The organism is Paraburkholderia sp. BL25I1N1 (genome assembly GCF_003002025.1).
GTDB lineage: Bacteria > Pseudomonadota > Gammaproteobacteria > Burkholderiales > Burkholderiaceae > Paraburkholderia.
Window position 1 is genome coordinate 1 of record NZ_PVZB01000019.1, and the last position, 55,260, is coordinate 55,260.

General features: G+C 60.2%; 60 protein-coding genes, 4 tRNA genes and 1 pseudogene (1 of these 65 only partly in view). 59 read left to right on the plus strand and 6 right to left on the minus strand.

Annotated elements, in window-relative coordinates:
• Positions 1-197: 197 nt before the first annotated feature.
• The 11 genes from B0G73_RS26215 (at position 198) to rplL (ending at position 5,400) form a co-directional block, all read left to right on the plus strand.
• Positions 198-283 (plus strand) — tRNA-Tyr (locus B0G73_RS26215).
• A gap of 41 nt (positions 284-324) precedes the next feature.
• A tRNA-Gly gene (locus B0G73_RS26220) sits at positions 325-398 on the plus strand.
• Positions 399-414: 16 nt separating this feature from the next.
• Positions 415-489 (plus strand) — tRNA-Thr (locus B0G73_RS26225).
• A 63-nt stretch (positions 490-552) separates the two neighbouring features.
• Positions 553-1,743: an elongation factor Tu gene (tuf, locus tag B0G73_RS26230; protein WP_012434572.1), complete on the plus strand. Its 1,191-nt coding sequence runs from the start codon at positions 553-555 to the stop codon at positions 1,741-1,743.
• Between the two features lie 65 nt (positions 1,744-1,808).
• A tRNA-Trp gene (locus B0G73_RS26235) sits at positions 1,809-1,884 on the plus strand.
• Positions 1,885-1,920: 36 nt separating this feature from the next.
• Entirely contained in the window at positions 1,921-2,301 is a 381-nt protein-coding gene (gene secE, locus B0G73_RS26240) for a preprotein translocase subunit SecE (RefSeq protein WP_106284136.1), read from the plus strand.
• 1 nt (position 2,302) lies between these two features.
• Positions 2,303-2,860, plus strand: coding sequence for a transcription termination/antitermination protein NusG (gene nusG, locus B0G73_RS26245; protein ID WP_007180147.1), 558 nt, complete (start codon positions 2,303-2,305; stop codon positions 2,858-2,860).
• Positions 2,861-3,025: 165 nt separating this feature from the next.
• Positions 3,026-3,457: a 50S ribosomal protein L11 gene (gene rplK, locus B0G73_RS26250; protein WP_012434578.1), complete on the plus strand. Its 432-nt coding sequence runs from the start codon at positions 3,026-3,028 to the stop codon at positions 3,455-3,457.
• Complete coding sequence (gene rplA / locus B0G73_RS26255; RefSeq protein WP_007180145.1) at positions 3,458-4,156, plus strand: 50S ribosomal protein L1; 699 nt, start codon at positions 3,458-3,460, stop codon at positions 4,154-4,156.
• A gap of 302 nt (positions 4,157-4,458) precedes the next feature.
• Positions 4,459-4,962: a 50S ribosomal protein L10 gene (rplJ, locus tag B0G73_RS26260; RefSeq protein WP_007180144.1), complete on the plus strand. Its 504-nt coding sequence runs from the start codon at positions 4,459-4,461 to the stop codon at positions 4,960-4,962.
• A gap of 63 nt (positions 4,963-5,025) precedes the next feature.
• Positions 5,026-5,400: a 50S ribosomal protein L7/L12 gene (rplL, locus tag B0G73_RS26265; protein WP_011490060.1), complete on the plus strand. Its 375-nt coding sequence runs from the start codon at positions 5,026-5,028 to the stop codon at positions 5,398-5,400.
• Between the two features lie 3 nt (positions 5,401-5,403).
• Here the strand turns inward: rplL and B0G73_RS40150 are convergent, their stop codons facing one another.
• Positions 5,404-5,646, minus strand: coding sequence for a hypothetical protein (locus B0G73_RS40150; protein ID WP_134138530.1), 243 nt, complete (start codon positions 5,644-5,646; stop codon positions 5,404-5,406).
• A 124-nt stretch (positions 5,647-5,770) separates the two neighbouring features.
• On the opposite strand from B0G73_RS40150, the gene rpoB reads away from it, so the two are divergent.
• The 38 genes from rpoB (at position 5,771) to dsbD (ending at position 38,092) form a co-directional block, all read left to right on the plus strand.
• Positions 5,771-9,877, plus strand: coding sequence for a DNA-directed RNA polymerase subunit beta (gene rpoB, locus B0G73_RS26270; protein ID WP_106284137.1), 4,107 nt, complete (start codon positions 5,771-5,773; stop codon positions 9,875-9,877).
• Between the two features lie 21 nt (positions 9,878-9,898).
• Entirely contained in the window at positions 9,899-14,137 is a 4,239-nt protein-coding gene (rpoC, locus tag B0G73_RS26275) for a DNA-directed RNA polymerase subunit beta' (protein WP_106284138.1), read from the plus strand.
• 215 nt (positions 14,138-14,352) lie between these two features.
• Entirely contained in the window at positions 14,353-16,200 is a 1,848-nt protein-coding gene (recQ, locus tag B0G73_RS26280) for a DNA helicase RecQ (RefSeq protein WP_106284139.1), read from the plus strand.
• A gap of 222 nt (positions 16,201-16,422) precedes the next feature.
• Positions 16,423-16,803: a 30S ribosomal protein S12 gene (gene rpsL, locus B0G73_RS26285; protein WP_012434574.1), complete on the plus strand. Its 381-nt coding sequence runs from the start codon at positions 16,423-16,425 to the stop codon at positions 16,801-16,803.
• Between the two features lie 179 nt (positions 16,804-16,982).
• The gene (gene rpsG / locus B0G73_RS26290; RefSeq protein WP_006053291.1) at positions 16,983-17,453 is read left to right on the plus strand and encodes a 30S ribosomal protein S7; all 471 of its coding nucleotides are present in this window, start codon (positions 16,983-16,985) and stop codon (positions 17,451-17,453) included.
• Between the two features lie 134 nt (positions 17,454-17,587).
• The gene (gene fusA / locus B0G73_RS26295; RefSeq protein WP_012434573.1) at positions 17,588-19,690 is read left to right on the plus strand and encodes an elongation factor G; all 2,103 of its coding nucleotides are present in this window, start codon (positions 17,588-17,590) and stop codon (positions 19,688-19,690) included.
• A 48-nt stretch (positions 19,691-19,738) separates the two neighbouring features.
• On the plus strand, positions 19,739-20,929 hold the full coding sequence (tuf, locus tag B0G73_RS26300) for an elongation factor Tu (protein ID WP_012434572.1): 1,191 nt from the start codon (positions 19,739-19,741) through the stop codon (positions 20,927-20,929).
• 130 nt (positions 20,930-21,059) lie between these two features.
• A complete protein-coding gene (rpsJ, locus tag B0G73_RS26305) occupies positions 21,060-21,371 on the plus strand; it encodes a 30S ribosomal protein S10 (protein ID WP_006998489.1) in 312 nt (103 codons plus the stop codon).
• Between the two features lie 201 nt (positions 21,372-21,572).
• Complete coding sequence (rplC, locus tag B0G73_RS26310) at positions 21,573-22,232, plus strand: 50S ribosomal protein L3 (RefSeq protein WP_073431863.1); 660 nt, start codon at positions 21,573-21,575, stop codon at positions 22,230-22,232.
• Positions 22,233-22,853, plus strand: a complete 621-nt coding sequence (gene rplD, locus B0G73_RS26315) for a 50S ribosomal protein L4 (RefSeq protein WP_106284140.1) — start codon at positions 22,233-22,235, stop codon at positions 22,851-22,853.
• A complete protein-coding gene (rplW, locus tag B0G73_RS26320) occupies positions 22,850-23,164 on the plus strand; it encodes a 50S ribosomal protein L23 (RefSeq protein WP_007180135.1) in 315 nt (104 codons plus the stop codon). Before rplD ends, rplW begins: the two co-directional genes overlap by 4 nt.
• 2 nt (positions 23,165-23,166) lie before the next feature.
• On the plus strand, positions 23,167-23,994 hold the full coding sequence (rplB, locus tag B0G73_RS26325) for a 50S ribosomal protein L2 (protein ID WP_106284141.1): 828 nt from the start codon (positions 23,167-23,169) through the stop codon (positions 23,992-23,994).
• A gap of 10 nt (positions 23,995-24,004) precedes the next feature.
• On the plus strand, positions 24,005-24,280 hold the full coding sequence (gene rpsS / locus B0G73_RS26330) for a 30S ribosomal protein S19 (protein ID WP_004199273.1): 276 nt from the start codon (positions 24,005-24,007) through the stop codon (positions 24,278-24,280).
• A 7-nt stretch (positions 24,281-24,287) separates the two neighbouring features.
• Positions 24,288-24,620 (plus strand): 50S ribosomal protein L22, encoded by a 333-nt coding sequence (rplV, locus tag B0G73_RS26335; protein ID WP_007180133.1) that lies wholly within the window; start codon positions 24,288-24,290, stop codon positions 24,618-24,620.
• An 11-nt stretch (positions 24,621-24,631) separates the two neighbouring features.
• Entirely contained in the window at positions 24,632-25,438 is an 807-nt protein-coding gene (gene rpsC / locus B0G73_RS26340; protein WP_007180132.1) for a 30S ribosomal protein S3, read from the plus strand.
• Positions 25,439-25,440: 2 nt separating this feature from the next.
• The gene (gene rplP, locus B0G73_RS26345) at positions 25,441-25,857 is read left to right on the plus strand and encodes a 50S ribosomal protein L16 (protein WP_007180131.1); all 417 of its coding nucleotides are present in this window, start codon (positions 25,441-25,443) and stop codon (positions 25,855-25,857) included.
• A gap of 10 nt (positions 25,858-25,867) precedes the next feature.
• Positions 25,868-26,062, plus strand: coding sequence for a 50S ribosomal protein L29 (gene rpmC, locus B0G73_RS26350; RefSeq protein ID WP_007180130.1), 195 nt, complete (start codon positions 25,868-25,870; stop codon positions 26,060-26,062).
• Positions 26,059-26,331: a 30S ribosomal protein S17 gene (rpsQ, locus tag B0G73_RS26355; RefSeq protein WP_007180129.1), complete on the plus strand. Its 273-nt coding sequence runs from the start codon at positions 26,059-26,061 to the stop codon at positions 26,329-26,331. Before rpmC ends, rpsQ begins: the two co-directional genes overlap by 4 nt.
• A gap of 290 nt (positions 26,332-26,621) precedes the next feature.
• Positions 26,622-26,990 (plus strand): 50S ribosomal protein L14, encoded by a 369-nt coding sequence (rplN, locus tag B0G73_RS26360; RefSeq protein WP_006052212.1) that lies wholly within the window; start codon positions 26,622-26,624, stop codon positions 26,988-26,990.
• Between the two features lie 9 nt (positions 26,991-26,999).
• Entirely contained in the window at positions 27,000-27,308 is a 309-nt protein-coding gene (rplX, locus tag B0G73_RS26365; RefSeq protein ID WP_106284142.1) for a 50S ribosomal protein L24, read from the plus strand.
• Between the two features lie 17 nt (positions 27,309-27,325).
• Positions 27,326-27,865 (plus strand): 50S ribosomal protein L5, encoded by a 540-nt coding sequence (rplE, locus tag B0G73_RS26370; protein WP_006052214.1) that lies wholly within the window; start codon positions 27,326-27,328, stop codon positions 27,863-27,865.
• Between the two features lie 7 nt (positions 27,866-27,872).
• Positions 27,873-28,178: a 30S ribosomal protein S14 gene (gene rpsN, locus B0G73_RS26375; RefSeq protein WP_006052215.1), complete on the plus strand. Its 306-nt coding sequence runs from the start codon at positions 27,873-27,875 to the stop codon at positions 28,176-28,178.
• Positions 28,179-28,192: 14 nt separating this feature from the next.
• Positions 28,193-28,588, plus strand: a complete 396-nt coding sequence (rpsH, locus tag B0G73_RS26380) for a 30S ribosomal protein S8 (RefSeq protein WP_006052216.1) — start codon at positions 28,193-28,195, stop codon at positions 28,586-28,588.
• 18 nt (positions 28,589-28,606) lie between these two features.
• Entirely contained in the window at positions 28,607-29,137 is a 531-nt protein-coding gene (rplF, locus tag B0G73_RS26385; RefSeq protein ID WP_106284143.1) for a 50S ribosomal protein L6, read from the plus strand.
• A gap of 12 nt (positions 29,138-29,149) precedes the next feature.
• Positions 29,150-29,515, plus strand: a complete 366-nt coding sequence (gene rplR, locus B0G73_RS26390) for a 50S ribosomal protein L18 (RefSeq protein WP_012434568.1) — start codon at positions 29,150-29,152, stop codon at positions 29,513-29,515.
• Between the two features lie 14 nt (positions 29,516-29,529).
• Complete coding sequence (gene rpsE, locus B0G73_RS26395; RefSeq protein ID WP_007180127.1) at positions 29,530-30,048, plus strand: 30S ribosomal protein S5; 519 nt, start codon at positions 29,530-29,532, stop codon at positions 30,046-30,048.
• A 10-nt stretch (positions 30,049-30,058) separates the two neighbouring features.
• Positions 30,059-30,241, plus strand: a complete 183-nt coding sequence (rpmD, locus tag B0G73_RS26400) for a 50S ribosomal protein L30 (protein ID WP_007180126.1) — start codon at positions 30,059-30,061, stop codon at positions 30,239-30,241.
• Between the two features lie 29 nt (positions 30,242-30,270).
• Positions 30,271-30,705, plus strand: a complete 435-nt coding sequence (rplO, locus tag B0G73_RS26405) for a 50S ribosomal protein L15 (RefSeq protein ID WP_106284144.1) — start codon at positions 30,271-30,273, stop codon at positions 30,703-30,705.
• Between the two features lie 46 nt (positions 30,706-30,751).
• Complete coding sequence (gene secY / locus B0G73_RS26410) at positions 30,752-32,098, plus strand: preprotein translocase subunit SecY (RefSeq protein WP_106284145.1); 1,347 nt, start codon at positions 30,752-30,754, stop codon at positions 32,096-32,098.
• An 8-nt stretch (positions 32,099-32,106) separates the two neighbouring features.
• Positions 32,107-32,325: a translation initiation factor IF-1 gene (gene infA, locus B0G73_RS26415; RefSeq protein WP_004521905.1), complete on the plus strand. Its 219-nt coding sequence runs from the start codon at positions 32,107-32,109 to the stop codon at positions 32,323-32,325.
• Between the two features lie 20 nt (positions 32,326-32,345).
• Complete coding sequence (gene rpmJ / locus B0G73_RS26420; protein ID WP_004199844.1) at positions 32,346-32,462, plus strand: 50S ribosomal protein L36; 117 nt, start codon at positions 32,346-32,348, stop codon at positions 32,460-32,462.
• A gap of 41 nt (positions 32,463-32,503) precedes the next feature.
• Entirely contained in the window at positions 32,504-32,869 is a 366-nt protein-coding gene (gene rpsM / locus B0G73_RS26425) for a 30S ribosomal protein S13 (RefSeq protein ID WP_012434566.1), read from the plus strand.
• A 28-nt stretch (positions 32,870-32,897) separates the two neighbouring features.
• Positions 32,898-33,302, plus strand: coding sequence for a 30S ribosomal protein S11 (gene rpsK / locus B0G73_RS26430; protein ID WP_006052224.1), 405 nt, complete (start codon positions 32,898-32,900; stop codon positions 33,300-33,302).
• 147 nt (positions 33,303-33,449) lie between these two features.
• Entirely contained in the window at positions 33,450-34,073 is a 624-nt protein-coding gene (gene rpsD / locus B0G73_RS26435) for a 30S ribosomal protein S4 (protein ID WP_106284146.1), read from the plus strand.
• 124 nt (positions 34,074-34,197) lie between these two features.
• Entirely contained in the window at positions 34,198-35,175 is a 978-nt protein-coding gene (locus B0G73_RS26440; protein WP_006052226.1) for a DNA-directed RNA polymerase subunit alpha, read from the plus strand.
• A gap of 169 nt (positions 35,176-35,344) precedes the next feature.
• Entirely contained in the window at positions 35,345-35,737 is a 393-nt protein-coding gene (gene rplQ, locus B0G73_RS26445) for a 50S ribosomal protein L17 (protein ID WP_006052227.1), read from the plus strand.
• Positions 35,738-35,904: 167 nt separating this feature from the next.
• Positions 35,905-36,237, plus strand: a complete 333-nt coding sequence (cutA, locus tag B0G73_RS26450; protein WP_106284147.1) for a divalent-cation tolerance protein CutA — start codon at positions 35,905-35,907, stop codon at positions 36,235-36,237.
• Positions 36,230-38,092, plus strand: coding sequence for a protein-disulfide reductase DsbD (gene dsbD, locus B0G73_RS26455; RefSeq protein WP_106284148.1), 1,863 nt, complete (start codon positions 36,230-36,232; stop codon positions 38,090-38,092). Before cutA ends, dsbD begins: the two co-directional genes overlap by 8 nt.
• A gap of 301 nt (positions 38,093-38,393) precedes the next feature.
• Here the strand turns inward: dsbD and hemB are convergent, their stop codons facing one another.
• A complete protein-coding gene (gene hemB / locus B0G73_RS26460) occupies positions 38,394-39,392 on the minus strand; it encodes a porphobilinogen synthase (protein ID WP_106284149.1) in 999 nt (332 codons plus the stop codon).
• A 248-nt stretch (positions 39,393-39,640) separates the two neighbouring features.
• Positions 39,641-40,294, minus strand: a complete 654-nt coding sequence (gene yihA / locus B0G73_RS26465; protein WP_106284150.1) for a ribosome biogenesis GTP-binding protein YihA/YsxC — start codon at positions 40,292-40,294, stop codon at positions 39,641-39,643.
• Between the two features lie 264 nt (positions 40,295-40,558).
• Here yihA and B0G73_RS26470 point away from each other — a divergent pair, with 264 nt between their 5' ends.
• The 5 genes from B0G73_RS26470 (at position 40,559) to msrQ (ending at position 46,669) form a co-directional block, all read left to right on the plus strand.
• On the plus strand, positions 40,559-41,212 hold the full coding sequence (locus B0G73_RS26470; RefSeq protein WP_106284151.1) for a cytochrome c: 654 nt from the start codon (positions 40,559-40,561) through the stop codon (positions 41,210-41,212).
• 123 nt (positions 41,213-41,335) lie between these two features.
• Positions 41,336-43,558: a cytochrome c biogenesis protein ResB gene (locus B0G73_RS26475; protein WP_106284152.1), complete on the plus strand. Its 2,223-nt coding sequence runs from the start codon at positions 41,336-41,338 to the stop codon at positions 43,556-43,558.
• 4 nt (positions 43,559-43,562) lie between these two features.
• A complete protein-coding gene (gene ccsB / locus B0G73_RS26480; protein WP_106284153.1) occupies positions 43,563-44,768 on the plus strand; it encodes a c-type cytochrome biogenesis protein CcsB in 1,206 nt (401 codons plus the stop codon).
• Between the two features lie 189 nt (positions 44,769-44,957).
• Positions 44,958-45,953: a protein-methionine-sulfoxide reductase catalytic subunit MsrP gene (gene msrP, locus B0G73_RS26485; RefSeq protein ID WP_106284154.1), complete on the plus strand. Its 996-nt coding sequence runs from the start codon at positions 44,958-44,960 to the stop codon at positions 45,951-45,953.
• Positions 45,954-45,964: 11 nt separating this feature from the next.
• Entirely contained in the window at positions 45,965-46,669 is a 705-nt protein-coding gene (msrQ, locus tag B0G73_RS26490) for a protein-methionine-sulfoxide reductase heme-binding subunit MsrQ (RefSeq protein WP_106284155.1), read from the plus strand.
• An 88-nt stretch (positions 46,670-46,757) separates the two neighbouring features.
• Here msrQ and lysA read toward each other — a convergent pair whose 3' ends face one another.
• Both lysA and B0G73_RS26500 read right to left on the minus strand, forming a co-directional pair.
• On the minus strand, positions 46,758-48,020 hold the full coding sequence (lysA, locus tag B0G73_RS26495; RefSeq protein ID WP_106284156.1) for a diaminopimelate decarboxylase: 1,263 nt from the start codon (positions 48,018-48,020) through the stop codon (positions 46,758-46,760).
• A 9-nt stretch (positions 48,021-48,029) separates the two neighbouring features.
• Complete coding sequence (locus B0G73_RS26500) at positions 48,030-48,368, minus strand: lipoprotein (protein WP_106284157.1); 339 nt, start codon at positions 48,366-48,368, stop codon at positions 48,030-48,032.
• Between the two features lie 35 nt (positions 48,369-48,403).
• Here B0G73_RS26500 and cyaY point away from each other — a divergent pair, with 35 nt between their 5' ends.
• Positions 48,404-48,721, plus strand: a complete 318-nt coding sequence (cyaY, locus tag B0G73_RS26505) for an iron donor protein CyaY (RefSeq protein WP_011490036.1) — start codon at positions 48,404-48,406, stop codon at positions 48,719-48,721.
• Between the two features lie 125 nt (positions 48,722-48,846).
• On the opposite strand, the gene B0G73_RS26510 is transcribed toward cyaY, so the two are convergent.
• Entirely contained in the window at positions 48,847-51,246 is a 2,400-nt protein-coding gene (locus tag B0G73_RS26510; protein WP_106284158.1) for a penicillin-binding protein 1A, read from the minus strand.
• Positions 51,247-51,500: 254 nt separating this feature from the next.
• Between B0G73_RS26510 and pilM the strand changes: the two are divergent.
• The 4 genes and pseudogenes from pilM to pilQ form a co-directional block, all read left to right on the plus strand.
• Positions 51,501-52,465: pseudogene (gene pilM / locus B0G73_RS26515) on the plus strand (pilus assembly protein PilM).
• 8 nt (positions 52,466-52,473) lie between these two features.
• Complete coding sequence (locus B0G73_RS26520) at positions 52,474-53,181, plus strand: fimbrial assembly protein (protein WP_374957037.1); 708 nt, start codon at positions 52,474-52,476, stop codon at positions 53,179-53,181.
• Complete coding sequence (locus B0G73_RS26525) at positions 53,178-54,113, plus strand: hypothetical protein (protein ID WP_106284160.1); 936 nt, start codon at positions 53,178-53,180, stop codon at positions 54,111-54,113. The genes B0G73_RS26520 and B0G73_RS26525 overlap by 4 nt, the downstream gene beginning before the upstream one ends.
• On the plus strand, positions 54,113-55,260 hold the 5' portion of the coding sequence (pilQ, locus tag B0G73_RS26530; RefSeq protein WP_106284161.1) for a type IV pilus secretin PilQ. The gene runs 625 nt beyond the window's last position; the window shows 1,148 of its 1,773 coding nt (coding positions 1-1,148); it begins with the start codon at positions 54,113-54,115; the stop codon falls past the right edge of the window. Before B0G73_RS26525 ends, pilQ begins: the two co-directional genes overlap by 1 nt.

Here is a 55,260-nt window from a genome sequence, read left to right on the forward strand (position 1 = left end):
ATAGTGCGGATTACCCGTGTGAAAGTAGGTAATCGTCAGGCTCCCCAGCAGCAAACAGAAACCCCACCCCGCAAAGGTGGGGTTTCTGCGTTTACGGCAGCGCTGAAATCACTATATAAGTGAGAGCCTTGGGTTTGGAGCGGTCAAGCAAGTCTTGACAACAAGCGGTTGTTCCCCCATAATCATCAGTTCTCTGCGGAGGGGTGCCCGAGTGGCTAAAGGGGGCAGACTGTAAATCTGTTGGCTTACGCCTACGTTGGTTCGAATCCAACCTCCTCCACCAGAATGCAAGTTGTAGCAGTTGTTGGGAATCCATGGATCCTTGCGGGTGTAGCTCAATGGTAGAGCAGAAGCCTTCCAAGCTTACGACGAGGGTTCGATTCCCTTCACCCGCTCCAGCAATACAGAAGTAGCGCCCATGTGGCTCAGTGGTAGAGCACTCCCTTGGTAAGGGAGAGGTCGGCAGTTCGATCCTGCCCATGGGCACCAGACGTACTCGGTGATTGTTTGCGCCCGGCGCAACGTACGGAAAAATCCTCTTAGGAGTCGAAAATGGCCAAGGGTAAGTTTGAGCGGACCAAGCCGCACGTGAACGTCGGCACGATCGGTCACGTTGACCACGGCAAGACCACGCTGACGGCAGCGATCACGACGGTTCTGACGCAGAAGTTCGGCGGCGAAGCGAAGGCATACGACCAGATCGACGCGGCGCCGGAAGAAAAGGCGCGTGGTATCACGATCAACACGGCACACGTCGAGTACGAAACGGCTAACCGCCACTACGCACACGTCGACTGCCCGGGCCACGCTGACTATGTGAAGAACATGATCACGGGCGCAGCGCAGATGGACGGCGCGATCCTGGTGTGTTCGGCCGCTGACGGCCCGATGCCGCAAACGCGTGAGCACATCCTGCTGGCGCGTCAGGTTGGCGTGCCGTACATCATCGTGTTCCTGAACAAGTGCGACATGGTGGACGACGCTGAGCTGCTGGAGCTGGTCGAGATGGAAGTTCGCGAACTTCTGTCGAAGTACGACTTCCCGGGCGACGACACGCCGATCATCAAGGGTTCGGCCAAGCTGGCGCTGGAAGGCGACAAGGGCGAGCTGGGCGAAGTGGCGATCATGAATCTGGCCGACGCGCTGGACACGTACATCCCGACGCCGGAGCGCGCAGTTGACGGTGCGTTCCTGATGCCGGTGGAAGACGTGTTCTCGATCTCGGGTCGCGGCACGGTGGTGACGGGTCGCGTTGAGCGCGGCGTGGTGAAGGTCGGCGAGGAAATCGAAATTGTCGGTATCAAGCCGACGGTGAAGACGACCTGCACGGGCGTGGAAATGTTCCGCAAGCTGCTCGATCAGGGTCAGGCAGGCGACAACGTGGGTATCCTGCTGCGCGGCACGAAGCGTGAAGACGTGGAGCGTGGCCAGGTGCTGGCCAAGCCGGGTTCGATCAACCCGCACACGCACTTCACGGCTGAAGTGTACGTGCTGAGCAAGGACGAAGGTGGCCGTCACACGCCGTTCTTCAACAACTATCGTCCGCAGTTCTACTTCCGTACGACGGACGTGACGGGCTCGATCGAGTTGCCGAAGGACAAGGAAATGGTCATGCCGGGTGACAACGTGTCGATCACGGTGAAGCTGATCAACCCGATCGCGATGGAAGAAGGTCTGCGTTTCGCAATCCGCGAAGGCGGCCGTACGGTCGGCGCAGGTGTGGTTGCCAAGATTCTCGAGTAACGCCAGAAAGTTCTCGTTAATCGGTAGTTCCGGGGTTGGCGGTGTCGTCAACCCCAAAATGGTTTAGGGGTATAGCTCAACTGGCAGAGCGTCGGTCTCCAAAACCGAAGGTTGGGGGTTCGATTCCCTCTGCCCCTGCCAACTCTCGCGCCGTACGTGGCGCTTCGTTAAGGTGTTATGGCGAATCCTTCCGTCGAAACTGTAAATACATCCGGCGACAAGCTGATGCTCGTCGCGGGCGTATTGTTGGTCTTGGCCGGGTTCGTGGGGTTCTTCTGGCTCAGCGGCCAGGAATGGTACGTCCGCGGAGCCGCCTTGGCTGTTGGTGCGATCGCGGGTATTGCAGTCGGTCTTCTCTCCGCGCCTGGCAAGGGTTTCATCGCTTTCGCCAAAGATTCGTACAAGGAAGTCCGCAAGGTTGTTTGGCCGACTCGCAAAGAGGCTACCCAGACGACGCTCGTGGTGTTCGGCTTCGTGTTCGTCATGGCGATCCTTCTTTGGGTTAGTGATAAATCCATCGAATGGGCGATTTTCTCGGTGATTCTGGGTTGGAAATGATATGAGCGATACTCCGGCATCCCCGAGCGGCAAACGTTGGTACGTGGTGCACGCCTACTCCGGCATGGAGAAGAGCGTGCAACGTGCGCTTCAGGAGCGCATTGAACGTGCTGGCATGCAAGACCAGTTTGGTCAAATCCTCGTTCCGACTGAAGAAGTCGTCGAGGTGAAAGGCGGTCACAAATCGGTGACCGAACGTCGTTTCTTCCCGGGCTATGTGCTCGTCGAAATGGAAATGACTGACGAGACGTGGCACCTCGTGAAAAACACGGCAAAGGTGACGGGTTTCGTAGGCGGTGCGCGTAATCGTCCCAGTCCGATTTCCCCGCGGGAAGTCGAGAAGATCATGTCGCAAATGCAGGAAGGCGTGGAAAAGCCGCGTCCAAAGACCCTGTTCGAAGTGGGCGAGATGGTGCGGGTGAAGGACGGTCCGTTCACGGATTTCAACGGCAGCGTCGAAGAAGTGAACTACGAAAAGTCGCGTGTCCGTGTTTCCGTTACAATCTTCGGCCGCGCAACGCCGGTCGAACTGGAATTCGGCCAGGTCGAAAAGCTGTAGTCCAGAATTCTGCGGAGCGCACCAGTCGGTGCGTTCCGTATTTCGCGCTTACGGTCCGCGTAATGACCGTTGAGGAGCGTAAGTACCCGATTTTTTGGCGAACGCGCGCTACTACTCACTGAACGTCCGCATGTACCCGTGCGGTGTTCCAAAGAGGTCTTCAACATGGCAAAGAAAATTATCGGCTTTATCAAGCTGCAGATTCCTGCAGGTAAAGCCAATCCGTCGCCGCCGGTCGGCCCGGCACTGGGTCAGCGCGGCCTGAACATCATGGAGTTCTGCAAGGCGTTCAACGCGCAGACTCAAGCACTGGAACCGGGTCTGCCGACTCCGGTCGTGATCACCGCGTTTGCGGACAAGAGCTTCACGTTCGTTCTGAAGACGCCGCCGGCAACGGTTCTGATCAAGAAGGCAGCAAAGATCGATAAGGGTTCGAGCAAGCCGCATACCGACAAGGTCGGCAAGATCACCCGCGCTCAGGCTGAAGATATCGCCAAGACCAAGATGCCCGATCTGACGGCAGCTGATCTTGACGCAGCGGTTCGTACGATCGCTGGTAGCGCCCGCTCGATGGGCATCACCGTGGAGGGCGTGTAAATGGCTAAGCTTTCAAAACGTCTGCAAGCATTTGCAGCCAAGGTTGATCGTCAAAAGCTGTACGCAATCGACGAAGCTCTGTCGCTCGTGAAGGAATGTGCAAGCGCGAAGTTCGACGAGTCGATCGACGTCGCTGTGCAACTCGGCATCGACGCGAAGAAGTCGGACCAAGTGGTTCGTGGCTCGGTCGTGTTGCCAGCTGGTACGGGTAAGTCGGTTCGCGTCGCAGTGTTCGCACAGGGCGAAAAGGCTGAGCAAGCTCGTGCAGCCGGCGCAGAAGTGGTCGGTATGGAAGACCTGGCTGAACAAGTCAAGGCTGGCAAGTTGGACTTCGACATTGTGATCGCTTCGCCGGACACGATGCGCGTTGTCGGTACGCTCGGCCAAATCCTCGGCCCGCGCGGCCTGATGCCGAACCCGAAGGTCGGTACGGTCACGCCGGACGTCGCGACTGCCGTCAAGAACGCTAAGGCTGGTCAGGTGCAATTCCGCGTCGACAAGGCCGGTATCATCCACGCTACTATCGGCCGTGCTTCGTTCGAGCCGACAGCTCTGCGTAGCAACCTGAACGCTCTCGTCGACGCGCTGCAAAAGGCGAAGCCGGCAACGAGCAAGGGTGTCTACCTGCGTAAGGTTGCGCTGTCGAGCACGATGGGCGTCGGCGTTCGCGTCGACCAGGCATCGATCGCCGCACAGTAATGAATTTCATCGCCTCGACGTGAGTCGGGGCGGTTTTATGGGCTTTGGGCGGTCGTAAGGTGGCAGTCTGCATCGAGCGACCGGTTGTCAAAGACCGTTGGCGGGTGCGCAGCTGGTAGGCGCGTCCTTAATGTAAAGCCAACGCAGATGGCGAACCCGAAAAGGTTTTGTAGTGATGAAGCCGGTTGATATCCGCAGCAATGCGGGGCTCAGGCGGTCGAAATACTCCTGACTGGTCGGACGCCGTTATTGAACGCGGTACACAAGGCGCACGCTGCGTGTATCGAATCTGGAGGTTAACCGTGCCACTTAACAAAGAAAGCAAGCAGGCCGTCGTCGCTGAGGTTGCCGCGCAAGTCGCGAAAGCCCAGACCGTGGTTCTGGCTGAGTATCGTGGAATCGCGGTTGGCGATCTGACCAAGCTGCGCGCGAAAGCGCGTGAGCAACAGGTTTACCTTCGCGTGTTGAAAAACACGCTGGCGCGTCGCGCTGTCGAAGGTACCCCGTTTGCTCCGCTGGCAGAGCAGATGACTGGTCCGCTGATCTACGGCATCTCGGAAGATGCAATTGCTGCTGCTAAGGTCGTCAACGACTTCGGCAAAACCAATGACAAGTTGATCATCAAGGCCGGTTCCTACGAAGGCAAGGTGATGGACAAGGCTGGCGTGCAAGCGCTGGCAAACATCCCGAGCCGCGAAGAACTGCTCTCCAAGCTGTTGTACGTTATGCAGGCACCTGTTTCTGGCTTTGCGCGCGCTCTGGCCGCGCTGGCAGAAAAGAAACAAGGCGAAGAAACCGCTGCGTAATGCACTTCAGTCGAGCGTGATTGATCGCTGGCTGTATCCGAATTCAATTTAGGAGTATTTCAAATGGCAATCGCAAAAGAAGACATCCTCGAGGCAGTAAGCTCGATGTCGGTTCTGGAACTGAACGAGCTGGTCAAGGCGTTCGAAGAAAAGTTTGGCGTGTCGGCAGCTGCTGTTGCAGTGGCAGGCCCGGCAGGCGGCGGCGCTGCTGCTGCTGCTGAAGAGCAAACCGAATTCACGGTCAACCTGACGGAAGTCGGCGCGAACAAGGTTTCGGTCATTAAGGCTGTTCGCGAACTGACGGGTCTCGGCCTGAAGGAAGCGAAGGACCTGGTCGACGGCGCACCGAAGCCTGTTAAGGAATCGGTACCGAAGGCTGCTGCTGAAGAAGCCAAGAAGAAGCTGGAAGAAGCCGGCGCGAAAGCTGAAATCAAGTAAGTTTCAGCGCGCTGTGCGAAGGCTGGCGGTTTTCCACCGCCGGCCTTTTTGTGCTTTGTGGGGACAACGTTTTTGCCTGCCAGTTTCGGCAAGAACCGGCGCCCCAGAAGCCAAAGAAAATCGCCATTCGGCAACATTGACCGGCGCTTCTCTTTGTCTTCTGAAGCGACTGCAGAAGGCAAGTTTGGTCGGGTAGCGGGCAACATAGGCATCCGCTGCCGTCAGCCAGCGGTTGGTAGCGGCCAACCACCAAGCTTCTAGGCTCGTTCAAGCCATCGGACGGCCATCGGGTCTCAGTCGGTGAACACTCGGGTTGTCTCATCAAGGTATCCTGCCTCGACAACAATGCCCGCCGTGATTCGGAGATCGTATGCAATATTCCTTCACCGAGAAGAAGCGTATTCGCAAGAGTTTTGCGAAGCGCCCCATCGTTCACCAAGTACCTTTCCTGCTGGCTACCCAGCTTGAATCATTCAGCACGTTTCTGCAAGCAGACACGTCGTCCACGCAACGCAAGCCGGAAGGCCTGCAGGCTGCGTTTACCTCCGTTTTTCCGATTGTTTCGCATAACGGGTTCGCTCGTCTAGAGTTCGTCAGCTACATGCTGTCGCCGCCGGCATTCAACATCAAGGAATGTCAGCAGCGCGGTTTGACGTACTGTTCGGCCCTGCGCGCGAAAGTGCGCCTGGTGCTGCTCGACAAGGAATCGCCGAGCAAGCCGGTCGTCAAGGAAGTGAAGGAACAGGAAGTGTACATGGGCGAAATTCCGCTCATGACGCCGACGGGTTCGTTCGTCATCAACGGCACGGAACGTGTGATCGTTTCGCAGCTGCACCGTTCGCCGGGCGTGTTTTTCGAACACGACAAGGGCAAGACGCACAGCTCGGGCAAGCTCCTGTTCTCGGCACGTATCATTCCCTACCGCGGTTCGTGGCTCGACTTCGAGTTCGACCCGAAGGACGTGCTGTACTTTCGCGTCGACCGTCGCCGCAAGATGCCGGTCACGATCCTGCTGAAGGCAATCGGCCTCACGCCGGAACAGATCCTCGCAAACTTCTTCGTGTTCGACAATTTCACGCTGATGCCGGAAGGCGCGCAGATGGAATTCGTTCCGGAGCGTCTGCGTGGTGAAGTCGCGCGTTTCGACATCACGGACCGTGATGGCAACGTGATCGTCCAGAAGGACAAGCGGATCAACGCGAAGCACATTCGCGATCTCGACAACGCCAAGACCAAGTTCATCTCGGTTCCGGAAGACTATTTGCTCGGCCGCGTGCTGGCAAAGAACGTCGTCGACGGCGACACGGGTGAAGTCATCGCTAACGCGAACGACGAAATCACGGAAACCGTGCTCGAGAAGCTGCGCGAGTCGAAGATCAAAGACATCCAGACGCTCTACACGAACGATCTGGATCAGGGTCCGTACATCTCGTCGACGCTGCGTATCGATGAAACCGCGGACAAGATGGCCGCCCGCATCGCGATCTATCGCATGATGCGTCCGGGCGAACCGCCGACCGAAGAAGCGGTCGAGGCGCTGTTCAACCGTCTGTTCTACAGCGAAGACGCATACGACCTGTCCAAGGTGGGTCGTATGAAGTTCAATCGCCGTGTCGGCCGCGACGAAATCGTCGGCCCGATGACGCTGCAAGACGACGACATCCTCGCCACGATCAAGATCCTGGTCGAACTGCGTAACGGCAAGGGCGAAGTGGACGACATCGACCACTTGGGCAATCGTCGTGTGCGTTGTGTCGGCGAACTGGCGGAAAACCAGTTCCGCGCAGGTCTCGTGCGTGTCGAACGTGCTGTGAAGGAACGCCTCGGCCAAGCCGAAAGCGAAAACCTGATGCCGCACGACCTGATCAATTCGAAGCCGATTTCGTCCGCGATTCGCGAGTTCTTCGGTTCGTCGCAGCTGTCGCAGTTCATGGACCAAACGAACCCGCTGTCGGAAATCACCCACAAGCGCCGTGTTTCGGCTCTTGGCCCGGGTGGTTTGACGCGTGAACGCGCTGGCTTTGAAGTCCGCGACGTGCATCCGACTCACTACGGTCGCGTGTGTCCGATTGAAACGCCGGAAGGTCCGAACATCGGCCTGATCAACTCGCTCGCTCTGTACGCGCACCTGAACGAATACGGCTTCCTCGAAACGCCGTATCGCAAGGTTGTGGACAGCAAGGTGACCGATCAGATCGACTATCTGTCGGCGATCGAAGAAGGCCGTTACGTGATCGCTCAGGCGAACGCGGCCGTGGCCGAAGACGGCTCGCTGACCGACGAACTGGTGTCGTCGCGTGAAGCTGGCGAAACGCTGATGGTTACGCCGGACCGCATCCAGTACATGGACGTGGCGCCGTCGCAGATCGTGTCGGTGGCGGCATCGTTGATTCCGTTCCTCGAGCACGATGACGCGAACCGCGCATTGATGGGTTCGAACATGCAGCGTCAGGCTGTGCCGTGTCTGCGTCCTGAAAAGGCCGTGGTCGGTACGGGTATCGAACGCACGGTGGCGGTTGACTCGGGTACGACGGTTCAGGCATTCCGTGGTGGTGTGGTCGATTACGTCGACGCAGGCCGTATGGTGATCCGCGTGAACGATGACGAAGCCGTCGCAGGCGACGTCGGCGTGGACATCTACAACCTGATCAAGTACACGCGTTCGAACCAGAACACGAACATCAACCAGCGCCCGATCGTGAAGGTCGGCGACATCGTGTCGCGTGGCGACGTGCTGGCTGACGGCGCATCGACCGACCTCGGCGAACTGGCGCTCGGCCAGAACATGCTGGTCGCGTTCATGCCGTGGAACGGCTACAACTTCGAAGACTCGATTTTGATCTCGGAGAAGGTGGTTGCCGACGACCGTTACACGTCGATCCACATCGAAGAACTGAACGTCGTAGCTCGCGACACAAAGCTCGGACCGGAAGAAATCACGCGCGACATTTCGAACCTGGCTGAAGTGCAACTCGGCCGTCTCGATGAGTCGGGCATCGTCTACATCGGCGCTGAAGTCGAAGCAGGCGACGTGCTGGTCGGTAAAGTCACGCCGAAGGGCGAAACCCAGCTGACGCCGGAAGAAAAGCTGCTGCGCGCGATCTTCGGTGAAAAGGCTTCGGACGTGAAAGACACGTCGCTGCGCGTGCCGTCGGGCATGAGCGGCACCGTGATCGACGTTCAAGTGTTCACGCGTGAAGGCATTCAGCGCGACAAGCGCGCGCAACAGATCATCGACGATGAACTGAAGCGCTATCGCCTCGACCTGAACGACCAGCTGCGTATCGTGGAAGGCGACGCGTTCCAGCGTCTCGCACGTATGCTCGACGGCAAGGTCGCGAACGGCGGTCCGAAGAAACTGGCCAAGGGCACGAAGATCGAACAGGCTTACCTGCAAGATCTGGATCACTACCACTGGTTCGACATCCGCCTCGCGGACGAAGAAGCAGCGGCACAGCTCGAAGCGATCAAGGACTCGATCGAACAAAAGCGTCACCAGTTCGATCTGGCGTTCGAAGAAAAGCGCAAGAAGCTCACGCAAGGCGACGAACTGCCGCCGGGCGTGTTGAAGATGGTCAAGGTGTATCTGGCAGTCAAGCGCCGCCTGCAGCCTGGCGACAAGATGGCCGGCCGCCACGGTAACAAGGGTGTCGTGTCGAAGATCGTTCCGATCGAAGACATGCCGTACATGGCCGACGGCCGTCCGGCTGACGTCGTTCTGAACCCGCTCGGCGTGCCGTCGCGGATGAACGTGGGTCAGGTTCTCGAAGTGCATCTGGGCTGGGCCGCGAAGGGTCTCGGCTGGCGTATCGGCGAAATGCTGCAGCGTCAGGCGAAGATCGCTGAACTGCGCGAATTCCTGACCAAGATCTACAACGAGTCGGGCCGCGCTGAAGAGCTGGACAGCTTCACGGACGACGAGATCGTCGAACTGGCGAAGAACCTGCGCGAAGGCGTGCCGTTCGCTACGCCGGTGTTCGACGGCGCGACGGAAGAAGAAATGTCGCGCGCGCTGGATCTGGCATTCCCGGACGACATCGCGAAGAACCTCGGCATGACGCCGTCGAAGAATCAGGTGCGTCTGTACGACGGCCGCACGGGCGAAATGTTCGAACGTACGGTGACGGTCGGCTACATGCACTACCTGAAGCTGCACCACTTGGTCGACGACAAGATGCACGCGCGTTCCACGGGCCCGTACTCGCTCGTGACGCAGCAGCCGTTGGGCGGTAAGGCGCAATTCGGTGGCCAGCGTTTCGGTGAAATGGAAGTGTGGGCGCTCGAAGCGTACGGCGCATCGTACGTGCTGCAGGAAATGCTGACGGTGAAGTCGGACGACGTGACAGGCCGGACCAAGGTTTATGAAAACCTGGTCAAGGGCGATCACGTGATCGACGCCGGCATGCCGGAATCCTTCAACGTGTTGGTGAAGGAAATCCGCTCGCTCGGTATCGACATCGACCTCGACCGCAACTAATCGGACTACGGAGAGAAAGCAATGAAAGCTCTGCTCGATCTATTCAAGCAAGTCCAACAGCCTGAAGTTTTTGACGCGATCAAGATCGGTCTGGCTTCGCCGGACAAGATCCGTTCGTGGTCGTTCGGTGAAGTGAAGAAGCCGGAAACCATCAACTACCGGACGTTCAAGCCGGAACGCGATGGTTTGTTCTGCGCGAAGATCTTCGGGCCGATCAAAGACTACGAATGCCTTTGCGGCAAGTACAAGCGCCTCAAGCACCGTGGCGTGATCTGCGAGAAGTGCGGCGTCGAAGTGACGCTGGCGAAGGTGCGTCGCGAACGGATGGGCCACATTGAACTGGCCTCGCCGGTTGCGCACATCTGGTTCCTGAAGTCGCTGCCGTCGCGTCTGGGCATGGTGCTCGACATGACGCTGCGCGACATCGAACGCGTGCTGTACTTCGAAGCATATGTGGTGATCGATCCGGGCATGACGCCGCTGAAAGCGCGGCAGATCATGACCGAAGAGGATTACTACAACAAGGTCGAAGAATACGGTGACGAATTCCGCGCCGAGATGGGCGCGGAAGGCGTGCGCGAGTTGCTGCGCGCGATCAACATCGACGAACAGGTCGAGATGCTGCGCACCGAACTCAAGAACACGGGTTCGGAAGCGAAGATCAAGAAGTACGCGAAGCGCCTGAAGGTGCTCGAGGCTTTCCAACGTTCGGGCATCAAGCCTGACTGGATGGTGCTCGAAGTGCTGCCGGTGCTGCCGCCGGAACTGCGTCCGCTGGTGCCGCTGGACGGCGGCCGTTTCGCGACGTCGGACCTGAACGACCTGTATCGCCGCGTGATCAACCGTAACAACCGGTTGAAGCGTCTGCTCGAACTGAAGGCGCCTGAAATCATCGTCCGCAACGAAAAGCGGATGCTGCAGGAAGCCGTCGACTCGCTGCTCGACAACGGTCGTCGCGGTAAGGCCATGACCGGTGCGAACAAGCGTCCGCTGAAGTCGCTCGCTGACATGATCAAGGGTAAGGGCGGTCGTTTCCGTCAGAACTTGCTCGGTAAGCGCGTTGACTATTCGGGCCGTTCGGTGATCGTGGTCGGCCCGACGCTCAAGCTGCATCAGTGCGGTCTGCCGAAGCTGATGGCGCTCGAACTGTTCAAGCCGTTCATCTTCAACAAGCTCGAAGTGATGGGTGTCGCTACCACCATCAAGGCTGCGAAGAAGGAAGTCGAGAACCAGACGCCGGTGGTGTGGGACATTCTCGAAGAAGTCATTCGCGAACATCCGGTCATGCTGAACCGTGCGCCGACGCTTCACCGTCTTGGCATTCAGGCTTTCGAGCCGGTGCTGATCGAAGGTAAGGCAATCCAGCTGCATCCGCTCGTTTGCGCGGCGTTCAACGCCGACTTCGACGGTGACCAGATGGCTGTTCACGTGCCGCTGTCGCTCGAAGCGCAGATGGAAGCGCGTACGCTGATGCTGGCGTCGAACAACGTCCTGTTCCCGGCCAACGGCGATCCGTCGATCGTGCCGTCGCAGGATATCGTGCTCGGTTTGTACTACGCGACCCGTGAAGCAGTGAACGCCAAGGGCGAAGGCCTGACGTTCACCGGCGTTTCGGAAGCGCTGCGTGCTTACGAGAACAAGGAAGTCGAGCTCGCCTCGCGCGTCAACGTGCGGATCACCGAAATGGTCCATAACGAAGACAAGTCGGAAGGTGCGCCGGCGTTCGTGCCGAAGATCACGCTGTACCCGACCACCGTCGGCCGTGCAATCCTGTCGGAGATCCTTCCGCCGGGCCTGCCGTTCTCGGTGCTCAACAAGCCGCTGAAGAAGAAGGAAATCTCGCGCCTCATCAACACCGCATTCCGCAAGTGCGGTCTGCGTGAAACGGTGATTTTCGCCGACCAGTTGATGCAGTCGGGTTTCCGTCTGGCAACGCGCGCTGGTATTTCGATCTGCGTCGACGACATGCTCGTGCCACCGCAGAAGGAAACCATCGTCGGCGACGCCGCGAAGAAGGTGAAGGAATACGACCGTCAGTACATGTCGGGTCTCGTCACGTCGCAAGAGCGCTACAACAACGTGGTCGACATCTGGTCGGCAACGTCGGAAGCGGTCGGCAAGGCGATGATGGAACAGCTGTCGACGGAACCGGTCACGGATCGCGACGGCAACGAAACGCGTCAGGAATCGTTCAACTCGATTTACATGATGGCGGACTCGGGTGCTCGTGGTTCCGCGGTTCAGATTCGTCAGCTGGCCGGTATGCGTGGCCTGATGGCGAAGCCGGACGGCTCGATCATCGAGACGCCGATTACGGCGAACTTCCGTGAAGGCCTGAACGTGTTGCAGTACTTCATCTCGACCCACGGTGCACGTAAGGGTCTGGCTGATACGGCACTGAAGACGGCTAACTCGGGTTACCTGACGCGTCGTCTCGTCGACGTGACGCAGGATCTGGTGGTGGTCGAGGACGATTGCGGTACGTCCAACGGCGTCGCCATGAAGGCGTTGGTCGAAGGCGGTGAAGTCGTCGAAGCGCTGCGTGACCGTATTCTGGGTCGCGTGACGGTGGCTGACGTCGTCAATCCGGAATCGCAGGAAACGCTGTACGAAACGGGCACGTTGCTCGACGAAGATGCGGTCGAAGAAATCGAACGCCTCGGCATCGACGAAGTGCGCGTACGTACGCCGCTGACTTGCGAAACGCGTTACGGTCTGTGCGCAGCCTGCTACGGCCGCGACCTGGGTCGTGGCTCGTCGGTCAACGTCGGTGAAGCAGTCGGCGTGATCGCTGCTCAGTCGATCGGTGAACCGGGCACGCAGCTCACGATGCGTACGTTCCACATCGGTGGTGCGGCGTCGCGAGCGGCAGTGGCTTCGTCGGTTGAAGCGAAGTCGAACGGTACGGTGCGTTTCACGGCAACGATGCGTTACGTCACCAACGCGAAGGGCGAGCAGATCGTCATCTCGCGTTCGGGCGAAGCGATGATCACCGACGACCACGGTCGCGAGCGCGAACGCCACAAGGTGCCGTACGGCGCGACGCTGTTGCAACTGGATGGCGCGCAGATCAAGGCCGGCACGCAACTGGCGACGTGGGATCCGTTGACGCGTCCGATCATCACCGAGTGGGGCGGTACGGTGAAGTTCGAAAACGTCGAAGAAGGCGTGACCGTTGCGAAGCAGATCGACGATGTGACGGGTCTGTCCACGCTGGTCGTGATCGACGTGAAGCGTCGTGGTTCGCAAGCGTCGAAGACGGTGCGTCCGCAGGTCAAGTTGCTCGACGCGAACGGCGAAGAAGTCAAGATCCCGAACACCGAGCACTCGGTGCAGATCGGTTTCCAGGTCGGCGCTCTGATCACCGTGAAGGACGGTCAGCAAGTGCAGGTCGGTGAAGTGCTGGCACGTATCCCGGTTGAATCGCAGAAAACGCGTGACATTACCGGTGGTCTGCCGCGTGTGGCCGAACTGTTCGAAGCGCGTTCGCCGAAGGACGCAGGTATCCTGGCGGAAGTTACGGGTACGACGTCGTTCGGTAAAGACACGAAGGGCAAGCAGCGTCTCGTTATCACGGACCTCGACGGCAATCAGCACGAGTTCCTGATCGCGAAGGAAAAGCAGGTTCTGGTGCACGATGGTCAGGTCGTCAACAAGGGCGAAATGATTGTCGACGGTCCTGCCGATCCGCACGACATCTTGCGTCTGCAAGGTATCGAAGCGCTGTCGCGTTACATCGTGGACGAAGTGCAGGACGTGTACCGTCTGCAAGGCGTGAAGATCAACGACAAGCACATTGAAGTGATTGTTCGTCAGATGCTGCGCCGCGTGCAGATTACGGACAACGGCGATACGCGTTTCATCCCGGGCGAACAGGTCGAGCGGTCGGATATGCTCGACGAGAACGACCGTATGATCGCGGAAGACAAGCGTCCGGCAACGTACGAAAACGTCCTGCTCGGTATCACGAAGGCCTCGTTGTCGACCGATTCGTTCATCTCGGCGGCGTCGTTCCAGGAAACGACCCGCGTGCTGACCGAAGCGGCGATCATGGGCAAGCGCGACGACCTGCGTGGTCTGAAGGAAAACGTGATCGTCGGCCGTCTGATTCCGGCTGGTACGGGTCTCGCGTTCCACAAGGCGCGCAAGACCAAGGAGCTGTCGGACCGCGAGCGTTTCGATCAGATCGCAGCGGAAGAGTCGTTCGAATTCGGTACGCCGGAAACCCCGGCCGCCGAACAGCAGCACTCAGGCGAGTAACTCAGGTCAGTCAGTCCAGGCAGCGCAAGCCGCTTGGGCTCACCAGCCAGCGAAGCCGCTCAGTTTCGACTGAGCGGCTTTTTTATGCGTTCTTCTTTCTTGCATTTTTTGCGGATCAGTCGGCCAAACGGCTAACGCTGCATCAAAGCACGGGCGCAGCACGAATGCGTTGGTAAAATTCGTGTCACCGGCATCACGCTGCTTCTCTCAAATTCATGTCCCGTCCGCTCGAAATCCTCAACGAAGTATTCGGTTACCCCGCGTTCAGAGGGCAGCAGGCCGAAATTGTCGAGCACGTCGCCGGCGGCGGCGACTGCCTCGTGTTGATGCCGACGGGCGGCGGCAAGTCCCTCTGCTATCAGATTCCGTCGCTGGTGCGCCGCGAAGGCGGCTTCGGCGCCGGCATCGTCGTTTCTCCGCTGATCGCGCTGATGCAGGATCAGGTGGCCGCGCTCACCGAAGTGGGCGTGCGCGCGGCGTATCTGAATTCGACGCTCTCTAGCGCCGAGGCGATGGCGACCGAGCGCGCATTGCGCGAAGGCGAAATCGATCTGCTCTACGTAGCGCCGGAGCGTTTGATGACGCCCCGGTTCCAGGAACTGCTGGAACGCACCCGTATCGGATTGTTCGCCATCGACGAAGCGCATTGCGTGTCGCAGTGGGGGCACGATTTCCGGCCGGAATACATTCAGTTGTCGGTGCTGCACGAGCGATTCCCGAACGTGCCGCGGATCGCGCTGACGGCCACCGCTGACGCAATCACGCGCGACGAGATCATCCATCGCCTCGCGCTGGATGACGCGCGCATTTTCGTGTCGAGCTTCGACCGACCGAACATCCGTTATCGCATCGTCGAAAAAGACAATGCGCGTACGCAGTTGCTGGACTTCATTCGCGCGGAGCATTCGAAGCCGGACGGCACGACCGACGCCGGCGTCGTCTATTGCCTGTCGCGCCGCAAGGTCGAAGAGACGGCGGAATGGTTGAAGGAAAAAGGCATGCGCGCGCTGCCGTATCACGCCGGCATGGAATTCGAAATCCGCCAGAAGCATCAGGAGATGTTTCAGCGCGAGGAAGGGATTGTGATGTGCGCGACCATCGCGTTCGGCATGGGTATCGACAAACCGGACGTGCGTTTCGTCGCTCACCTCGACTTGCCGAAGAGCGTCGAAGGTTACTACCAGGAAACGGGTCGCGCGGGCCGCGACGGCATGCCGGCGAACGCCTGGATGGCCTACGGTCTCGGCGACGTTGTGCAGCAGCGCAAGATGATCGACGAATCCGACGCCGACGACGCGCACAAACGCGTACAGACCGGCAAGCTGGACGCGTTGCTCGGACTGTGCGAAGCGGCGACCTGCCGGCGAGTGCGACTGCTCGCGTATTTCGGTGAATCGAGCAAGCCTTGCGGCAACTGCGACAACTGTCTTGAACCGCCGGACACATGGGATGCGACGCGCGAGGCGCGGATGGCGCTGTCGTGCGTGTTCCGCGCGCAGCGGGCGAGCGGCTTTCATTTCGGCGCCGGCCATCTGATCGACATTCTGCGCGGTAACAGTAACGAGAAAATCCTGCAGCGTGGTCACGAGAAGCTGACCACGTTCGGCATCGGTTCGGCGCTAGGCGAACCGGAGTGGCGAGCTGTGTTCCGCCAGTTGGTCGCGTTCGGCTATCTGACTGTCGATCACGAAGGATTTGGCTCGCTGGTCCTGACCGAGGCGAGCAAGCCGGTGCTCAAAGGTGAGCAAAACGTCACCATGCGCCGCTATGTGAAGCCTACGCGCACGCGGCAATCGTCCGGCCGCACCAGTGAGCGCGCCGACCCGACGATCGGCATGGGCCCGCGCGAACGCGCGCGCTGGGAGCGGCTTCGCGCATGGCGCACCGAAACCGCGAAGAGCGACGGCGTGCCGGCCTACGTGATCTTCCACGACGCGACCCTGGCGGAAATCGCCCGCAACGGCCCCGACTCGATTGAGGATTTGCGCGGCATTCCGGGTATGGGCGCACGCAAACTCGACCGTTTCGGCGACGAATTGCTGGAAGTCGTCGCCGCCGACTAAGCGCTCGGCGAGCGCTTGAGCGGGTCGGCTGGGGTGCGAAACGTCGCAACCTGTTGACTCCCTTAGTATTTTCGGAATATTATGCTAGGTTCCGGTTCTTGGAATGCCCGCGCGCGTAGTTAACTCGTGCGTCGGCACTTGGGTCCGGAAGTTCGATGCGCAATCGTTTCTGCTTTGCCCGGAAACAGATGCGTCGATTTTGTTCAATTTCAGGAATAAACAATGCCAACCATCAATCAACTGGTTCGCAAAGGCCGCCAGTCGGAAACGACTAAGAGCAAGAGCCCGGCCTTGCAGGACTGCCCCCAGCGTCGCGGCGTGTGCACCCGTGTGTACACCACGACGCCTAAGAAGCCTAACTCGGCACTGCGTAAGGTTGCCAAGGTTCGTCTGACGAACGGCTTCGAAGTCATTTCGTACATCGGTGGTGAAGGCCACAACCTGCAGGAACACTCGGTCGTACTGATTCGCGGCGGCCGTGTGAAGGACTTGCCGGGTGTGCGTTACCACATGGTTCGCGGCTCGCTGGATACCCAGGGCGTCAAGGATCGTAAGCAGGCTCGCTCGAAGTACGGTGCGAAGCGTGCCAAGGCTGGCAAGTAATTAGCCGGTCAGCAGTTTCAGGTCGCCTGTAAAGGCGGTAATAGCGGTGGTGCCGGAATCGCCGGTGCTGTCGAGTAAGTGGTCACCCGACCAGGCTGGTAAGTCGTTAGAGATGAATCGGGTTAGTTGGTGACCGTGGGGCTAAAAGTAGCTCCAACTGAAAAGTTAAAGGAAGAAACATGCCGCGTCGTCGCGAAGTCCCCAAGCGGGAAGTGTTGCCGGATCCGAAGTTCGGTAACGTTGATGTAGCTAAGTTCATGAACGTGCTGATGCTCTCAGGCAAGAAGTCGGTTGCCGAGCGTATCGTGTACGGCGCTTTCGAACAGATCCAGACCAAGGGTGGCAAGGACCCGCTGGAAGTGTTCACGGTAGCGCTCAACAACGTCAAGCCGGTGGTCGAAGTTAAGAGCCGCCGCGTTGGTGGTGCGAACTATCAGGTTCCGGTCGAAGTGCGCCCGTCGCGTCGTATGGCATTGGCGATGCGTTGGCTGCGTGAAGCCGCGAAGAAGCGCAGCGAGAAGTCGATGGCCCTGCGTCTGGCAGGTGAACTTTCCGAAGCGGCCGAAGGCCGTGGCGGCGCAATGAAGAAGCGCGACGAAGTTCACCGGATGGCAGAAGCCAACAAGGCGTTCTCGCACTTCCGTTTCTAAGCTTCCCGAACCCGGGTTTAGCAGAAAAAACGGAAAGAAATTCCGGGCGGGTGCGCTTACAAAGCGCCTCGCCCGTTTGTGTTACAGCGCGATGGGTATTTTCTCGCATCGCGTCATCCCAATAGAGGATCAAAGTGGCTCGCAAGACACCTATCGAGCGCTACCGTAACATCGGTATTAGCGCTCACATCGACGCCGGCAAAACGACGACGACCGAGCGCATCTTGTTCTACACCGGCGTGAACCACAAGATTGGTGAAGTTCACGACGGCGCTGCCACCATGGACTGGATGGAGCAGGAACAGGAACGCGGCATCACGATCACGTCCGCTGCTACCACGGCGTTCTGGAAAGGCATGGCCGGCGACCGCGCTGAGCACCGCATCAACATCATCGACACCCCGGGCCACGTCGACTTCACGATTGAAGTCGAGCGCTCGATGCGCGTGCTCGACGGCGCGTGCATGGTGTACTGCGCTGTGGGCGGCGTTCAGCCCCAGTCGGAAACCGTGTGGCGTCAGGCAAACAAGTACAAGGTTCCCCGTCTCGCGTTCATCAACAAGATGGACCGTACCGGCGCGAACTTCTTCAAGGTTTACGACCAGCTCAAGCTGCGTCTGAAGGCGAACCCGGTTCCGGTCGTGGTGCCTATCGGCGCGGAAGAAAACTTCACGGGCGTCGTCGATCTGCTGAAGATGAAAGCGATCATTTGGGACGAAGCGTCCCAAGGCACGAAGTTCTCGTACGAAGAAATCCCGGCAGAATTGGCTGACTCTTGCAACGAGTGGCGCGAGAAGATGATCGAAGCGGCTGCCGAGTCGAGCGAAGAGCTGATGAACAAGTACCTGGAAGAGGGCGAGCTCTCTGAAGCGGAAATCATCAAGGGTCTGCGCGACCGTACGATCGCTTGCGAAATCCAGCCGATGCTGTGCGGCACCGCGTTCAAGAACAAGGGCGTGCAACGCATGCTGGACGCCGTGCTCGACTTCCTGCCGTCGCCGATCGACATCCCGCCGGTTACCGGCGAGCTGGAAAACGGTGAAAAGGGCGAGCGCCGCGCTGCCGACGACGAAAAGTTCTCGGCACTGGCATTCAAGATCATGACCGACCCGTTCGTCGGCCAGCTGATCTTCTTCCGTGTGTACTCGGGCGTCGTGAATTCGGGCGACACCGTGCTGAACGCGACCAAAGACAAGAAGGAACGTCTGGGTCGTATTCTGCAGATGCACGCGAACCAGCGCGAAGAAATCAAGGAAGTCCGCGCAGGCGACATCGCTGCTGCAGTCGGCCTGAAAGACGCGACGACCGGCGACACGCTGTGCGATCCGCAAAGCCCGATCGTGCTCGAACGCATGATTTTCCCGGAGCCGGTGATTTCGCAGGCTGTTGAGCCGAAGACGAAGCCCGACCAGGAAAAGATGGGTCTGGCGCTGAACCGTCTGGCACAGGAAGATCCGTCGTTCCGCGTTCAAACGGACGAAGAATCGGGCCAAACCATTATTTCGGGCATGGGCGAGCTCCACCTGGAAATTCTGGTTGACCGTATGAAGCGCGAATTCGGCGTGGAAGCGACCGTCGGCAAGCCGCAGGTTGCGTACCGCGAAACGATTCGCGGCAAGGCGGAAGACGTTGACGGCAAGTTCGTCAAGCAGTCGGGTGGTCGCGGCCAGTACGGTCACGCGGTCATCACGCTCGAGCCCAATGAGCAAGGCAAGGGCTACGAGTTCCTTGACGAGATCAAGGGCGGTGTGATTCCGCGCGAATACATCCCGGCGGTGGACAAGGGTATTCAGGAAACGCTGAAGGCAGGCGTGCTGGCAGGCTTCCCGGTCGTCGACGTCAAGGTTCACCTGACGTTCGGTTCGTACCACGACGTTGACTCGAACGAAAATGCGTTCCGCATGGCCGGCTCGATGGCGTTCAAGGAAGCAATGCGCAAGGCTCAACCGGTCATCCTCGAACCGATGATGGCTGTGGAAGTCGAAACGCCTGAAGATTACATGGGCAACGTGATGGGTGACCTGTCGGGTCGTCGCGGTATCGTTCAGGGCATGGACGACATGGTTGGCGGAGGCAAGATCGTTCGCGCCGAAGTGCCGCTGTCGGAAATGTTCGGCTACTCGACGTCGCTGCGTTCGCTGACCCAAGGTCGTGCAACGTACACGATGGAGTTCAAGCACTACTCCGAAGCACCGCGTAACGTGTCGGAAGCGATCATCAACGCCAAGTCGAAGTAATCGCGCGGCAAAGTCATTCAACGATTAACTTTTTGAAAGAAGAGAAACATGGCTAAAGGTAAATTCGAACGGACCAAGCCGCACGTGAACGTCGGCACGATCGGTCACGTTGACCACGGCAAGACCACGCTGACGGCAGCGATCACGACGGTTCTGACGCAGAAGTTCGGCGGCGAAGCGAAGGCATACGACCAGATCGACGCGGCGCCGGAAGAAAAGGCGCGTGGCATCACGATCAACACGGCACACGTCGAGTACGAAACGGCTAACCGCCACTACGCACACGTCGACTGCCCGGGCCACGCTGACTATGTGAAGAACATGATCACGGGCGCAGCGCAGATGGACGGCGCGATCCTGGTGTGTTCGGCCGCTGACGGCCCGATGCCGCAAACGCGTGAGCACATCCTGCTGGCGCGTCAGGTTGGCGTGCCGTACATCATCGTGTTCCTGAACAAGTGCGACATGGTGGACGACGCTGAGCTGCTGGAGCTGGTCGAGATGGAAGTTCGCGAACTTCTGTCGAAGTACGACTTCCCGGGCGACGACACGCCGATCATCAAGGGTTCGGCCAAGCTGGCGCTGGAAGGCGACAAGGGCGAGCTGGGCGAAGTGGCGATCATGAATCTGGCCGACGCGCTGGACACGTACATCCCGACGCCGGAGCGCGCAGTTGACGGTGCGTTCCTGATGCCGGTGGAAGACGTGTTCTCGATCTCGGGTCGCGGCACGGTGGTGACGGGTCGCGTTGAGCGCGGCGTGGTGAAGGTCGGCGAGGAAATCGAAATTGTCGGTATCAAGCCGACGGTGAAGACGACCTGCACGGGCGTGGAAATGTTCCGCAAGCTGCTCGATCAGGGTCAGGCAGGCGACAACGTGGGTATCCTGCTGCGCGGCACGAAGCGTGAAGACGTGGAGCGTGGCCAGGTGCTGGCCAAGCCGGGTTCGATCAACCCGCACACGCACTTCACGGCTGAAGTGTACGTGCTGAGCAAGGACGAAGGTGGCCGTCACACGCCGTTCTTCAACAACTATCGTCCGCAGTTCTACTTCCGTACGACGGACGTGACGGGCTCGATCGAGTTGCCGAAGGACAAGGAAATGGTCATGCCGGGCGACAACGTGTCGATCACGGTGAAGCTGATCAACCCGATCGCGATGGAAGAAGGTCTGCGTTTCGCAATCCGCGAAGGCGGCCGTACGGTCGGCGCAGGTGTGGTTGCCAAGATTCTCGAGTAAAATCGCGGATTGACGTATTTGCTGTAAGTGGTGCCCGGAGCCGGGCGCCGGCCCTCCGCAGGCGTCCGGCTCTACGTTCTTTTATTGTCTGGCGGTGCAATACCGCCTCGCTCTTTTCCAAGGAATTGTCATGCAGAACCAGAAAATCCGCATTCGCCTGAAGGCTTTCGACTATCGCCTGATCGATCAATCGGCAGCTGAAATCGTCGACACGGCAAAGCGGACTGGCGCAATCGTTCGTGGTCCGGTGCCCCTGCCGACCCGCATTCAACGTTTCGACATCCTGCGCTCGCCGCACGTCAACAAGACGTCGCGCGATCAGCTCGAAATCCGTACGCACCAACGCCTGATGGACATCGTCGATCCGACGGACAAGACCGTTGACGCACTGATGAAGCTGGACCTGCCGGCTGGCGTGGACGTGGAAATCAAGCTGCAATAAAGCTTCAAAGTGTTGCCTGGCGTGCCAGACAGCGCTAAGTCATTGATTGCTTGTGGAAAACGAAAAGCCTCGCTATAATAGTGGGCTTTTCGCGCATTTGCGCAAAAAAGTCGGTGTGCTGCAGCGTGATTTCACGCCCGAAACGGCACCGGCATTTTGTAAATTAGCCCCGACCAATCGCAGTCGGGAATGGAGAAAACGATGAGCCTTGGACTCGTAGGTCGCAAGGTTGGCATGACCCGTATCTTCACGGCAGAAGGGGATTCGATTCCCGTTACCGTGCTGGACGTGTCCGACAACCGCGTGACGCAGATCAAGACTGTTGAAACCGACGGCTACACGGCCGTGCAGGTTGCATTCGGTACGCGCCGTGCATCGCGCGTGACGAAGCCGTTGGCCGGTCATCTCGCCAAAGCCGGTGTTCAAGCCGGTGAAATCCTCAAAGAATTCCAGATCGATGCTGCCAAGGCTGCCGAGTTGTCGAACGGCGCCGTGGTTGGTCCCGACCTGTTCGAAGTAGGCCAGAAGGTCGACGTGCAAGGCGTGTCGATCGGTAAGGGCTACGCCGGTACCATCAAGCGTTACAACTTCGCATCCGGCCGTGCATCGCACGGTAACTCGCGCTCGCACAACGTGCCGGGCTCGATCGGTATGGCGCAGGATCCGGGTCGTGTTTTCCCGGGTAAGCGCATGACCGGTCACATGGGTGACGATACGGTAACCGTGCAAAACCTCGAAATCGCTCGTATCGACGCTGACCGCAAGCTGTTGCTGGTCAAGGGCGCCGTTCCGGGTGCGAAGGGTGGCAAGGTATTCGTTACGCCGGCCGTGAAGACGCGTGCCGTGAAAGGAGCGAAATAAATGGAACTTAAGCTCCTGAATGCCAATGGTCAGGAAGGTGCAGGCGTTAGCGCGTCGGACGTCGTGTTCGGCCGCGATTACAACGAAGCCCTGATTCACCAGGTGGTGGTGGCGTATCAAGCGAATGCCCGTAGCGGCAACCGCGCGCAGAAGGACCGTGAGCAAGTTAAGCACACGACCAAGAAGCCGTGGCGCCAAAAGGGTACGGGCCGCGCCCGTGCCGGTATGTCGTCGAGCCCGTTGTGGCGCGGCGGTGGCCGTATCTTCCCGAATTCGCCGGAAGAAAACTTTTCGCACAAGGTCAACAAGAAGATGCATCGCGCAGGTCTCTGCTCGATCTTCTCGCAGCTGGCCCGCGAAGGCCGCATCTCGGTGGTCGACGAGCTGACGCTCGAGGCGCCGAAGACGAAGCTGCTGGCCGAAAAATTCAAGGCGATGGGTCTCGAATCCGTGCTGGTGATTACCGACACGGTTGACGAAAACCTGTACCTCGCGTCGCGCAACCTGGCCCATGTGGCAGTTGTCGAGCCGCGTTACGCCGACCCGCTGTCGCTGATCTACTTCAAGAAGATCCTGATCACGAAGGCTGCGGTCGCCCAGATCGAGGAGTTGCTGTCATGAGCGAGATTCGCAAGAACGATCATCGTTTGATGCAGGTCCTGCTCGCGCCGGTGATCTCCGAAAAGGCGACGCTGGTGGCCGACAAGAACGAACAAGTTGTGTTCGAAGTCGCGCCCGATGCCACGAAGCAGGAAGTGAAAGCTGCAGTCGAGCTGCTGTTCAAGGTGGAAGTCAATTCCGTCAACGTGCTGGTCTCGAAGGGCAAAGCCAAGCGCTTTGGCCGCTTCATGGGCAAGCGCAAGGACGTGAAGAAGGCGTACGTCTGCCTGAAGCCCGGCCAGGAAATCAACTTTGAAGCGGAGGCCAAGTAATCATGGCAATCGTTAAAGTTAAGCCGACTTCGCCGGGTCGCCGTGCGATGGTCAAGGTGGTCAACAAGGATCTGCATAAGGGCAAGCCGTACGCACCGCTGCTCGACTCGCAATCCTCGACCGCCGGCCGTAATAACAACGGTCACATCACTACCCGTCATAAGGGTGGTGGTCACAAGCATCACTATCGCGTCGTCGATTTCCGCCGCAACAAGGACGGTATCGCAGCGAAGGTCGAACGTCTTGAGTACGATCCGAACCGTAGCGCGAACATCGCGCTGGTTCTGTACGCAGACGGCGAGCGCAAGTACATCATCGCTCCGAAGGGTGTGACGGTTGGCCAGCAACTGATGTCGGGTTCGGAAGCTCCGATCCGCGCAGGTAACACGCTGCCGATCCGCAACATTCCGGTTGGTACGACGATTCACTGCATCGAAATGCTGCCGGGCAAGGGCGCGCAAATGGCGCGTTCGGCTGGTACGTCGGCGATGCTGCTGGCTCGTGAAGGCATCTACGCACAGGTCCGCCTGCGCTCGGGTGAAATCCGCCGCGTTCACGTCGAGTGCCGCGCGACGATTGGTGAAGTTGGCAACGAAGAGCATAGCCTCCGTCAAATCGGTAAGGCTGGCGCAAACCGCTGGCGCGGTATCCGCCCGACGGTGCGTGGCGTTGCAATGAACCCGGTCGATCACCCGCACGGTGGTGGTGAAGGCAAGACGGCTGCAGGTCGCGATCCGGTGAGCCCGTGGGGCACGCCTGCTAAGGGTTATCGCACCCGCAGCAATAAGCGCACGACGAGCATGATCGTCCAGCGCCGTCACAAGCGTTAAGGAGTAGGCAATGGCACGTTCTGTAAAAAAAGGTCCGTTCTGCGACGCCCATTTGCTGAAGAAAGTTGAGGCGGCAGCAGCTTCGCGGGATAAGAAGCCGATCAAAACCTGGTCGCGCCGTTCGACGATCCTCCCGGATTTCATCGGTCTGACGATCGCCGTTCATAACGGCCGTCAACACGTTCCGGTGTACATCTCGGAAAACATGGTCGGCCACAAGCTTGGCGAGTTTGCATTGACCCGTACGTTCAAGGGTCACGCAGCCGACAAGAAGGCTAAGAAATAAGGGGCTCATGATGGAAGTGAAAGCAATTCATCGCGGTGCCCGCATCTCGGCGCAGAAAACGCGCCTTGTGGCTGACCAGATCCGCGGTTTGCCGGTCGACAAGGCGCTGAACGTTCTGACGTTCTCGCCGAAGAAGGCTGCGGGAATCGTGAAAAAGGTCGTGCTGTCGGCGATCGCGAATGCGGAGCATAACGAAGGCGCCGATATCGATGAGCTCAAGATCACGAGCATCTACATCGACAAGGCTGCGTCGCTCAAGCGTTTCACCGCGCGCGCTAAAGGCCGCGGTAACCGCATCGAGAAGCAATCCTGTCACATCACTGTGACGGTCGGGAATTAAGGGGTCATACGATGGGACAGAAAATTCATCCGACTGGCTTCCGTTTGGCCGTCAGCCGCAATTGGGCGTCGCGTTGGTACGCGAACAACAACAATTTCGCGGCGATGTTGCAGGAAGACATCGGTGTTCGTGAATACCTGAAGAAGAAGCTGAAGAACGCGTCCGTCGGCCGCGTTGTGATCGAGCGTCCTGCAAAGAACGCCCGCATCACGATTTTCAGTTCGCGTCCGGGTGTCGTGATCGGTAAGAAGGGTGAAGACATTGAACTGCTGAAGTCCGAGCTGCAAAAGCGTATGGGCGTTCCGGTTCACGTCAACATCGAAGAAATCCGCAAGCCGGAAACCGATGCGCAACTGATCGCGGATTCGATCACGCAACAGCTCGAGCGCCGGATTATGTTCCGCCGCGCGATGAAGCGTGCGATGCAAAACGCAATGCGTCTGGGTGCTCAAGGCATCAAGATCATGAGCGCTGGCCGCCTGAACGGTATCGAAATCGCTCGTACGGAATGGTATCGCGAAGGTCGCGTGCCGCTTCATACGCTGCGTGCTGATATCGACTACGCAACTTCGGAAGCGAAGACGACGTACGGCATCATCGGCGTGAAGGTGTGGGTCTACAAGGGCGACACGCTCGGCCGCAACGACGCACCGGTGGTTGAAGAAGTCGCCGAAGAAAAGCGTCCGCGCCGCAACGCACGTCCGGGTGGCGATCGCCGTCCGCGTCGTGATGGTGAAGGTGGTGGCCCGGCAGGTGCACGCCGTGGCGCTCCTCGTCGTGCTGGCGGTGCCGGCGACGGCGGGAAGACTGGAGAATAACGATGCTGCAACCGAAACGCAGAAAGTATCGCAAAGAGCAGAAGGGTCGTAACACCGGTATCGCTACCCGCGGCAACGCGGTGTCGTTCGGTGAATTCGGCCTGAAGGCTATCGGTCGTGGTCGCTTGACCGCGCGCCAGATTGAAGCGGCACGTCGTGCAATGACGCGTCACATCAAGCGTGGTGGCCGCATCTGGATTCGCATCTTCCCGGACAAGCCGATCTCGCACAAGCCGGCTGAAGTACGTATGGGTAACGGTAAAGGTAACCCTGAGTACTACGTCGCAGAGATTCAACCGGGCAAGATGCTGTACGAAATGGACGGCGTAACCGAAGAGCTGGCACGCGAAGCGTTCCGTCTGGCTGCAGCTAAGCTGCCGCTCAAGACGACGTTTATCGTGCGTCAGCTCGGCGCCTAAGGAGCAAATGATGAAGGCATCCGAACTTCACCAGAAAGATCAGGCCGCGCTCAACAAGGAGCTGTCGGACCTGTTGAAGGCGCAATTCGGCCTGCGCATGCAACTCGCGACTCAGCAGCTCACGAACACGAGCCAGCTGAAGAAGGTTCGTCGCGACATCGCACGTGTGCGGACCGTCCTGACTGAGAAGGCGAACCAGAAATGAACGATAGCGTAAAAACCTCGCTCAAGCGGACGCTGGTCGGCAAGGTCGTCAGCAACAAGATGGACAAGACGGTCACCGTGCTGGTTGAGCACCGCGTGAAGCACCCGATCTACGGCAAGTACGTTGTGCGTTCGAAGAAGTACCACGCGCACGACGACGCGAACACGTACAACGAGGGCGACCTTGTTGAAATCCAGGAAACGCGTCCGATTTCGAAGACGAAAGCCTGGGTTGTGGCTCGCCTGGTCGAGGCTGCTCGCGTCATCTGACGCCGCGAAGTAGTAGAAGTTGTTGAAATCGCAGTAGATTTCGCTTGCAAGACCGAGATTATTTGTTATACTCTCGGTCTTCCCTCTTTATGGGAGCCCCGTCGCGGGCGAAGTTGGTGGGGGAAGCGGATCGGGCGCCAAGTCTGTTCCGTAGGATTCACCGGATTGCGATGGCGGGTTTCGTTTGCCGTCGCTGCTGTTCATACCCAAGCAGCCGATTGGCTGACGGGACCAAGACTGACCGGGTACGCCATGGTGGTGTGACCGGATTAAGTTGGGAAAGATAAACCATGATCCAGACCGAAACTCGGCTTGAAGTGGCCGACAACACGGGTGCGCGTGAAGTCATGTGCATCAAGGTGCTCGGCGGCTCGAAGCGTCGTTATGCCAGCATTGGCGACATCATCAAGGTGACCGTCAAAGAAGCAACGCCGCGCGGGCGCGTGAAGAAAGGCGAAATTTACAACGCCGTGGTGGTTCGCACCGCCAAGGGCGTGCGCCGTCAGGACGGCTCGCTGATCAAGTTCGATGGCAACGCCGCTGTGTTGTTGAATGCCAAGCTCGAACCTATTGGCACCCGTATTTTCGGGCCTGTCACGCGCGAGTTGCGCAGCGAACGATTCATGAAGATCGTTTCGTTGGCACCTGAAGTGCTGTAAGGAGTCGCGATGAACAAGATTCGCAAAGGTGACGAAGTTATCGTCATCACCGGCAAAGATAAAGGCAAGCGCGGCGTCGTGCTGTCCGTTGGCGAGGGCAAAGTGATTGTCGAGGGTATCAACCTCGTCAAGAAACACGTCAAGCCGAACCCGATGAAGGGTGCGACGGGCGGTGTTGAAGCCAAGACGATGCCGCTGCAAATTTCGAACGTCGCATTGGTCGACGCGAATGGCAAGGCGTCGCGTGTAGGCATCAAGGTCGAAGGAGACAAGAAAGTCCGTTTCCTTAAAACGACCGGTGCCGAGCTGAGCGCCTGACGCTGCGGAGTAAAAAAATGGCTCGTTTGCAAGAGTTTTACAAAGAGAAGGTTGTACCCGGCCTCATCGAGAAGTTCGGTTACAAGTCCGTGATGGAAGTGCCGCGCATCACCAAGATCACCCTGAACATGGGCCTTGGCGAAGCGGTTGCTGACAAGAAGATCATCGAAAACGCCGTTGGCGACCTGACGAAGATCGCAGGCCAGAAGCCGGTGATCACGAAGGCGCGCAAGGCAATCGCCGGCTTCAAGATCCGTCAGGGCTATCCGATCGGTGCAATGGTCACGTTGCGTGGTCAGGCAATGTACGAATTTCTGGACCGTTTCGTGACGGTCGCGCTCCCCCGTGTGCGTGACTTCCGTGGTGTGTCGGGTCGTGCGTTCGATGGTCGCGGCAACTACAACATCGGTGTGAAAGAGCAGATCATTTTCCCCGAAATCGACTACGACAAGATCGACGCACTGCGTGGGCTGAACATCAGCATCACGACGACTGCGAAGACCGACGACGAAGCAAAGGCTCTGCTCGCCAGCTTCAAGTTCCCGTTCAGAAACTGAGGTTACCGTGGCTAAACTGGCACTGATCGAACGTGAAAAGAAGCGTGCTCGCCTGGCTGCTAAGTACGCTCCCAAGCGTGCTGAGCTGAAAGCGATCATCGGCGATATGAGCAAGTCGGACGAAGAGCATTACGCAGCACGTCTGGAACTGCAACAATTGCCGCGCAACTCTAACCCGACCCGTAAGCGCAATCGTTGCGCAATTACCGGTCGCCCGCGTGGCACGTTCCGTAAATTCGGGCTGGCGCGTAACAAGATTCGCGAAATCGCGTTCCGCGGCGAGATCCCTGGCCTGACCAAGGCGAGCTGGTAATAGGAGAAACGTAAATGAGCATGAGTGATCCTATCGCCGATATGCTGACTCGCATCCGCAATGCGCAGATGGTTGAGAAAGTCTCGGTGACAATGCCCTCGTCGAAAGTCAAGGTTGCGATTGCGCAGGTCCTGAAGGACGAAGGTTATATCGATGATTTCGCAGTGAAGTCCGAAGGTGCGAAGTCTGAATTGAACATCGTGTTGAAGTACTACGCTGGCCGTCCGGTTATCGAGCGCATTGAACGCGTCTCGAAGCCTGGTCTGCGTGTGTACCGCGGCCGTAACGACATCCCCGTGGTCATGAATGGCCTCGGCGTGGCAATCGTGTCGACGCCGAAGGGCGTGATGACGGACCGCAAGGCGCGTGCAACGGGCGTTGGCGGCGAAGTCATCTGCTACGTCGCTTAAGGCCGAAAGGAGAGAAACATGTCTCGAGTAGGTAAAAGCCCGGTCGCGCTGCAAGGCGCAGAAGTGGCCCTGAGCGACGATCGCATCACCGTCAAGGGCCCGCTGGGTACGATTACGCAGGCGGCAAACCGCCTCGTGAAAGTGGTGAACGACAACGGCACGCTGAATTTCGAGCCGGTTGACGCAAGCCGCGAAGCGAATGCGATGTCGGGCACGATGCGCGCACTGGTTGCGAACATGGTGAACGGCGTGACGAAGGGTTTCGAGCGCAAACTGACGCTGGTTGGCGTCGGTTACCGCGCACAGGCGCAAGGCGACAAGTTGAACCTGTCGCTGGGTTTCTCGCACCCTGTGGTGCACCAGATGCCGGAAGGCGTCAAGGCTGAAACCCCGACGCAAACCGAAATCGTGATCAAGGGGATCAATAAGCAACAAGTTGGCCAGGTCGCGGCAGAAGTGCGCGGCTATCGCCCGCCGGAGCCCTATAAGGGCAAGGGTGTGCGTTACGCCAATGAGGTTGTGATCCTCAAAGAAACGAAGAAGAAGTAAGGGTGCGCAATCATGGATAAGACTCAATCTCGCCTGCGCCGCGCTCGTCAGACGCGTATCAAGATCGCTGAGCTGCAGGTCGCGCGTCTCGCCGTGCATCGCACGAACACGCACATCTATGCGCAAGTGTTCTCGCCGTGCGGCACCAAGGTGCTCGCCAGCGCGTCGACGCTCGAGGCCGAAGTGCGTGCGCAACTGGCTGATCAAACGGGCAAGGGCGGCAACGTCAATGCTGCGACCTTGATCGGTAAGCGCATCGCAGAAAAGGCTAAGGCTGCCGGCATCGAATCCGTCGCCTTCGACCGTTCGGGTTTCCGTTACCACGGCCGCGTGAAAGCGCTGGCTGATGCGGCGCGCGAAGCCGGACTCAAGTTCTAAGGGAAGAATTCGTCATGGCAAAGATGCAAGCGAAAGTTCAGGCTGACGAACGCGACGACGGCCTGCGCGAAAAGATGATTTCGGTCAACCGCGTGACCAAGGTTGTGAAGGGCGGCCGGATTCTCGGTTTTGCCGCACTGACCGTGGTTGGCGACGGCGATGGCCGCATCGGCATGGGCAAGGGCAAAGCGAAGGAAGTTCCGGTTGCTGTTCAAAAGGCAATGGAACAAGCTCGCCGCAACATGTTCAAGGTGCCGCTGAAGAACGGTACGTTGCAACACGAAGTGCACGGTAAGCACGGCGCATCCGCCGTCCTCCTCGCTCCGGCGAAGGATGGTACGGGCGTGATCGCTGGTGGTCCGATGCGCGCAGTGTTCGACGTGATGGGCGTGCAAAACGTGGTTGCTAAGAGCCACGGTTCGACGAACCCGTACAACCTCGTTCGTGCAACGCTCGACGGTCTGCGCAAGCAGTCGACGCCGGGCGACATCGCGGCGAAGCGCGGCAAGTCCGTCGAAGATATTCTGGGCTAAGGTGGACACCATGTCTGATAAAACTGTCAAGGTCCAGCTCGTCAAGAGCCTGATCGGCACCCGTGAAACGCACCGTGCAACGGTGCGTGGCTTGGGTCTGCGCCGACTCAACTCGGTTAGCGAGTTGCAGGACACGCCGGCCGTGCGCGGCATGATCAACAAGGTTTCGTACCTCGTTAAGGTCATCAGCTAAGCGGCTGACCAGGACTCAAGGAGTTGATAATGGAATTGAATAACCTGAAGCCGGCTGAAGGTTCGAAGCACGCTAAGCGTCGCGTCGGGCGTGGCATCGGCTCCGGTCTGGGCAAGACGGCTGGCCGCGGTCACAAGGGTCAGAAGTCGCGTTCGGGCGGCTTTCACAAGGTTGGCTTCGAAGGCGGTCAAATGCCGCTGCAACGTCGCCTGCCGAAGCGTGGCTTCACCTCGCTGACGAAGGAATTCGTTGGTGAAGTGCGTCTCTCGGATCTGGAAAAGCTACCGGTCGACGAGATCGATCTGTTGGCTCTGAAACAAGCCGGCCTGATTGGCGAGATGATCACGAGTGCCAAGATCATCAAGACCGGTGAGTTGAAGCGCAAGATTGTCGTGAAAGGTCTGGGTGCGACGAAGGGTGCGCGCGCTGCTGTCGAAGCAGCTGGCGGCTCGTTCGCCGAGTAACGCGCAAGTTATTTGCCGTCACTAGCATTTGCATCGGAGAAGGTACTTGGCTAACAGCCCGAGTCTCGCAAAACCCGGTCGCAGCGCGGCGAAGTTCGGCGATCTGCGTCGGCGGGCAGTGTTCCTGCTGCTGGCGCTGATCGTCTACCGTATCGGCGCGCATATTCCGGTGCCGGGTATTGACCCGGACCAACTGGCAAAGTTGTTCCAAAGTCAGTCGGGCGGCATCCTTGGCATGTTCAACATGTTCTCGGGTGGCGCGCTATCGCGGTTCACGATTTTTGCGCTGGGGATCATGCCGTACATTTCGGCGTCGATCATCATGCAGCTGTTGGCAATCGTCTCGCCACAACTCGAAGCGCTGAAAAAGGAAGGGCAGGCGGGTCAACGGAAGATTACGCAGTACACGCGTATCTTTACGGTCCTGCTGGCGACGTTCCAGGCGTTCGGCATTGCCGTCGCGTTGGAAAATCAGCCGGGCCTGGTGATCGATCCGGGGATGGTTTTTCGGTTGACGACGGTCGTGACGCTGGTGACCGGCACGATGTTCCTGATGTGGCTGGGTGAGCAGATCACGGAGCGCGGGCTTGGCAACGGCATCTCGATCATTATTTTCGGCGGGATTGCAGCGGGTTTCCCGAATGCGATCGGTGGTCTCGTTTCACTGGTGCAAACCGGTTCGATGAGCCCGATATCCGCGATTATCGTCGTCGCGCTGATTGCTGCTGTTACGTATCTGGTCGTGTTCATCGAACGCGGCCAGCGCAAGATTCTTGTGAATTACGCGAAGCGGCAAGTCGGTAACAAGATTTACGGCGGACAGTCTTCGCATCTGCCGCTGAAGTTGAATATGTCGGGCGTGATTCCGCCGATCTTTGCATCGTCGATCATTCTCTTCCCGGCAACTATCCTGAACTGGTTTAGTTCGGGGTCGCGTGCCAGCTGGTTCGCAGACACGTTGCACAACGTGGCAGAGGCCCTCAAGCCCGGTCAACCTGTGTACGTGTTGCTGTACGCGTTGGCGATCGTTTTCTTCTGTTTTTTCTACACCGCATTGGTGTTCAACAGCAGAGAGACGGCCGACAACCTGAAAAAGAGTGGCGCATTCGTCCCAGGCATCCGCCCGGGCGATCAAACGGCGCGATACATCGACCGCATCCTGACGCGTCTGACGCTGGCCGGTGCGATCTACATCGTGTTTGTTTGTCTGCTGCCCGAGTTTCTGGTGCTGCGCTGGAACGTGCCGTTTTATTTTGGTGGAACGTCGCTGCTGATCATTGTCGTCGTCACAATGGATTTCATGGCGCAGGTGCAGTCGTACGTTATGTCGCAACAGTATGAATCGCTGCTGAAGAAAGCTAATTTCAAAGGCGGCGGCGTCCCGATGCGTTGAAAGGACTTATGGCCAAAGACGATGTTATCCAGATGCAGGGTGAAGTCATCGAAAACCTGCCTAACGCTACCTTCAGGGTGAAGCTGGAAAACGGCCATGTCGTATTGGGACACATATCCGGCAAGATGCGGATGCACTACATCCGAATCTTGCCTGGCGACAAGGTGACGGTTGAATTGACGCCTTACGATCTGTCGCGTGCGCGGATCGTGTTCCGGGCGAAGTGATTTGAAAAAAGGGTAATATCATGAAAGTGATGGCATCGGTTAAGCGCATTTGCCGCAATTGCAAGATCATCAAGCGCAAAGGCGTTGTGCGCGTGATTTGCAGCTCTGATCCGCGCCACAAACAGCGTCAAGGCTGAACGCCGCGCTTTTTGCTGCGCTTTTTGTTTGAGGAAAAACAATGGCTCGTATCGCAGGGGTTAACATCCCGAATCACCAGCATACCGAAATCGGCCTGACGGCTATTTACGGTGTCGGCCGCACGCGCTCGCGCGACATCTGCGTCGCTGCTGGTGTGGCATTTTCGAAGAAGGTCAAAGACCTGAACGACGCAGACCTCGAAAAGCTGCGTGAAGAAGTCGGCAAGTTCATCGTTGAAGGCGATCTGCGCCGTGAAACGACGATGAACATCAAGCGCCTGATGGATCTCGGCTGCTACCGTGGCGTTCGGCATCGTAAGGGCTTGCCCCTGCGCGGCCAACGTACGCGTACGAATGCCCGTACGCGCAAGGGTCCGCGTCGTGCAGCGCAATCGCTGAAGAAGTAAGCGGAACTGACAGTTACAGGAAAACGTAATGGCTAAGGCTTCGAACAACTCCGCGGCGCAACGCGTTCGCAAGAAGGTCAAGAAGAACGTCGCCGAGGGCGTGGTTCACGTTCACGCGTCGTTCAACAACACCATCATCACGATCACCGATCGTCAAGGCAATGCACTCGCTTGGGCAACGTCGGGTGGTCAAGGCTTCAAGGGTTCGCGCAAATCGACCCCGTTTGCAGCCCAGGTGGCGGCCGAATCGGCTGGCCGCGTGGCGATGGAATACGGCGTGAAGAACCTCGAAGTGCGGATCAAGGGCCCCGGTCCTGGCCGTGAGTCGGCGGTGCGCGCGTTGCATGGTCTTGGTATCAAGATCACCGCGATCTCCGACGTGACGCCGGTCCCGCACAACGGCTGCCGTCCGCCGAAGCGTCGTCGTATCTAAGACGCCGATTTTGCTAGCGCCTGTTGCCGCCTTGGGCGGCGGCAGGCTGCTTGCGTTATTGAATTGACTAAGCCCACCGTTCGACCCAAAGGGTTCGGACTAGCGCGAATGTATGCATCCGCGTGATCAATCAACAAAGGAATCAACGTGGCACGTTATATCGGCCCTAAGGCCAAGCTGTCCCGCCGTGAAGGCACTGACCTCTTCCTGAAGAGCGCCCGTCGTTCGCTCGCTGACAAGTGCAAACTTGACAGCAAGCCCGGCCAGCACGGCCGCACCTCGGGCGCACGTACGTCCGACTACGGCACGCAGCTGCGCGAAAAGCAAAAAGTGAAGCGCATCTACGGTGTCCTCGAGCGTCAATTCCGTCGTTACTTCGCTGAAGCTGACCGCCTGAAGGGCAACACGGGTGAAAACCTGCTGCAATTGCTCGAATCGCGTCTGGACAACGTCGTGTACCGCATGGGCTTCGGCTCGACGCGCGCTGAAGCGCGTCAGCTCGTGAGCCACAAGGCGATCGTCGTGAACGGCGTGGTGTCGAACATCCCGTCGATGCAAGTGAAGGCTGGCGACGTCGTCGCAGTGCGCGAAACGAAGAAGAAGCAGGCGCGTATTCTCGAAGCGCTGTCGCTGGCTGAGCAAGGCGGTCTGCCGAGCTGGGTCGCTGTCGATTCGAAGAAGTTCGAAGGCACGTTCAAGCAAAAGCCGGAACGCAGCGACATCGCTGGCGATATCAACGAAAGCCTGATCGTCGAATTGTATTCGCGGTAATCGGATTAACGGCCGGGGTACCCTGATTGCGCTGAGCAAGGGGGCGCCTCGGCTGTTTATTTTCAGGTTGTTACCGGTCAGCCTTATCGGTGTAACGAGCCGAGGGTATTGAAAAGGAAAACCTATGCAAACCAGTTTGTTGAAGCCCAAGATCATCGCTGTTGAATCGCTTGGTGAGAGCCATGCGAAAGTGGTCATGGAACCGTTTGAACGCGGTTACGGCCACACCTTGGGTAACGCGCTCCGGCGCGTGCTGCTGTCGTCGATGATCGGCTACGCGCCGACCGAAGTGACGATCGCAGGCGTCGTACATGAGTATTCGACGCTCGACGGTGTGCAAGAGGATGTGGTCAACCTGTTGTTGAACCTGAAGGGCGTGGTCTTCAAGCTGCACAACCGTGATGAAGTGACGGTTACGCTGCGCAAGGAAGGCGAAGGCGTTGTCACCGCTGGCGACATCGAACTCGCGCACGATTGCGAAGTGATCAACCCGGATCACGTGATTGCGCATCTGTCGAAGGGCGGCAAGCTCGACGTGCAGATCAAGGTCGAAAAGGGCCGCGGCTATGTGCCGGGCAATGTGCGTCGTTATGGCGAAGAGTCGGCCAAGATCATCGGTCGTATCGTGCTGGACGCGTCGTTCTCGCCGGTTCGCCGCGTGAGCTACGCCGTTGAAAGCGCTCGCGTCGAACAGCGTACCGACCTCGACAAGCTCGTGATGAACATCGAAACCAACGGTGTGATTTCGCCGGAAGAAGCGATCCGTCAATCGGCGCGCATTCTGGTCGATCAACTGTCGGTCTTCGCTGCACTGGAAGGCACTGAAGCAACGGCTGAAGCGCCGTCGCGCGCGCCGCAGATCGATCCGATCCTGCTGCGTCCGGTGGATGATCTCGAATTGACGGTTCGTTCCGCGAACTGCCTGAAGGCCGAGAACATTTACTACATCGGCGACCTGATCCAACGCACGGAAAACGAGTTGCTGAAGACGCCGAATCTGGGCCGCAAGTCGCTGAACGAAATCAAGGAAGTACTGGCGTCGCGTGGTTTGACGCTCGGCATGAAACTTGAAAACTGGCCGCCGGCTGGTCTGGACAAGTAATCCCGGGACAGAACCCGCCGCTGCACTGGCAAAGACGCGGATTTTCCTTTAAAATCCGCGTCTTGTCTTTTTTCACTACCGGCCCGTGCACTCGCTACCGTTGGGAAACCGCAGGTAGTTCGAGCGCGATAGAAGAGCTGGACCAAAACTTTGAATCGAAGGAATTAACATGCGTCACCGTCATGGTTTGCGGAAACTGAACCGCACGAGCAGCCACCGTCTGGCTATGCTCCGTAATATGTCCAATTCGCTGATCGAGCACGAAGTCATCAAGACCACGCTGCCGAAAGCAAAAGAACTCCGTAAGGTTGTCGAGCCGCTGATCACGCTCGGCAAGAAGCCGTCGCTGGCAAATCGTCGTCTGGCGTTCAATCGCCTGCGCGATCGTGACTCGGTCACGAAGCTGTTCGAAGTTCTGGGCCCGCGTTACGCTACCCGTCCGGGCGGCTACCTGCGCGTCCTGAAGTTCGGCTTCCGCGTCGGCGACAACGCTCCGATGGCACTGGTCGAATTGCTCGACCGTCCGGAAGTTGAAGAAGTCGAAGTGCAAGAAGCTGAATAAGCTTCCGAGCATCTTAAAAAGCCAGGCGCCAAGCCTGGCTTTTTTGTTGGTAGCGTCAGGCGTTGGCAGCGGCCATCCGCCGCGTGGTCGCTGCGGAGCGGTCTGCGGGCAGGCAAGGCCAGGTGATACGATATCGGCACCTGAATCGTGCCTTGCCGGAGCCATCTGTGAGCGTGAATGTGACGTTGATTCTGACGACGGTGCCGGATGCCGCCGTGGCTCAGAAGCTTGCTGCGGATGCCTTGGCCATGCGGCTATGCGCCTGTGTCACGCAATTAGGCTCCGTGCAGTCCAGCTACCACTGGCAGGGTGCGGTTGAAACCGCGCAGGAAATCCAGTTGCTGTTCAAGACCAGCGCGGCACGCGTGCTTGAACTCGAGCAGTACATTCAGGCTCACCATCCCTACGACACACCGGAAATCCTCTCGTGGCAAGCGACGGCGTCGGCCGCGTATGGCCAGTGGATCATTGCTGAAACCCAACGTCCTCTCCATGTTTAACGGCCTCGACCGGCGCGCGCGCAATGCGCTGCGCACCGCATTCTTTCTGCTCGGCTGCCTGATCTTCGCGCAGTTCGGCACGCTCGCCCGCGCGGCGGACGATTTCCTGGATCCCGCGGTCGCGTTCAAATTCAGCGCATCGGAGAAGCCCGGCGAAGTCGACGTGACCTACAAAATCGCGGACGGCTACTACATGTACCGCGAGCGCTTCGCGTTCGCGACGCGCAACGGCACGACCACGATCGGCGAGCCGCAATTGCCGGCCGGCCACATCAAGTTCGATCAGACCTTTAACAAGAACGTCGAGACGTATCGGAACGAACTGACCATCCGGATTCCTGTAAAACAGGCGGCTGGACCGTTCGATCTGGCGGTGACGTCGCAAGGCTGTGCCGATGCTGGCATCTGCTATCCGCCGATGGAGCGCGTGTATCACGTAACCGGCGCGGCACTTCAACCGGCCGGCAGCGCGGCCGCTCCGGCAGCCGCCGTCCCCGCGGGCACCTCATGGTACGACCGCGCTACCAGCGCCGATTACGCGCAGTCGCTGCTGCAAGGCGGCGGCTTCTTCGCGATCGTCGGGCTCTTTTTCGTCGCCGGCGCCGTGCTCAGCCTGCTCCCCTGTTCGTATCCGATGATTCCGATTCTCTCGGCGATCATCATCGGCGAAGGCGCGCGCGTGACGCGTGCTCGCGGATTCGCGCTGTCGCTGGCCTATGTCATCGGCATGGCGCTCGTGTATACGGCGCTCGGTATCGCTGCTGCGTTGGTCGGGCAGAGTCTCGGCGCATGGCTGCAAAATCCGTGGGTGCTAGGCGCATTCGGCGTACTTTTGACCGTTTTTGCGCTGACCCTGATTGCGGGTGTGGACATCGCGCTGCCGCAGAGTTGGCAGGACGGCGTTTCACACGCGTCGTCCAGGCGCTCCGGGGGCAAGTTTGCGGCGGTTGCCGTCATGGGCGCGCTGTCCGCGCTGGTGGTCGGCGCGTGCATGACCGCACCGCTCTTTGCAGTGCTAGCGTTCATTGCGCATACGGGCGACGCGGTGCTCGGTGGCGCGGCGCTGTTCTCGATGGGTCTGGGTCTAGGCGTGCCGCTGCTGATCCTCGGTTTTGGCGCCGGCACGCTGCTGCCGCGTGCCGGCGCATGGATGGACGGCGTCAAGATTTTCTTCGGCGTCGTGCTGCTTGCGGCTGCGTTATGGATCGTTTGGCCGGTGCTCGGCGCGACGGCGACGATGCTGCTGAGCGCGCTCTGGTTGCTGGTCGCCTCGGCCGCTCTCGGCATATTTTCGGCACCCGCTGCGGAGGCTTCCGTGTGGCGCAGGCTTGGCCGAGGCTTGGGCGCTGCGCTCGCTATCTGGGCTGCAGTCCTGCTGGTTGGTCTGGCGGCGGGCTCCTCCGATCCGCTGCGCCCGCTTGCCGTGCTGGCGGCGCGTGGCGGGGAAGCGGGTGTCGTGAGCGCGTCGAATAAGCCGGACAGCGCGCCGCAGGGCGATCTCACGTTCGCGCCGGTTCGCTCATCGAATGAACTCGACCAGGCCGTCAAAACGGCCGCACAGCCCGCCATGCTCGATTTTTATGCGGACTGGTGCGTCAGCTGCAAGGAAATGGAGAAATTCACCTTCAGCGACCCGCGCGTTCAGGCGAAATTGAAGCAGATGAACCTGCTGCGCGCCGATGTGACCGCGAACAACTCCGACGATCAAATGCTGCTCAAGCGCTTCAGCCTGTTTGGTCCGCCGGGGATCATCTTTTTCGATCAGCGTGGCAAGGAAGTGCTGCGAGTCGTGGGATACGAGTCCGCGGATAAATTCTTGCGCAGTCTGGATCGGGCGAATGCGCCCGGCGCGTAATGGATAGCGGCCGGTCGGTCGCGGCGACTGCGGCGGCCGGTGTGCGGCCGCGACGATCGACTGCCAGTCAACGGCCGCAATCTCGCTCAGTCAGATCACGAAACTGATGCGTTGTCTGGCGACAACCTCTACGAAGCTGGGAACCCCGCGCAAACCGCAGCGTTCGGAGCAGAATGTCGAGCGCCAGGCAATCGTGCTCGAAGCAGACTCACCGCGAAAACTTGAAAAAAACGGAGGCACGACACGACGTCGTCCTCCGTTCATTGCAACGCTCGAACGCCCCGCAAGGCGTCTCGTCAGGTCACTTCTGCGAACGCAAAATCCGCGCCGCATCCAGCGCGAAATAGGTCAGCACCCCGTCCGCGCCCGCCCGCTTGAACGCCAGCAGCGATTCCATCATCGCCTTGTCGTGATCGAGCCAGCCGTTCTGCGCGGCCGCTTTCAGCATCGCGTATTCGCCGCTTACCTGATACACGTACGTCGGGAACTGGAACTCATCCTTCACGCGGCGCACGATATCCAGATACGGCATGCCGGGCTTGACCATCACCATGTCCGCGCCTTCGTCGATGTCCGCTTGCACTTCGCGCAGCGCTTCGTTCGAATTGGCCGGGTCCATCTGGTAAGTCATCTTGTTGCTTTTGCCGAGGTTCGTCGCGGAACCGACGGCGTCACGAAACGGGCCGTAAAACGCCGACGCGAACTTGGCCGCATAAGCCATGATCCGCGTGTGGACAAGACCTTCGCTCTCGAACATTTCGCGGATCGCGCCGATGCGGCCGTCCATCATGTCCGACGGCGCGACGATATCGACCCCCGCTTCAGCCTGCGCACGCGCCTGTTCGACCAGAATCTCGACGGTCTCGTCGTTGATGACATAGCCGGCTTCGTCGAGCACGCCGTCCTGGCCGTGGCTCGTGTACGGGTCGAGCGCCACGTCGGTGAGCACGCCCAGTTCGGGGAAATTCTTCTTCAGTTCGCGAACCGCGCGCGGAATCAAACCCGCCGGGTTGGTCGCTTCGCGCCCATCGGGCGTTTTCAGCGACGGCTCGATCGCGGGAAACAGCGACAGCACGGGCACGCCCAGTTCGACGCATTGTTCAGCCACACCCATCAGCAGATCGACCGACACGCGTTCGACGCCAGGCATCGATGGCACGGCTTGCCGCACATTGGTGCCCTCGACGATGAAGACCGGATAAATCAGATCGTTGGTGGTGAGGATGTTTTCCCGCATCAGACGGCGCGAGAAGTCGTCGCGGCGCATGCGGCGCGGACGATGGTGCGGATAGAAGCTCATAGCGAATCGAGGAAACGTGGATGTGTGGAGTGGGCAAGTAACGCCTGCCTCCGCTCCCGGAAACTTTTCGAGACAATGGTATATCATACCGATCGAGCAAGGCGCCTTGCGCTGACCTCCCCGCTTCTCCTCCCTGAGCGGGTGCCTGTCGTTTTTCGATTAGGCTGTTTGACCCGCCGTTAAAGCGGCGGGTTTTTTTATGGGCGGCCGGAATAGCGCTTTTGTCCTCGCCCGAGACGCCAACTCGCTTACTGAGCGGCGTCCGTTTCGCCCTTGTCGCCGGGGATCAGCCAGCTCTCGATCAGCTCGTGCGCTTCGTCGATGCCGACGCGTTTGAGCGCGGAGAACAGCTGGGCGGTCAGTTCGCCCTGGTAGCCGGCGGTGCGGTACTCGGCCAAGCCTTTCTGCGTCGCGCGCAACGCGTTTATGCTTTCCTGGCGCGTCAATTTGTCGCACTTGGTGAGGAGCGTGTGGATCGGCTTGCCGGTCGGCGCGAACCACTCGATCATGCGGCGATCCAGATCCGTCAGCGGGCGGCGCGAGTCCATCATCAGGATCATGCCGCGCAGTTGCGAGCGTGATTGCAGATAGGTGGACAGCAACGCTTCCCAATGCGCCTTGGCGGCGCCTGGCACTTCCGCGTAGCCATAGCCCGGCAGATCGACCAGATGCGCGGTCGGCTCGTCCGCCTTGCCCACCGAAAAGTAATTGATATGCTGCGTGCGTCCCGGCGTTTTACTGGCGAAGGCCAGCCGCTTCTGATTGCACAGAATATTGATGGCCGTCGACTTGCCCGCGTTCGAGCGCCCCGCAAAGCAGATTTCGGGTTGCGAAGTAGCCGGCAGATCACGCAAGTGATTGACGGTCGTGAAAAAGCGGGATTGGTGGAGCAGGAAGGACATGATCAGGCCAAGATTCGAGACGCCGGGGAACCCGGAGTGGGGACGGGTCAAGCCCGACTGGCGTCTTAGCGATTAGCGAGTTATTGTACAATACGATGGTTTACTGAAAACCTGAGGGGGCCAGCCCACGTGCCTTGGCGGCTCCTGGCGGTCACTCGGTCGCCGTCGTGTTTTGCAAAACCTTCAAGAAAACGCCGGGCCTGGCGCGCAGCGACAGGTTTAGGGGCTCTCTAAAAATCCCACAAGACGAGACAGGGTGTGCGAATGAATCGACTGAGCAAGACTCTGATGGTGCTTCATGTAGCGGCAGGTCTTTCAGGTTTGGCAATTCAGGCACGAGCAGCAGAACCGGCAAAGCCGGACGTCAATCGGGGGCAGGCAATCGCGGTGCAGGTATGCGCGTCATGTCACGGGGCAGACGGCAACAGCGCGGGCGGCGCATATCCGAAGCTGGCGGGCCAGCACCCTGAGTATCTCGTCAAGCAACTCAAGGACTTCAAGATCCAGCCGGGCGCCAAGCAGCCAGCGCGCAACAATGCGATCATGGCGGGCATGGCGGCAGCGCTGTCCGATCAGGATATGGTCAACGTCGCGGCCTATTTCGCGGCGCAGACCCCGAAGCCAGGCTACGCGCACAACAAAGACACCGTTCCGCTCGGTCAGAAGATTTATCGCGGCGGGATCGCCGACAAGGGCGTGCCGGCGTGCGCAAGCTGTCACGGGCCGACCGGTCAGGGGATTCCGTCGCAGTATCCGAGGTTGTCGGGGCAGTGGGCGGAATACACGGTGGCGCAGTTGCTGGCGTTCACGCAAGGTCCAGGCGCACGCAACAACAACGAGCCGATGCATGCGATCGCAACGCGTCTGTCGGATAGCGAGATCAAGGCAGTGGCCGATTACATCGCGGGCTTGCACTAGGATAGAGTGCCCCCGCACGCAAGTGCAACCGGCCCGGCGAGGTCGGTACAAAACAAGAAAAGGGTGAGGGCGTCGTGCCTACGACAGCCCTTCACCCTTTTTTGCTGTTCAGTCGGAGTATGAATGAGCGTCACCACGTCGGGTTTGCAGTCCAAGTCGGGCAATCGCGTCATGCGCAGCGTCGTCGAAGTTTTGAGTTCGATGCGTTTTGCCATCTCGTTGCTCGTGATTCTGTCGATCGCCAGCATCATCGGCACCGTCCTCACGCAGGACGATCCGTATCCCAATTACGTCAATCAGTTCGGCCCGTTCTGGGCGGACATCTTCCGTTCGCTGAGCCTGTACACGGTGTACAGCTCGTGGTGGTTCATGCTGATTCTCGGCTTCCTGATGGTGTCGGTGTCGCTGTGCGTGATCCGCAATGCGCCGAAAATGGTCGCCGACGTAAAGAGCTGGAAGGACAAGGTCCGCGAAGGCAGCCTGCGGGCGTTCCATCACAAGGGCGAATTCGCGGTGCACGCAACTCGCGCGCAGACCGCGGCGTTGCTCGCGAGGCTCTCGACGAAGCTCGGCTACAAGTTCGTTACCCGTGAGTCCGACGGCGCGACCCTGATCGCCGCCAAACGCGGCGCGCTGACCAAGTTCGGCTACATCTCTGCTCACCTCGCGATCGTGGTGATCTGCCTCGGCGGCCTGCTAGACAGCAATCTGCCGATCAAGCTGCAAATGTGGCTGTTCGACAAGTCGCCGATCCGCGCCAACACGGTGATCAACGACATCACGCCGGATCATCGTCTGTCGCAGTCCAATCCGACGTTCCGCGGCTACGCATGGGTGCCGGAAGGCCAGCACGTGTCCACGGCGATTCTCAACCAGCCCGACGGCTCGCTGATCCAGGATCTGCCGTTTTCGATCGAACTGAACAAGTTCATCGTCGATTACTACTCGACCGGCATGCCGAAGCTGTTCGCGAGCGACATCGTCGTGGTCGACCACAAGACGGGCGCGCGCGTGCCGGCGCGCGTCGAAGTGAACAAGCCGTTCACCTACGACGGCGTGTCGATCTACCAGTCGAGCTTCCAGGACGGCGGCTCGCAGATGCAGATGACGGCCTACCCGATGAGCGGCGCGAGCGCGAAGACCGCGCCGTTCGGCGGCACGATCGGCGGCAACGCGCCATTGAGCACGGCCACGCCGCTCGCCGACGGCCAAACGGTCGAATTCACCGATTTCCGCGCGATCAACGTCGAGAACATCCAGAACGGCAGCGGCCAGACCGACGCCCGCGGTGTCGCGGCGCACCGCACGCTGAAAGAAGCGTTCGACGAGCGCCTCGGCTCCGGCGCGAAGACCTCGAAGCCGCTCGACCTGCACAACGTCGGCCCGTCGGTGCAATACAAGGTGCGTGACAAGGACGGCCAGGCGCGCGAGTACAACAACTACATGCTGCCGGTCGACGTGTCCGGCGAAAAGATGTTCCTGGCCGGCATGCGCGTGAACCCGGACGATCCGTTCCGCTACCTGCGCATTCCCGCCGACAGCGGCGGCACCGTGAAGGACTGGATGAACCTGCGCGCCACGCTCGAGGATCCGGCCATGCGCGCTGCGGCGGCGCACAGTTTCGCGCTGCGCTCGGTGCCCGGCTCGAATGCCGAACTGCAACAGCATCTGGAAGAAAGCGCGCTGCGCGTGCTGACCCTTTTTGCCGGCGCGGATAACAGCATCAAGATGCCGAACGGCCAGACGGTCGGCGGCTTCCAGGCGATCGCCGGGTTTATCGACCATTCGGTGCCCAAGGGTGAGCAGGAAAAGGCCGCCGGCCTGCTGCTGCGCATGCTGGAAGGCTCAACGTGGGACCTGTATCAGCTGTCCCGCCGGCAACTCGGCGAGCCGGAGGCGACGGCCAATGCGGACGCCAGCCGCTTCATCCAAAGCTCGATCAACGCGATATCCGACAGCTTTTTGTATGGATCGCCGGTCTATTTGCAGCTTGACTCATTCAAGCAGGTGCAAGCTTCGGTATTTCAGTTGACGCGCGCGCCAGGCAAAAAAGTCGTGTATCTTGGCAGCCTGCTCCTCGTGTTGGGCATCTTTTCGATGTTCTACGTTCGCGAACGGCGCCTCTGGTTCTGGCTCAAAGACACTGCGCACGGCACGAATGTCGTGATGGCAATGTCGAGCGCACGCAAGACGCTCGACTTCGAGAAAGAGTTCGTTCAGACGCGCGACGCGGTAGGCGCGGCGCTGGGCGCCAAACTCGTTGAAGCACCCGACGACGCCGGCGCCTCCGCTCAGTCCGGCAACGCCGGCGCGCCGTCCGCAAGCTCACAAGATTCGACCCGGTAAGATCATGGACTTGACTCAGGTTTCCCAATCTCCCTCCTCGCGGCCCCACAAGGCGCTGGCAGGTGAGTCACTCAACGTCGGCGAGTACGACGAACGGCCGTTCCTGAAACGGCTTGGCATCGTCGACTGGCTGTTTGCCCTCGCCATGGTCGCGGGCGCCGGCTTCGCGCTGTCGCGCTATCACCCGTTCATGAACTACTACGACAAGCTGGTGCTCTGCTGCGCCGTGCCGGTTTTCGTGGTGCTCGGCTGGCGCTGGAAACCGGTGCGTCCGCTGATGGTGGGCATCGCCGCGCTGTCGCTGCTGGCCATCCAGATCTACCACGGCGATCTGAGCCGCGCGGACAACGCCTTCTTCCTCAAGTATTTCCTGTCGAGCCAGTCCGCGATTCTGTGGATGAGCGCGCTCTTCGTGTTCGCCACGGTGTTCTACTGGATCGGCCTGCTGTCGCGCTCGCCGACCGGCGCCGCGATCGGCTCGAAAATGACGTGGGCGGCTGTGGTGATGGGCTTTGTCGGCCTGATGGTGCGCTGGTACGAGTCGTACCTGATCGGTGCGGACGTCGGCCATATTCCTATCTCGAACCTGTATGAAGTGTTCGTGCTGTTCAGCCTGATCACCGCGCTGTTCTATCTGTACTACGAGCAGCACTACAACACCCGCGCGCTCGGCGCGTTCGTGCTGCTGGTGATCGGCGCCGCAGTCGGCTTCCTGATGTGGTACTCGGTGGCGCGCGACGCGCAGCAGATCCAGCCGCTGGTTCCCGCGCTGCAAAGCTGGTGGATGAAGATTCACGTGCCGGCGAACTTTATTGGCTATGGCAGCTTCGCGCTGTCGGCCATGGTGGGTGTCGCGTATCTGGCGAAAGAGCGCGGCATTCTGGCCGATCGCCTGCCGGCGCTCGAAGTGCTCGACGACGTGATGTACAAATCGATCGCCGTCGGTTTCGCGTTCTTCACGATCGCCACGATTCTCGGCGCGCTGTGGGCCGCTGAAGCCTGGGGCGGCTACTGGAGTTGGGACCCGAAGGAAACGTGGGCGCTGATCGTCTGGCTGAACTATGCAGCCTGGCTGCACATGCGCCTGATGAAGGGTCTGCGCGGCGCGGTCGCGGCGTGGTGGGCGCTGACCGGCCTGCTGGTGACAACCTTCGCGTTCCTTGGCGTCAACATGTTCCTGTCGGGCCTGCATAGCTACGGCAAGCTGTAAGATCTGCAGCACTGAAACGACTAAAGACCGCCGCGTGCTTCGCACCGGCGGTTTTTTTATGGCCGATGGAATATTGGCTGCATCCAAAGTGTTCGCCCTCAGAGTACCTACAGATGGCTGGACAGACGACCGATCATCAATATGGCCCCTTAAGATGTACAGACCGACGGGCCGGCAAGGAGCAGCACGATGTGGATCAAGCGTAGCGACAGAATTCAATTGATTGGCGACGACATCGCGCGCAGCGAAATCACGCCGCAGCACGTCTTTCAGAACCGGCGGCGCGTGTTGCAGGCGGCCGGCGCGGTGGCGCTCGGCAGTCTGATCGGAGTGAATGGCGAGGCGCTGGCGGCTTACACGTCGCCGGACCCGAAGGCGCAGAAGCTGGCGGCTAAGACCAACGCCAAATTCGTCGCGCTCGACAAAACCACACCGTTCAAGGACATCACCACCTACAACAACTTCTACGAGTTCGGCACCGACAAGGCCGATCCCGCGCACAACGCCGGGACGCTGCGGCCGCATCCGTGGAAGGTGAGCGTCGAGGGTGAGATCAAGAATCCGAAGGTCTACGACATCGACGAGTTACTCAAGCTCGCGCCGCTGGAAGAGCGCGTGTACAGAATGCGCTGCGTCGAAGGATGGTCGATGGTGATTCCGTGGATCGGCGTGCCGCTCGCGGAATTGATCAAGCGCGTTCAGCCGACGGGCAACGCTAAATACGTGCAATTCATCACGCTCGCCGATCCGTCGCAAATGCCCGGCCTGTCGACGCCCGTGCTCGATTGGCCGTACTCCGAAGGGCTGCGCATGGACGAAGCGATGAATCCGTTGACGTTGCTGACGATGGGCCTCTACGGCCAGGTGCTGCCCAATCAGAACGGCGCCCCGGTGCGCGTCGTGGTGCCTTGGAAATATGGCTTCAAGAGCGCGAAGTCGCTGGTGAAGATCCGCTTCCTCGACAAGCAGCCGCCGACCAGCTGGAACACGTATGCATCGAGCGAATATGGGTTTTACTCGAACGTGAATCCGAACGTCGATCATCCGCGTTGGAGTCAGGCGACCGAGCGGCGCATCGGCGAAGACGGTTTCTTCACGCCCAAGCGCAAGACGTTGATGTTCAACGGCTACGGCGATCAGGTCGCGTCGCTTTATCAGGGCATGGACCTGAAGAAGAATTTCTGAGCGGCGCGAACATGGCTTCCTCTGAGACGCAATCCGCCACGCAGACCGAACGCAAAGCGCCGCGCGCGCAGGTGTCCGCGACAACGACGACGGCAAAGCGGCCCGCAACCGGCGCGCGCTGGATCGTGCCGGCCAAGATCGCGGTATTCATTGCCGCGTGGTATCCGCTCGCGCGTATCGTGCTGTTCGGCGTGACCGACCGGCTGGGCGCGAATCCGATCGAGTTCATCACGCGCTCGACCGGTCTCTGGACGCTCGTCTTCCTCTGCATCACGCTTGCTGTGACGCCGTTGCGCAGACTCACCGGCGTTGCCGCGTTCGTGCGCTTTCGTCGCATGCTCGGACTCTATGCGTTCTTCTACGCGACGCTGCATTTCACCACTTACCTCTGGTTCGACAAGTGGTTCGACGTCGCCGCGATCACTAAGGACATCGGCAAGCGGCCGTTCATCACGGTGGGCTTCGCGGCGTTCGTGTTGCTGATCGCGTTGGCCGTAACGTCGCCGCGTGCGATGGTGCGCAAGCTCGGACGTCGCTGGCAGATGCTGCATCGTTCTATCTATGCGATCGGCGCGCTCGCGATCCTGCACTTCTGGTGGATGAAGGCCGGCAAACACGATCTGATCCTGCCGAAGATTTACGGCGCGATCATGGTGGCGCTGCTCGGCTGGCGTTTGATCGTGTGGCTGCGTGACAGGAAGTTGAAGACGCGCTGACGGACGTTGGTGCGCCTCCCGTCGTAAACAGAAAAAGGCGATGCCACGCGGCATCGCCTTTTTTCGATATTGGCGTAGCTATTGAAGGTTATGCCGGCAGAATGCTTTCGCCCGCAAACAGCTGCTTCACTTCTTCGCGCGCGCGAACCACATGCACCTGTGTACCATCCACCATCACTTCCGCCGCGCGCGGACGTGTGTTGTAGTTCGAGCTCATCACGAAACCGTACGCGCCGGCCGAACGAATCGCGAGCAGATCGCCGGGTTCAACCGACAGCAGACGCTCACGTCCGAGCCAGTCGCCGCTCTCGCAAACCGGACCGACCACGTCATACACGTGCGCCAGCACCTCGCGCTTCACGACCGGGTCGATCGCGTGATACGCCTCGTACATGGCGGGGCGTGCGAGATCGGTCATAGCCGCGTCGACGATTGCGAAATTCTTTTCCGCGCCCGGCTTCAAATACTCGACGCGCGTAAGCAGCACGCCCGCATTGCCGACCAGTGAACGGCCCGGCTCGAAATACACTTCACGATGACCGTGACCACGCGCTTCGATGCGATCCAGCACGGTGCGCACGAACTCGCCGATTTCCGGCGGCGTTTCATCGTCGTACGTGATGCCGAGACCGCCGCCCACGTCGATGTGACGAATCTTCACGCCGTCCTGTTCGATCTGCTCGACCAGTTCCAGCACTTTGTCGACCGCGTCGAGATACGGCGCGACTTCGGTGATCTGCGAGCCGATATGGCAGTCGATGCCGACCACCTCGAGATTCGCCATGGCCGCGGCCGCCTGATACGTGGCGCGCGCGTCTTCGAACGCGACGCCGAACTTGTTCGACTTCAGGCCGGTGGAAATATACGGATGCGTCTTCGCGTCGACGTCCGGATTCACGCGCAGCGAGACAGGCGCCTTCTTGCCCATTGCCGCGGCAACCGCATTCAGGCGGTCGAGCTCCGGAATCGATTCGACGTTGAAGCATTTCACTCCCGCCGCTAGCGCGTCGCGCATCTCGTCCGCATTCTTGCCGACGCCGGAAAACACGGTGTTTTCCGCTTTGCCGCCGGCGGTCAGCACGCGTGCCAGTTCACCGCCCGAGACGATATCGAAGCCGGCGCCGAGGCGCGCGAATACGTTCAACACTGCGAGATTGCTATTGGCCTTGACGGCGACATGCACGCTCGCGCGACGGCCTGCGCAAGCGCCCGCGTAAGCGTTCCACGCCTCGGTGAGCGCGGCGCGCGAGTACACGTACAACGGCGTGCCGAACTGCTCGGCGAGGGAGACGGCGGACACGCCTTCGGCGTGCAGCACGCCGTCGACGTAGTCAAATGCGGATCGAGTCATGCGAAAGTCTTATTGAACGGGTGTGGCGGCGGAAGCAGGTAGCGGAGCCGCCGTGGCGGACGCAGCGGAGGCGGGCGGCGCGGCGAGTTCGTTTTCCGGCGCCAACGAAAGCGGTGTGCCGGAGGTATCCGGAACAGTGCTCATGTCGGTGGAGGTAGTCGACGCGGATTGCGCGACGTCCGGGGTTTGCGTGCGGTCGGTCGGCTTGGCCGGTAGCGGCGGCACGTGGGGCAAATAGAGCGAACCGCGTTGTCCGCAGCCGGCAAGTGCACAACCTGCGAGAATGGCTAAAACCGCTACAATCGCGCGGCCGGGCGCCGCCGCGCGCATCCGAGATACGACTCGCATGACTGTCCCTGAATAAATAATCGATGGAGTTTAGCATGTCCGATAGTGAATACCTGACCCGCGCGGAAGCCGCGCTAGCCGCCATCGAACGCGCGCTCGACGACACGGATGCCGACATCGAACTGGAGCGCAGCGGCAACGTCCTGACCCTCGAATTCGAGAACCGTTCGAAGATTATCGTCAACCTTCAGCCGCCCATGAGCGAGATCTGGATCGCGGCGAAAGCGGGCGGTTTCCACTTCCGTTTCGTCGACGGCGAATGGCGTGACACGCGCAGCGGCACGGAGTTTTTCGCCGCGCTGTCGGAGTACGCGACGCAGCAGGCCGGCGAGCCGGTCCACTTCGAAGCGTAAGTTCCGCCGATCGGGCAAGCGCCGCCAAAGCGGCCGAATCGATTCGCCCTGATCGCACAACGCAAAATGGCCACGCATTGAGCGCGGCCATTTTGCTTTTCTGCTGGACTGTGTAAGCGGGTGCGTCAGTGACCGCGGAACAGATTCATGATGTCCTGCTTCTCCTGCTCGCCGACCTGCTCAGGTGCCGCCGCCGACGCAGCACTCGATTGGGCATCGAGTGTCGCCTGACTGACGCCGACCGTGGCAACGAAACCGTTTCCCGGCGTGAACTCGTCGAAATAAAGCTCCGAGCCGATTTCCGTGACGTCGTCGGGCTTGGGCATCTTGTACTCCGGCACGCCCTTCAGCGCGCGACCCATGTATTCGATCCACACGGGCAACGCGAGGCCGCCACCGGTTTCCTTGTCGCCGAGACTGCGCGGATTGTCGTAGCCGATCCACGCGATCGCGGTGAGCGTGTGCTGATAGCCGGCGAACCACGCATCGCGCGAATCGTTGGTCGTGCCCGTCTTGCCGGCGAGATCAGTGCGCTTCAACACGTTGGTCTTGGCGCCCGTGCCGCGTTGCGCGACGCTTTGCAGCAGGCTGTTCATCACGTACGCGTTGCGCGGCTCGATCGCGTGCGGTGCGCTTTGCGCGGCGACCAGCGGTTGCGCATGCGCGACCACCATGCCGCGCTGATCCGTGACTTCGGCGATCAGATACGGATTGATCCGATAGCCCCCGTTTGCGAACACCGAGAACGCACCCGCCATCTGCAACGGCGTGACGAGACCGGCGCCTAGCGCCATCGGCAGATAAGCCGGGTGGCGATCCGCGTCGAAGCCGAAACGTGTGATGTACTGCTGCGCGTACTTCGTGCCGATCTGGTTCAGGATACGAATCGACACCAGGTTCTTCGAGCGCTGCAGCGCGGTGCGCATGGTCATCGGGCCGTCGAAGCCGCCGCCGTAGTTCTTGGGCTCCCACGCCTGGCCGCCGGTCTCGGCCGCGCTGAAGAAGAGCGGCGCGTCGTTGATCACGGTTGCCGGTCCGAGTCCTTTTTCGAGCGACGCCGAATAGATGAACGGCTTGAAGCTCGACCCCGGCTGACGCCATGCCTGCGTGACGTGATTGAACTTGTTCTTGTTGAAGTCGAAACCACCGACCAGCGCGCGGATCGCGCCATCTTGCGGGATCACGGAAACGAACGCGCCTTCCACTTGTGGCAATTGCGTGATCGACCAGTTGCCGTCGTCGTTCTTGACGAGCCTGATGACCGCGCCGGGCCGCACACGCTGATTCGGCTGTGCTCGCGGACCGAGCGCGAACTGCGCGAAGCGCAGGCCGTCGCCCTGGATCGTCGCGACATTGCCGTCGATGAAAGCAGCCTGCACCTGCTTCGGACTCGCCGCGGTGACCACCGCGGCAATGATCTCGCCGTTGTCCGGGTGTTCGAGCAAGGCGTCGTCGATGGCCTGTTCGCGGTCGTCGGCGTCGGACGGCAGATCGATGAACGCTTCCGGACCGCGATAGCCGTGACGCCGTTCGTAGTCCATCAGACCTTTGCGTAGCGCGCGGTACGCGACGTCCTGATCGGCGGAGTCGATCGTGGTCACCACGTTCAGGCCGCGCGTGTAGGCTTCCTCGCGATACTGCGCGTACATCATCTGACGCACCATTTCCGCGACGTACTCCGCGTGCACGCTGAACTCCTTGCCCGCGCCCTTGACCACGAGCGGCTGCTTGCTCGCCTGGTCGTATTGTTCCTGAGTGATGTAGTGCAGCTCGTACATGCGCTGCAGGATGTACTCCTGACGCACCTTCGCACGCTTCGGATTGACCACCGGGTTATACGCGGACGGCGCTTTCGGCAAGCCCGCCAGCATGGCCGATTCCGCCAATGTCAGATCCTTCAGGTCCTTGCCGAAATACACACGCGCCGCGCTCGCAAAGCCGTAGGCGCGTTGGCCGAGATAGATCTGATTCATGTACACCTCGAGAATCTGATCCTTGGACAGCTTCGACTCGATCTTGTACGCCAGCAGCATCTCGTAGATCTTGCGCGTGTAGGTCTTTTCGCTCGAGAGAAAGAAGTTGCGCGCCACCTGCATGGTGATCGTGCTTGCGCCCTGGGTGGCGTGGCCATTCGTCAGCGCGACGAAGCCCGCGCGCGCAATGCCCGTGAGGTCGACGCCGCCGTGATCGTAGAAGCGCGCGTCTTCGATGGCGAGGATCGCCTTCTTCAAACTATCGGGCACATCCTGAATATGGACGATGTCGCGCCGTTCCTCGCCGAATTCGCCGATCAGCACATGGTCGGCCGTATAGATGCGTAGCGGCACCTTCGGGCGGTAGTCGGTCAACGCATCGAGCGAGGGCAGATTGGGCGTGGCGACGACGAGCGCATAGCCGAGCACCAGCAGCCCGCACAGAATGCCTGCGACGATCAGACCCACGAAGCCCAGGATGAGCTTCAGCCACAACGGGCGTTTGCGCTTTTTGGGCGCGGGCGGCGGGGACGTAGAAGACGTGGATTGCATGTAGGCACCAAAAAAACAGTCCCGCGATTATAGCCGTCTCGCTTTTCAGCTTTCGGCATGCTTACTGACACTTCTTGACAAGTCTGCGCGCCGCGCGGGAATGACTTCACTGTAGTCGCTTTGATCGCGTACAGGTCGTGCGTTGCTTAACGTTAGCCGTTTGGCTGAGTGTCGCGCGGCGGCGCGGCTGCGCACAATTCTTCCTCATCACTCGCGTTCGAATGGTTCGTCGCGTGAGTCAGAGGGAGGGCGTCATGGCGTTGAAAAGATCTTGGCTTCAGGCAGTGCAACCCGGCGCGCAGCGTTTTGCCGCGGGCATCGATGTTGGCTCGCAGACTGTGCGTCTGGTCGTGCTGAGTCAGCGCGCGCGCTCACCGGGTGCGCTGCATATCGAATACGCGAGCACGGTCCCACTTGTTGCCGGTGCAATGGCCGGCAGCGAGATCGCGGACCGGCACGCGGTGGCGCGTGCGTTGCGCGACGCGTTCGCGGGTTTGCCGCACGCCTGCGCGACGCACGCCCTGCGGTGCGCGATGGCGCTGCCCGCGTCGGCCACCATGACCACCACGGTGCCGCTCACGCGGCTTGCCGCGCAGAGCGGTTGTTCGGAAGACGGCGGGCATCAACTGGCTGAACTGGAGCCGGCGGTGATGAGCGAAGTCGAGCGCATTGCGGGCCTCGAGCGACATGCTCTCGCTGTCGACTGGTATCTCGACGAAGCGTATGCGCCGGTCCGCTCCGTGACCATTGCCGCCACCGCGCGACAACATCTCGAAGCGCGAATCGAGTGCGCGGCGATTGCCGGCATCTCGCGGCGTTGCGCGCCATGCGCTTCGCGGCGAGTTACGAGCTTGATCCGCACGAGCCCTATGTCGCGTTGTGGATCGGCACGGACGGCGTGTACGGCTGGCGAATCGTGGACGACATCGTCGCCAACGAGATGCGCTACCCGGCGCCCGAACATACCGATCTCGCCGATGCATTGCGCGATATGGCGCACGGCCCTGAACTCGACTGCGCGCTGGTGAGCGGTGAGGTCGATCTGCTCGGCGGCGTGGGTTTCTCGACTGCCGATATCGCCGACGTCTTGGGCTGCACGGTCCTTCCGTTCGAGTGTGCGCCGCTCGGCGGCCTTGTTCGACCGTTGGACGGTTCGTTGTTGCACGAACCGTCCGGCGCGGTCGCATTTGGACTTGCGCTGCGCGGGGTGCTCGAATGACCGGGCGCATGTTCTACGCCTCGGCCTCCGACACGCGAGCGCCGGAACGCGGCATGCGCTTCGCGCGATCCAGGCTCGGCGGTTTCAATCTGCTGCCTTATCGGCAGCGCAACGCGCGGCTTGCGCGTCGACGGCGCGTGCTCGAATGGATTGCCGCGGTCTGCGCCGGTTTTGCCGCCGTTTTCGTGCTCGTCGCCTGGCAGGCGATCGGGAGGGCGCGGCTCGAGGCACAGCGCGTGTCGGTCGAACACACGCTCACGCATCTATCTGCGCCGCTCGCCGAGCATGCCACGATGCTGCGCACGCGAGACGAACAGCGGCAGAAGGTCGCCCGCGCAAAAAGCCTTTCTGATCCGCTCACACATCTGCGCGATCTGCTCGACGCATTGAGTTTCGACCCGGGCGACGGCGTGGTGTTGCAGCAGTTGCGTCAGCGTGAAGACGAAACCGAGTTGCTGGCGACGTCGCGCGGGCATCTCGCTTCGGCCGAGTGGCTCAAGCGCTTGAGTGCGATCCGTGGCGTGAAGGGTGCGGAACTGAGCGACCTGCATCGTTCTGTTCCGCGCGGCGGTGCGCTTGCGCAGGCGAGCGTGGCCGGTCCGATCGAATTCGGCGCGCATCTGCGTTGGAGCGAGCCCGCGCAAAAAACGGCTCACCTGGCTGGGTCCACCACGCAGCGTCCTATGAAGTCTGAACAATCAAGAGGTGCGAAATGAGTACGATCTTTGTCGAGTTCGGCGGCGCGGCAAATGCGCGGCTTGTTCTTTCCCATTGGATGAAACGCGTGCGCGTGCCGTTTGATGCATGGAGCCGGCGCCGCCGCTGGCTGGTCGCGTTGATGATTGCCGTTGTGGTGTTCGGCTTGGGCGCGCATGGCTGGGTCGTGGCCGATCTCGGTGGCGTCGAAGCGAGCCGGGTGGCGTTGGAGGCCAGTCGCTTGCGTCTCGCGAACGCGCGGCATGCGCTTGCGCAATTGCCCGCGCTGCGCCGCGAAGCTGCCGCTATGCCGGTTGCTGCTTCGGCGGCGCGTTCATCAGGGCCGTGGAGTTCCGCCGACGACCTCCGCATCGTCTCCGAACTGGCTGCGCAAAATAGCGTCGCGTTGCTGGCGGTGGAGCCTGGAGCGGTGAGCGGCGCGGGCGTTGAGCGTATGCGTCCGCTGCAACTGACCGCGCGCACGGACTTCGTTCACCTGATGGCCTTCCTGCGCGGACTGTCCGATCTGCCGGTGCTGATCGTGCCCGTCGACGTGACCGTCAAGCGGGAAGCCGCGGCGTCGTTGTCGGTGAGCGCCACGTTGTGCGTGTTCGACGCGCTACGGCCGGCGTCGTCGGCAAACTCGGTGGAGGCACTCGACGACGACAGTCTCGATTCGGACGACGACGAAGAGATCGTCTTCTTCGATCCGTTTTCGCAGCCGCAGATGCAGGCCGCCGGCGATCTGTCCGATGGCTCGCCACTGCGTCTGGTCGGATTGCTGAGCGATCGCACGCGTGGATTGGCCGTGCTCGAAACACCGGACGGCGTGACCAACGTCGAGCCAGGAGAGCGGATCGGCGCCGAGCGTGTCGCTAAGCTGGACGCGTCCGGCATTACGCTCGCGAGGGACGGCGCGACACGCACGCTAGCGCTGACGGAGGCTTCCTGATGAGATTGCCGAAACCATTTCCTCTTGCCTTATCGAGTGCCGATACGCGTGCGTCGCCTCGCCTCAAGACGTGTCTCGGCCTGTATCTCAGCGCGGCGTTGGGCGCCGGCGTCGCACAGGCGTCGACACCACCGCTGCCGCCGCTGCCGGTCCACATGCCGTTCGACGACGCGGTATCGCCACGCGATGCTTCGTACAACGGCACACCGCCGCTGCCACGCGACGTTTCCTCCGAGGTGCCCAATCCGTTTCGTCAGGATTTCGCAGACGATGCGGACGCACCGAGTACGAGCGCGACAGCGGACCACACTCGTACGGGCGGGTCTGCTGCCGCCGACGCCGCCGAGGGCTTGGTATCTCCGCAGTCGCGAAGCCAATCCGCCGCCTCGACTCCCGGCGATGCGGACGCCGATTCCGACGGCTCCGTGCCGCTGCGAAGACAGTCCGCCGTCCCAACTCGCGCCGATGCCACCGGCAGTGGCACCGCCACGCTCGAAGGTCCGCCGGTGCCGCTGCCACCGCTCGCACGTCTGAGCAACGCGCCACGCAGTGCCGCCGACGCGGCCCTCGCCCCTGACGACAAACCGATCTCGCTGAATTTCCAGCGCGCCGAACTCGGCGCTGTGCTGAATGCGTTCGCCCGATTCACCGGGCTGAACATCGTAGCGAGCGAGAGAGTGCGCGGCGCCGTCTCGTTGCGGCTCGACAAAGTGCCGTGGCGCACGGCGTTCGACACGCTGCTCGACGTCAACGGGCTCGCGATGGAGCGCCACGGCAACGTGATCTGGGTCGCGCCGATGGCGGATCTGGCCGCGCGTGAGCGGCAGCGCTTCGAAGCCCACGCCCGGGCCGCCGATCTCGAACCGCTCGCGAGCCGCACTTTCGAGCTGCACTACGCGCATGCCGAAGACGTCAGGCGTCTGCTGACCGGTTCGGGCGCCCAGCGCGTACTGTCCAGGCGCGGTGCCGCGACTGCTGATCCGCGCACCAATCTGCTGTTTGTGACCGATCTCGAAGGGCGCCTCGCGCAGATTGCCGCGCTGCTAGCCTCCGTCGACCGGCCGACGCGCCAGGTGCTGATCGAAGCGCGTATCGTCGAGGGCGAGCATGGTTTTTCGCGCAATCTCGGCGTGAAGCTTTCCATGGG

What these genes read in the sequence shown, in the direction of transcription:
- tuf (WP_012434572.1), top strand. Translation starts at nt 553, where the DNA reads ATGGCCAAGGGTAAGTTTGAGCGGACCAAGCCGCACGTGAACGTCGGC.
- secE (WP_106284136.1), top strand. Translation starts at nt 1,921, where the DNA reads ATGGCGAATCCTTCCGTCGAAACTGTAAATACATCCGGCGACAAGCTG.
- nusG (WP_007180147.1), top strand. Translation starts at nt 2,303, where the DNA reads ATGAGCGATACTCCGGCATCCCCGAGCGGCAAACGTTGGTACGTGGTG.
- rplK (WP_012434578.1), top strand. Translation starts at nt 3,026, where the DNA reads ATGGCAAAGAAAATTATCGGCTTTATCAAGCTGCAGATTCCTGCAGGT.
- rplA (WP_007180145.1), top strand. Translation starts at nt 3,458, where the DNA reads ATGGCTAAGCTTTCAAAACGTCTGCAAGCATTTGCAGCCAAGGTTGAT.
- rplL (WP_011490060.1), top strand. Translation starts at nt 5,026, where the DNA reads ATGGCAATCGCAAAAGAAGACATCCTCGAGGCAGTAAGCTCGATGTCG.
- rpoB (WP_106284137.1), top strand. Translation starts at nt 5,771, where the DNA reads ATGCAATATTCCTTCACCGAGAAGAAGCGTATTCGCAAGAGTTTTGCG.
- rpoC (WP_106284138.1), top strand. Translation starts at nt 9,899, where the DNA reads ATGAAAGCTCTGCTCGATCTATTCAAGCAAGTCCAACAGCCTGAAGTT.
- recQ (WP_106284139.1), top strand. Translation starts at nt 14,353, where the DNA reads ATGTCCCGTCCGCTCGAAATCCTCAACGAAGTATTCGGTTACCCCGCG.
- rpsL (WP_012434574.1), top strand. Translation starts at nt 16,423, where the DNA reads ATGCCAACCATCAATCAACTGGTTCGCAAAGGCCGCCAGTCGGAAACG.
- rpsG (WP_006053291.1), top strand. Translation starts at nt 16,983, where the DNA reads ATGCCGCGTCGTCGCGAAGTCCCCAAGCGGGAAGTGTTGCCGGATCCG.
- tuf (WP_012434572.1), top strand. Translation starts at nt 19,739, where the DNA reads ATGGCTAAAGGTAAATTCGAACGGACCAAGCCGCACGTGAACGTCGGC.
- rpsJ (WP_006998489.1), top strand. Translation starts at nt 21,060, where the DNA reads ATGCAGAACCAGAAAATCCGCATTCGCCTGAAGGCTTTCGACTATCGC.
- rplC (WP_073431863.1), top strand. Translation starts at nt 21,573, where the DNA reads ATGAGCCTTGGACTCGTAGGTCGCAAGGTTGGCATGACCCGTATCTTC.
- rplD (WP_106284140.1), top strand. Translation starts at nt 22,233, where the DNA reads ATGGAACTTAAGCTCCTGAATGCCAATGGTCAGGAAGGTGCAGGCGTT.
- rplW (WP_007180135.1), top strand. Translation starts at nt 22,850, where the DNA reads ATGAGCGAGATTCGCAAGAACGATCATCGTTTGATGCAGGTCCTGCTC.
- rplB (WP_106284141.1), top strand. Translation starts at nt 23,167, where the DNA reads ATGGCAATCGTTAAAGTTAAGCCGACTTCGCCGGGTCGCCGTGCGATG.
- rpsS (WP_004199273.1), top strand. Translation starts at nt 24,005, where the DNA reads ATGGCACGTTCTGTAAAAAAAGGTCCGTTCTGCGACGCCCATTTGCTG.
- rplV (WP_007180133.1), top strand. Translation starts at nt 24,288, where the DNA reads ATGATGGAAGTGAAAGCAATTCATCGCGGTGCCCGCATCTCGGCGCAG.
- rpsC (WP_007180132.1), top strand. Translation starts at nt 24,632, where the DNA reads ATGGGACAGAAAATTCATCCGACTGGCTTCCGTTTGGCCGTCAGCCGC.
- rplP (WP_007180131.1), top strand. Translation starts at nt 25,441, where the DNA reads ATGCTGCAACCGAAACGCAGAAAGTATCGCAAAGAGCAGAAGGGTCGT.
- rpmC (WP_007180130.1), top strand. Translation starts at nt 25,868, where the DNA reads ATGAAGGCATCCGAACTTCACCAGAAAGATCAGGCCGCGCTCAACAAG.
- rpsQ (WP_007180129.1), top strand. Translation starts at nt 26,059, where the DNA reads ATGAACGATAGCGTAAAAACCTCGCTCAAGCGGACGCTGGTCGGCAAG.
- rplN (WP_006052212.1), top strand. Translation starts at nt 26,622, where the DNA reads ATGATCCAGACCGAAACTCGGCTTGAAGTGGCCGACAACACGGGTGCG.
- rplX (WP_106284142.1), top strand. Translation starts at nt 27,000, where the DNA reads ATGAACAAGATTCGCAAAGGTGACGAAGTTATCGTCATCACCGGCAAA.
- rplE (WP_006052214.1), top strand. Translation starts at nt 27,326, where the DNA reads ATGGCTCGTTTGCAAGAGTTTTACAAAGAGAAGGTTGTACCCGGCCTC.
- rpsH (WP_006052216.1), top strand. Translation starts at nt 28,193, where the DNA reads ATGAGCATGAGTGATCCTATCGCCGATATGCTGACTCGCATCCGCAAT.
- rplF (WP_106284143.1), top strand. Translation starts at nt 28,607, where the DNA reads ATGTCTCGAGTAGGTAAAAGCCCGGTCGCGCTGCAAGGCGCAGAAGTG.
- rplR (WP_012434568.1), top strand. Translation starts at nt 29,150, where the DNA reads ATGGATAAGACTCAATCTCGCCTGCGCCGCGCTCGTCAGACGCGTATC.
- rpsE (WP_007180127.1), top strand. Translation starts at nt 29,530, where the DNA reads ATGGCAAAGATGCAAGCGAAAGTTCAGGCTGACGAACGCGACGACGGC.
- rpmD (WP_007180126.1), top strand. Translation starts at nt 30,059, where the DNA reads ATGTCTGATAAAACTGTCAAGGTCCAGCTCGTCAAGAGCCTGATCGGC.
- rplO (WP_106284144.1), top strand. Translation starts at nt 30,271, where the DNA reads ATGGAATTGAATAACCTGAAGCCGGCTGAAGGTTCGAAGCACGCTAAG.
- infA (WP_004521905.1), top strand. Translation starts at nt 32,107, where the DNA reads ATGGCCAAAGACGATGTTATCCAGATGCAGGGTGAAGTCATCGAAAAC.
- rpmJ (WP_004199844.1), top strand. Translation starts at nt 32,346, where the DNA reads ATGAAAGTGATGGCATCGGTTAAGCGCATTTGCCGCAATTGCAAGATC.
- rpsM (WP_012434566.1), top strand. Translation starts at nt 32,504, where the DNA reads ATGGCTCGTATCGCAGGGGTTAACATCCCGAATCACCAGCATACCGAA.
- rpsK (WP_006052224.1), top strand. Translation starts at nt 32,898, where the DNA reads ATGGCTAAGGCTTCGAACAACTCCGCGGCGCAACGCGTTCGCAAGAAG.
- B0G73_RS26440 (WP_006052226.1), top strand. Translation starts at nt 34,198, where the DNA reads ATGCAAACCAGTTTGTTGAAGCCCAAGATCATCGCTGTTGAATCGCTT.
- rplQ (WP_006052227.1), top strand. Translation starts at nt 35,345, where the DNA reads ATGCGTCACCGTCATGGTTTGCGGAAACTGAACCGCACGAGCAGCCAC.
- dsbD (WP_106284148.1), top strand. Translation starts at nt 36,230, where the DNA reads ATGTTTAACGGCCTCGACCGGCGCGCGCGCAATGCGCTGCGCACCGCA.
- hemB (WP_106284149.1), bottom strand. Translation starts at nt 39,392, where the DNA reads ATGAGCTTCTATCCGCACCATCGTCCGCGCCGCATGCGCCGCGACGAC.
- yihA (WP_106284150.1), bottom strand. Translation starts at nt 40,294, where the DNA reads ATGTCCTTCCTGCTCCACCAATCCCGCTTTTTCACGACCGTCAATCAC.
- B0G73_RS26470 (WP_106284151.1), top strand. Translation starts at nt 40,559, where the DNA reads ATGAATCGACTGAGCAAGACTCTGATGGTGCTTCATGTAGCGGCAGGT.
- B0G73_RS26475 (WP_106284152.1), top strand. Translation starts at nt 41,336, where the DNA reads ATGAGCGTCACCACGTCGGGTTTGCAGTCCAAGTCGGGCAATCGCGTC.
- ccsB (WP_106284153.1), top strand. Translation starts at nt 43,563, where the DNA reads ATGGACTTGACTCAGGTTTCCCAATCTCCCTCCTCGCGGCCCCACAAG.
- msrP (WP_106284154.1), top strand. Translation starts at nt 44,958, where the DNA reads ATGTGGATCAAGCGTAGCGACAGAATTCAATTGATTGGCGACGACATC.
- msrQ (WP_106284155.1), top strand. Translation starts at nt 45,965, where the DNA reads ATGGCTTCCTCTGAGACGCAATCCGCCACGCAGACCGAACGCAAAGCG.
- lysA (WP_106284156.1), bottom strand. Translation starts at nt 48,020, where the DNA reads ATGACTCGATCCGCATTTGACTACGTCGACGGCGTGCTGCACGCCGAA.
- B0G73_RS26500 (WP_106284157.1), bottom strand. Translation starts at nt 48,368, where the DNA reads ATGCGAGTCGTATCTCGGATGCGCGCGGCGGCGCCCGGCCGCGCGATT.
- cyaY (WP_011490036.1), top strand. Translation starts at nt 48,404, where the DNA reads ATGTCCGATAGTGAATACCTGACCCGCGCGGAAGCCGCGCTAGCCGCC.
- B0G73_RS26510 (WP_106284158.1), bottom strand. Translation starts at nt 51,246, where the DNA reads ATGCAATCCACGTCTTCTACGTCCCCGCCGCCCGCGCCCAAAAAGCGC.
- B0G73_RS26520 (WP_374957037.1), top strand. Translation starts at nt 52,474, where the DNA reads ATGTTCTACGCCTCGGCCTCCGACACGCGAGCGCCGGAACGCGGCATG.
- B0G73_RS26525 (WP_106284160.1), top strand. Translation starts at nt 53,178, where the DNA reads ATGAGTACGATCTTTGTCGAGTTCGGCGGCGCGGCAAATGCGCGGCTT.